General features: G+C 58.8%; 56 protein-coding genes and 1 riboswitch (2 of these 57 running past the window's edge). Of the genes, 29 read left to right on the top strand and 27 right to left on the bottom strand.

Annotation, left to right across the window (positions count from 1 at the left end; translation table 11 throughout):
- On the bottom strand, positions 1 to 851 hold the 5' portion of the coding sequence (gene trpS, locus C4S59_RS15060; protein ID WP_103911351.1) for a tryptophan--tRNA ligase. The gene continues 181 nt to the left of window position 1, outside the view; only the first 851 of its 1,032 coding nucleotides appear in the window; it begins with the start codon at positions 849 to 851; its stop codon lies beyond the left edge, outside the window.
- Between the two features lie 72 nt (positions 852 to 923).
- Between trpS and C4S59_RS15055 the strand changes: the two genes are divergently transcribed.
- Positions 924 to 1,610 carry a rhomboid family intramembrane serine protease gene (locus C4S59_RS15055; protein WP_103911350.1) on the top strand — a complete coding sequence of 229 codons (687 nt, stop codon included), beginning with the start codon at positions 924 to 926 and terminating at the stop codon, positions 1,608 to 1,610.
- Positions 1,611 to 1,613: 3 nt separating this feature from the next.
- Here the strand turns inward: C4S59_RS15055 and C4S59_RS15050 are convergent, their stop codons facing one another.
- The 6 genes from C4S59_RS15050 to nrdH all read right to left on the bottom strand — a co-directional run bounded on the left by C4S59_RS15050 (position 1,614) and on the right by nrdH (position 8,527).
- On the bottom strand, positions 1,614 to 3,104 hold the full coding sequence (locus tag C4S59_RS15050) for a phospholipase D family protein (protein ID WP_103911349.1): 1,491 nt from the start codon (positions 3,102 to 3,104) through the stop codon (positions 1,614 to 1,616).
- Between the two features lie 2 nt (positions 3,105 to 3,106).
- Positions 3,107 to 4,654 (bottom strand): murein biosynthesis integral membrane protein MurJ, encoded by a 1,548-nt coding sequence (murJ, locus tag C4S59_RS15045; protein ID WP_103911348.1) that lies wholly within the window; start codon positions 4,652 to 4,654, stop codon positions 3,107 to 3,109.
- 132 nt (positions 4,655 to 4,786) lie between these two features.
- A complete protein-coding gene (nrdF, locus tag C4S59_RS15040; RefSeq protein ID WP_103911347.1) occupies positions 4,787 to 5,758 on the bottom strand; it encodes a class 1b ribonucleoside-diphosphate reductase subunit beta in 972 nt (323 codons plus the stop codon).
- A gap of 9 nt (positions 5,759 to 5,767) precedes the next feature.
- Positions 5,768 to 7,894: a class 1b ribonucleoside-diphosphate reductase subunit alpha gene (nrdE, locus tag C4S59_RS15035; protein ID WP_103911346.1), complete on the bottom strand. Its 2,127-nt coding sequence runs from the start codon at positions 7,892 to 7,894 to the stop codon at positions 5,768 to 5,770.
- Complete coding sequence (gene nrdI, locus C4S59_RS15030) at positions 7,876 to 8,292, bottom strand: class Ib ribonucleoside-diphosphate reductase assembly flavoprotein NrdI (protein WP_103911345.1); 417 nt, start codon at positions 8,290 to 8,292, stop codon at positions 7,876 to 7,878. The genes nrdE and nrdI overlap by 19 nt, the downstream gene beginning before the upstream one ends.
- A 13-nt stretch (positions 8,293 to 8,305) precedes the next feature.
- Complete coding sequence (nrdH, locus tag C4S59_RS15025; protein ID WP_103911344.1) at positions 8,306 to 8,527, bottom strand: glutaredoxin-like protein NrdH; 222 nt, start codon at positions 8,525 to 8,527, stop codon at positions 8,306 to 8,308.
- A 110-nt stretch (positions 8,528 to 8,637) separates the two neighbouring features.
- Positions 8,638 to 8,832, bottom strand: a riboswitch (cobalamin riboswitch).
- A gap of 335 nt (positions 8,833 to 9,167) precedes the next feature.
- Here nrdH and C4S59_RS15020 point away from each other — a divergent pair.
- The 4 genes from C4S59_RS15020 to C4S59_RS15005 all read left to right on the top strand — a co-directional run bounded on the left by C4S59_RS15020 (position 9,168) and on the right by C4S59_RS15005 (position 14,535).
- Entirely contained in the window at positions 9,168 to 11,204 is a 2,037-nt protein-coding gene (locus C4S59_RS15020; protein ID WP_103911343.1) for an NADH:flavin oxidoreductase, read from the top strand.
- Positions 11,205 to 11,234: 30 nt separating this feature from the next.
- A complete protein-coding gene (locus C4S59_RS15015; protein ID WP_103911342.1) occupies positions 11,235 to 12,470 on the top strand; it encodes an aromatic ring-hydroxylating oxygenase subunit alpha in 1,236 nt (411 codons plus the stop codon).
- Positions 12,471 to 12,474: 4 nt separating this feature from the next.
- The gene (locus C4S59_RS15010; protein ID WP_103911341.1) at positions 12,475 to 13,545 is read left to right on the top strand and encodes a hybrid-cluster NAD(P)-dependent oxidoreductase; all 1,071 of its coding nucleotides are present in this window, start codon (positions 12,475 to 12,477) and stop codon (positions 13,543 to 13,545) included.
- A gap of 402 nt (positions 13,546 to 13,947) precedes the next feature.
- Positions 13,948 to 14,535 carry a Hint domain-containing protein gene (locus C4S59_RS15005; protein WP_146064550.1) on the top strand — a complete coding sequence of 196 codons (588 nt, stop codon included), beginning with the start codon at positions 13,948 to 13,950 and terminating at the stop codon, positions 14,533 to 14,535.
- A gap of 15 nt (positions 14,536 to 14,550) precedes the next feature.
- On the opposite strand, the gene C4S59_RS15000 is transcribed toward C4S59_RS15005, so the two are convergent.
- Both C4S59_RS15000 and C4S59_RS14995 read right to left on the bottom strand, forming a co-directional pair.
- The gene (locus C4S59_RS15000) at positions 14,551 to 17,358 is read right to left on the bottom strand and encodes a [protein-PII] uridylyltransferase (RefSeq protein ID WP_103911339.1); all 2,808 of its coding nucleotides are present in this window, start codon (positions 17,356 to 17,358) and stop codon (positions 14,551 to 14,553) included.
- Positions 17,318 to 18,598, bottom strand: coding sequence for a penicillin-binding protein activator (locus C4S59_RS14995; RefSeq protein WP_327346570.1), 1,281 nt, complete (start codon positions 18,596 to 18,598; stop codon positions 17,318 to 17,320). The genes C4S59_RS15000 and C4S59_RS14995 overlap by 41 nt, the downstream gene beginning before the upstream one ends.
- Before the next feature lie 2 nt (positions 18,599 to 18,600).
- Here C4S59_RS14995 and rsmI point away from each other — a divergent pair, with 2 nt between their 5' ends.
- The 3 genes from rsmI to gshB all read left to right on the top strand — a co-directional run bounded on the left by rsmI (position 18,601) and on the right by gshB (position 20,883).
- The gene (gene rsmI / locus C4S59_RS14990) at positions 18,601 to 19,467 is read left to right on the top strand and encodes a 16S rRNA (cytidine(1402)-2'-O)-methyltransferase (RefSeq protein WP_103911338.1); all 867 of its coding nucleotides are present in this window, start codon (positions 18,601 to 18,603) and stop codon (positions 19,465 to 19,467) included.
- Complete coding sequence (locus tag C4S59_RS14985; protein WP_103911337.1) at positions 19,454 to 19,855, top strand: YraN family protein; 402 nt, start codon at positions 19,454 to 19,456, stop codon at positions 19,853 to 19,855. The genes rsmI and C4S59_RS14985 overlap by 14 nt, the downstream gene beginning before the upstream one ends.
- Before the next feature lie 80 nt (positions 19,856 to 19,935).
- A complete protein-coding gene (gene gshB, locus C4S59_RS14980) occupies positions 19,936 to 20,883 on the top strand; it encodes a glutathione synthase (RefSeq protein WP_103911336.1) in 948 nt (315 codons plus the stop codon).
- Here gshB and C4S59_RS14975 read toward each other — a convergent pair.
- Positions 20,880 to 22,394: a YifB family Mg chelatase-like AAA ATPase gene (locus C4S59_RS14975; protein WP_103911335.1), complete on the bottom strand. Its 1,515-nt coding sequence runs from the start codon at positions 22,392 to 22,394 to the stop codon at positions 20,880 to 20,882. The two genes, gshB and C4S59_RS14975, sit on opposite strands and share 4 nt — an antisense overlap.
- 66 nt (positions 22,395 to 22,460) lie before the next feature.
- On the bottom strand, positions 22,461 to 23,330 hold the full coding sequence (locus C4S59_RS14970) for a glutathione S-transferase (protein WP_103911334.1): 870 nt from the start codon (positions 23,328 to 23,330) through the stop codon (positions 22,461 to 22,463).
- 214 nt (positions 23,331 to 23,544) lie between these two features.
- Here C4S59_RS14970 and C4S59_RS14965 point away from each other — a divergent pair, with 214 nt between their 5' ends.
- The 7 genes from C4S59_RS14965 to C4S59_RS14935 all read left to right on the top strand — a co-directional run bounded on the left by C4S59_RS14965 (position 23,545) and on the right by C4S59_RS14935 (position 30,864).
- Positions 23,545 to 24,423, top strand: coding sequence for an RNA polymerase factor sigma-32 (locus tag C4S59_RS14965; protein ID WP_103911333.1), 879 nt, complete (start codon positions 23,545 to 23,547; stop codon positions 24,421 to 24,423).
- Positions 24,420 to 25,202, top strand: a complete 783-nt coding sequence (locus tag C4S59_RS14960; RefSeq protein WP_103911332.1) for a ChaN family lipoprotein — start codon at positions 24,420 to 24,422, stop codon at positions 25,200 to 25,202. Before C4S59_RS14965 ends, C4S59_RS14960 begins: the two co-directional genes overlap by 4 nt.
- 72 nt (positions 25,203 to 25,274) lie before the next feature.
- The gene (coaBC, locus tag C4S59_RS14955; RefSeq protein WP_103911493.1) at positions 25,275 to 26,474 is read left to right on the top strand and encodes a bifunctional phosphopantothenoylcysteine decarboxylase/phosphopantothenate--cysteine ligase CoaBC; all 1,200 of its coding nucleotides are present in this window, start codon (positions 25,275 to 25,277) and stop codon (positions 26,472 to 26,474) included.
- Between the two features lie 21 nt (positions 26,475 to 26,495).
- Positions 26,496 to 26,951, top strand: coding sequence for a dUTP diphosphatase (dut, locus tag C4S59_RS14950; RefSeq protein WP_103911331.1), 456 nt, complete (start codon positions 26,496 to 26,498; stop codon positions 26,949 to 26,951).
- Position 26,952: 1 nt separating this feature from the next.
- Positions 26,953 to 28,005 (top strand): HesA/MoeB/ThiF family protein, encoded by a 1,053-nt coding sequence (locus tag C4S59_RS14945; RefSeq protein WP_103911330.1) that lies wholly within the window; start codon positions 26,953 to 26,955, stop codon positions 28,003 to 28,005.
- Between the two features lie 18 nt (positions 28,006 to 28,023).
- Positions 28,024 to 28,764 carry a hypothetical protein gene (locus C4S59_RS14940; protein ID WP_103911329.1) on the top strand — a complete coding sequence of 247 codons (741 nt, stop codon included), beginning with the start codon at positions 28,024 to 28,026 and terminating at the stop codon, positions 28,762 to 28,764.
- An 87-nt stretch (positions 28,765 to 28,851) separates the two neighbouring features.
- Positions 28,852 to 30,864, top strand: coding sequence for a M3 family metallopeptidase (locus C4S59_RS14935; protein WP_103911328.1), 2,013 nt, complete (start codon positions 28,852 to 28,854; stop codon positions 30,862 to 30,864).
- Here the strand turns inward: C4S59_RS14935 and C4S59_RS14930 are convergent, their stop codons facing one another.
- Positions 30,865 to 31,773: a TraB/GumN family protein gene (locus C4S59_RS14930; protein WP_160006914.1), complete on the bottom strand. Its 909-nt coding sequence runs from the start codon at positions 31,771 to 31,773 to the stop codon at positions 30,865 to 30,867.
- Between the two features lie 170 nt (positions 31,774 to 31,943).
- Here C4S59_RS14930 and C4S59_RS14925 point away from each other — a divergent pair, with 170 nt between their 5' ends.
- The 6 genes from C4S59_RS14925 (at position 31,944) to C4S59_RS14900 (ending at position 37,409) form a co-directional block, all read left to right on the top strand.
- On the top strand, positions 31,944 to 32,603 hold the full coding sequence (locus tag C4S59_RS14925) for a DUF2161 domain-containing phosphodiesterase (protein WP_103911326.1): 660 nt from the start codon (positions 31,944 to 31,946) through the stop codon (positions 32,601 to 32,603).
- Positions 32,604 to 32,779: 176 nt separating this feature from the next.
- Positions 32,780 to 33,067 (top strand): co-chaperone GroES, encoded by a 288-nt coding sequence (locus tag C4S59_RS14920; protein ID WP_103911325.1) that lies wholly within the window; start codon positions 32,780 to 32,782, stop codon positions 33,065 to 33,067.
- A 42-nt stretch (positions 33,068 to 33,109) separates the two neighbouring features.
- Positions 33,110 to 34,747, top strand: coding sequence for a chaperonin GroEL (gene groL, locus C4S59_RS14915; RefSeq protein ID WP_103911324.1), 1,638 nt, complete (start codon positions 33,110 to 33,112; stop codon positions 34,745 to 34,747).
- A 156-nt stretch (positions 34,748 to 34,903) separates the two neighbouring features.
- Complete coding sequence (locus C4S59_RS14910; protein ID WP_103911323.1) at positions 34,904 to 35,374, top strand: GNAT family N-acetyltransferase; 471 nt, start codon at positions 34,904 to 34,906, stop codon at positions 35,372 to 35,374.
- Entirely contained in the window at positions 35,374 to 36,225 is an 852-nt protein-coding gene (locus C4S59_RS14905; RefSeq protein WP_103911322.1) for a DMT family transporter, read from the top strand. The genes C4S59_RS14910 and C4S59_RS14905 overlap by 1 nt, the downstream gene beginning before the upstream one ends.
- Positions 36,226 to 36,266: 41 nt before the next feature.
- Positions 36,267 to 37,409 carry an alpha-D-ribose 1-methylphosphonate 5-triphosphate diphosphatase gene (locus C4S59_RS14900; protein ID WP_103911321.1) on the top strand — a complete coding sequence of 381 codons (1,143 nt, stop codon included), beginning with the start codon at positions 36,267 to 36,269 and terminating at the stop codon, positions 37,407 to 37,409.
- A gap of 2 nt (positions 37,410 to 37,411) precedes the next feature.
- Here C4S59_RS14900 and C4S59_RS14895 read toward each other — a convergent pair whose 3' ends face one another.
- From C4S59_RS14895 to C4S59_RS14885, 3 genes are all read right to left on the bottom strand, one after another.
- Positions 37,412 to 38,482 carry a 5-(carboxyamino)imidazole ribonucleotide synthase gene (locus tag C4S59_RS14895; RefSeq protein ID WP_103911320.1) on the bottom strand — a complete coding sequence of 357 codons (1,071 nt, stop codon included), beginning with the start codon at positions 38,480 to 38,482 and terminating at the stop codon, positions 37,412 to 37,414.
- 46 nt (positions 38,483 to 38,528) lie between these two features.
- Entirely contained in the window at positions 38,529 to 39,038 is a 510-nt protein-coding gene (purE, locus tag C4S59_RS14890; protein WP_103911319.1) for a 5-(carboxyamino)imidazole ribonucleotide mutase, read from the bottom strand.
- Positions 39,039 to 39,103: 65 nt separating this feature from the next.
- Positions 39,104 to 39,328 (bottom strand): YdcH family protein, encoded by a 225-nt coding sequence (locus C4S59_RS14885; protein ID WP_103911318.1) that lies wholly within the window; start codon positions 39,326 to 39,328, stop codon positions 39,104 to 39,106.
- Positions 39,329 to 39,503: 175 nt separating this feature from the next.
- Between C4S59_RS14885 and C4S59_RS14880 the strand changes: the two genes are divergently transcribed.
- Together C4S59_RS14880 and C4S59_RS14875 are read left to right on the top strand one after the other, a co-directional pair.
- Entirely contained in the window at positions 39,504 to 39,914 is a 411-nt protein-coding gene (locus tag C4S59_RS14880) for an Hsp20 family protein (protein WP_103911492.1), read from the top strand.
- A 3-nt stretch (positions 39,915 to 39,917) separates the two neighbouring features.
- Positions 39,918 to 40,145, top strand: coding sequence for a DUF1150 family protein (locus C4S59_RS14875; protein ID WP_103911317.1), 228 nt, complete (start codon positions 39,918 to 39,920; stop codon positions 40,143 to 40,145).
- Positions 40,146 to 40,192: 47 nt separating this feature from the next.
- On the opposite strand, the gene C4S59_RS14870 is transcribed toward C4S59_RS14875, so the two are convergent.
- The 3 genes from C4S59_RS14870 to C4S59_RS14860 form a co-directional block, all read right to left on the bottom strand.
- Positions 40,193 to 40,924 (bottom strand): lysozyme family protein, encoded by a 732-nt coding sequence (locus C4S59_RS14870; protein WP_103911316.1) that lies wholly within the window; start codon positions 40,922 to 40,924, stop codon positions 40,193 to 40,195.
- Between the two features lie 130 nt (positions 40,925 to 41,054).
- On the bottom strand, positions 41,055 to 42,287 hold the full coding sequence (locus C4S59_RS14865; protein ID WP_160006911.1) for an autotransporter outer membrane beta-barrel domain-containing protein: 1,233 nt from the start codon (positions 42,285 to 42,287) through the stop codon (positions 41,055 to 41,057).
- A 252-nt stretch (positions 42,288 to 42,539) separates the two neighbouring features.
- Positions 42,540 to 44,627: a bifunctional sulfate adenylyltransferase/adenylylsulfate kinase gene (locus tag C4S59_RS14860; protein WP_103911314.1), complete on the bottom strand. Its 2,088-nt coding sequence runs from the start codon at positions 44,625 to 44,627 to the stop codon at positions 42,540 to 42,542.
- A gap of 264 nt (positions 44,628 to 44,891) precedes the next feature.
- On the opposite strand from C4S59_RS14860, the gene C4S59_RS14855 reads away from it, so the two are divergent.
- Positions 44,892 to 45,299: a hypothetical protein gene (locus C4S59_RS14855; protein ID WP_103911313.1), complete on the top strand. Its 408-nt coding sequence runs from the start codon at positions 44,892 to 44,894 to the stop codon at positions 45,297 to 45,299.
- A 193-nt stretch (positions 45,300 to 45,492) separates the two neighbouring features.
- Positions 45,493 to 45,891, top strand: coding sequence for a hypothetical protein (locus tag C4S59_RS14850; RefSeq protein ID WP_103911312.1), 399 nt, complete (start codon positions 45,493 to 45,495; stop codon positions 45,889 to 45,891).
- Between the two features lie 190 nt (positions 45,892 to 46,081).
- Here C4S59_RS14850 and C4S59_RS19515 read toward each other — a convergent pair whose 3' ends face one another.
- Positions 46,082 to 46,393: a hypothetical protein gene (locus C4S59_RS19515; protein ID WP_146064549.1), complete on the bottom strand. Its 312-nt coding sequence runs from the start codon at positions 46,391 to 46,393 to the stop codon at positions 46,082 to 46,084.
- 179 nt (positions 46,394 to 46,572) lie between these two features.
- A complete protein-coding gene (trxB, locus tag C4S59_RS14840) occupies positions 46,573 to 47,562 on the bottom strand; it encodes a thioredoxin-disulfide reductase (protein ID WP_103911310.1) in 990 nt (329 codons plus the stop codon).
- Between the two features lie 206 nt (positions 47,563 to 47,768).
- On the opposite strand from trxB, the gene C4S59_RS14835 reads away from it, so the two are divergent.
- Positions 47,769 to 48,269, top strand: a complete 501-nt coding sequence (locus C4S59_RS14835; protein WP_103911309.1) for an Lrp/AsnC family transcriptional regulator — start codon at positions 47,769 to 47,771, stop codon at positions 48,267 to 48,269.
- A 28-nt stretch (positions 48,270 to 48,297) separates the two neighbouring features.
- On the opposite strand, the gene C4S59_RS14830 is transcribed toward C4S59_RS14835, so the two are convergent.
- The 5 genes from C4S59_RS14830 to lgt form a co-directional block, all read right to left on the bottom strand.
- Complete coding sequence (locus C4S59_RS14830) at positions 48,298 to 49,089, bottom strand: Hint domain-containing protein (RefSeq protein WP_103911308.1); 792 nt, start codon at positions 49,087 to 49,089, stop codon at positions 48,298 to 48,300.
- Positions 49,090 to 49,316: 227 nt separating this feature from the next.
- Entirely contained in the window at positions 49,317 to 49,460 is a 144-nt protein-coding gene (locus C4S59_RS19710; RefSeq protein ID WP_200813233.1) for a hypothetical protein, read from the bottom strand.
- A gap of 236 nt (positions 49,461 to 49,696) precedes the next feature.
- Positions 49,697 to 50,458 (bottom strand): peptidoglycan editing factor PgeF, encoded by a 762-nt coding sequence (gene pgeF, locus C4S59_RS14825; RefSeq protein ID WP_103911307.1) that lies wholly within the window; start codon positions 50,456 to 50,458, stop codon positions 49,697 to 49,699.
- Positions 50,455 to 51,519 carry a class I SAM-dependent methyltransferase gene (locus C4S59_RS14820; protein ID WP_103911306.1) on the bottom strand — a complete coding sequence of 355 codons (1,065 nt, stop codon included), beginning with the start codon at positions 51,517 to 51,519 and terminating at the stop codon, positions 50,455 to 50,457. Before C4S59_RS14820 ends, pgeF begins: the two co-directional genes overlap by 4 nt.
- Complete coding sequence (gene lgt, locus C4S59_RS14815) at positions 51,516 to 52,406, bottom strand: prolipoprotein diacylglyceryl transferase (RefSeq protein WP_103911305.1); 891 nt, start codon at positions 52,404 to 52,406, stop codon at positions 51,516 to 51,518. The genes C4S59_RS14820 and lgt overlap by 4 nt, the downstream gene beginning before the upstream one ends.
- A 97-nt stretch (positions 52,407 to 52,503) precedes the next feature.
- Between lgt and C4S59_RS14810 the strand changes: the two genes are divergently transcribed.
- Positions 52,504 to 52,749 carry an accessory factor UbiK family protein gene (locus C4S59_RS14810; RefSeq protein ID WP_103911304.1) on the top strand — a complete coding sequence of 82 codons (246 nt, stop codon included), beginning with the start codon at positions 52,504 to 52,506 and terminating at the stop codon, positions 52,747 to 52,749.
- A gap of 56 nt (positions 52,750 to 52,805) precedes the next feature.
- On the opposite strand, the gene C4S59_RS14805 is transcribed toward C4S59_RS14810, so the two are convergent.
- Positions 52,806 to 53,270: a DUF3237 domain-containing protein gene (locus C4S59_RS14805; protein WP_103911303.1), complete on the bottom strand. Its 465-nt coding sequence runs from the start codon at positions 53,268 to 53,270 to the stop codon at positions 52,806 to 52,808.
- A gap of 133 nt (positions 53,271 to 53,403) precedes the next feature.
- Between C4S59_RS14805 and C4S59_RS14800 the strand changes: the two genes are divergently transcribed.
- Together C4S59_RS14800 and C4S59_RS14795 are read left to right on the top strand one after the other, a co-directional pair.
- Positions 53,404 to 54,090 carry a D-lyxose/D-mannose family sugar isomerase gene (locus C4S59_RS14800; protein WP_103911491.1) on the top strand — a complete coding sequence of 229 codons (687 nt, stop codon included), beginning with the start codon at positions 53,404 to 53,406 and terminating at the stop codon, positions 54,088 to 54,090.
- Positions 54,091 to 54,183: 93 nt separating this feature from the next.
- Positions 54,184 to 54,594, top strand: a complete 411-nt coding sequence (locus tag C4S59_RS14795; protein WP_103911302.1) for a hypothetical protein — start codon at positions 54,184 to 54,186, stop codon at positions 54,592 to 54,594.
- A 61-nt stretch (positions 54,595 to 54,655) separates the two neighbouring features.
- Here C4S59_RS14795 and C4S59_RS14790 read toward each other — a convergent pair whose 3' ends face one another.
- Positions 54,656 to 55,763, bottom strand: the 3' portion of a protein-coding gene (locus tag C4S59_RS14790; protein WP_160006907.1) for an acyltransferase family protein. 893 nt of this gene lie beyond the right edge of the window; 1,108 of the gene's 2,001 nt are visible here — the last part of the coding sequence; its start codon lies beyond the right edge, outside the window — the gene reads right to left on this strand; the stop codon is at positions 54,656 to 54,658.

Below are 55,763 nucleotides of genomic sequence, written 5' to 3'. Positions count from 1 at the left end.
AATTCCGAGAACTGCTTGCCACCGACATCGGCCAGAACCTGTTCAACCGTTTGGTCGGACAGGGCGGCGTAGATGTTCACAAGGTTGCGCGCCTCGGGGCGGCCTTCGAGACCGTCCACTTCCGAAGGCAGGGCCTCGGGGTCAGTTTTGGCCTTGCGGATTTTGGTGGCGATGGCGTCGGCGTCATCGGTCAGGTTGATGCGCGACATGTCCGAGGGATCAGATTTCGACATCTTCTTGGAGCCGTCCCGCAGCGACATCACACGCGTGGCCGCGCCTTCGATCACCGGTTCGGTCACAGGGAAGAATTCAACACCGAAGTCGTTGTTGAACTTGATCGCGATGTCGCGTGTCAGTTCAAGGTGCTGTTTCTGATCCTCGCCCACGGGCACATGCGTCGCGTGATACAGCAGAATGTCTGCCGCCATCAGCGCCGGATAGGCAAACAGGCCCAAGGACGCGTTTTCCTGGTTCTTGCCGGCCTTGTCCTTCCACTGGGTCATGCGCTTCATCCAGCCCATGCGTGCGACACAGTTGAAAATCCACGCAAGCTGCGCGTGTTCGGGCACCTGGCTTTGATTGAACAGGATCGATTTTTCCGGATCGATGCCCGAGGCAATAAAGCCTGCGCACAATTCGCGTGTGGCATGGGCCAGCTTGGCCGGATCCTGCCAGACGGTGATCGCGTGCAGATCGACCATGCAATAGATCGATTCAATCCCCTTGTTCTGGGTGTCTGCAAAGCGCTTGAGCGCGCCAAGATAATTGCCGAGCGTCAGGCCACCCGAGGGTTGGATGCCTGAGAAAACACGCGGCGTGAAAGCGGGAGAGGTTTGGACCCCCTCGGTCATGGGCGTTCTCCATCTGGTGTTATTGTGTCCGAGGGCTTACCCATGGGGCGAAACCCCGTCAAGCGAGCGACCATGACACACGACCATAACGCAGCCCCCGTAAACCCGATCCCGCCGGTTGTAGTGGCGCTGTTTCTGATCATCGCGGGCGTCGAGATCGCCTTCTATCTGGGATCAAAAGGGCTGGTCGGCGGGCCTTCGGCGGTGGGCTGGCGCATTGCGGCGATCGAGAAATACGGGTTTTTCGGTGACGTGGTGAAATGGATGTGGGGCACGGGCCGCTATCCTGCGGAACATGTAATGCGGTTTTTCACCTATCCCTTTATCCACGGGGCCTTCACATCAACGCTGTTTGCCTGCGTGATGCTTCTGGCGCTGGGCAAGATGGTGGCCGAGGTCATGGGGCCGGTGCGCATGGTCGCAATCTTTTTCGCCTGCGCGGTGGCGGGTGGTTTGGCCTATACAGCGCTGCCGGTGGGGCAACCGCCCCTGATCGGCGCGTTTCCGGCGGTTTACGGTTTGATCGGGGCGTTTACCTATTTGCTATGGCTGCGGCTGGGGGCCCTGGGTGAATCGCAAATCCGGGCGTTTTCGCTGATCGGCGTGCTGCTGGCATTGCAGCTGATCTTCGGGCTTTTCGTGACCGTTGGATATTACTGGGTGGCCGAGGTCGTGGGCTTTGTCACCGGTTTTGCGCTGTCTGTGCTGCTGGTGCCCGGTGGTTTCCAGCACCTTCTGCACCGCATCCGCGAACGATAAACCCTAGAACATATCGTTGGGCAGGATCGGCATAAGCCGCGAAAACTTGCGCGCCCGGGTCAGCGGGTAGGGCAGGACAAAGCCTGCGCGCTCTTCCGGCGAAAGCGCGGCGTTCTTTTGTGCGGCCTCATTCCAGACGGTCGCGCGGGTTACGTCCGGCAAATCGCCGTCGATCCCCAGCCACTTGCGGGCCAGACGTGACTGGATGGTCTGGATCAGATCGGGATCGGTGAAGGCAACCGAGGCTTCGGTATCCCAGCGCAGGGACCGCCCGTTCAGATTGGCGGACCCGACAATGCCCAGACGTCCATCAATCAGCGTGACCTTGGAATGCACGTAAACAGGGCCTGCGGCCTCAAGTTCGCCATTCATGTCCTCAGGGGCGCGTTCGGCTTGGGCCGGTGAAATCAGCGCCAGCCGATCCCCGAAGGCATCGCGCAACCGATGCAGCAAGCGCGATTGCAGCGCGTGGGCATGGCGTGCGTCCCAGCCTGTGTGTCCGTCAAACAGAATGCGCTCGGGCTCGGGCGGCATGACGATGATCAGCTGCAACACGGGCGACGCGCGGCCTGCGGCCAGAATGGCGTCTGCCACGGGTTTGTGCCGCAGGAATTGGGTTTCGATGTAGATGTGATCCTTGGCCGACCTCAGTTCCTTGATCAGCACATCTTCGTTTTCGGTGATGTGGTGGCGCGGCCCAAAGGCAAAGGCCCCGTCGCGCGGCAGCGACATGGTGCGCAAGAGGCGCAGGTCCTCGGTCGTCTGGGGACGGTTGGTCAGTTTAATCGGAAAGGCTTTGTCGCCGACAGATCGTGCCTGCCCGTGCTCCAACGCGGCGTTCCACGTGTCGATCAGATGGCTGCGCAGGGCATCCGCAAAGCGCCCGTCGATCTGAAGCGATACATCATGCCACGTCTGTTCTGCATCGCCCTGATGGTCGTTGTCGTCATAGCGACGCGGGTTCACGTCGATCCCGCCGATGATGCAGTGTTCGCCATCCGCGACCGCGCATTTCTGGTGCAGCGTCGCAGGGCGCAGCATCGGGCCGGATTGCAGAACCTCGCGCTGAACAGGGGTCAGGCGGTTGCTGTCGGCGTCCCGCAGAATGCGCATGCGGCGGCGGATCATCGGCCAAAGAAGGGTCGTCCACGCTTTGCCGACCTTCTGGTGATGGGGCGCGCATAGGATTTGTACATCGCCTTCGATCCCGTCGGCAAAGCCTGTGGCATGCAGCCAAGCAGAGCGGTGCAGTTGCGGGGTAAAAACTGGATCAAAATCGCTGAGAATGATGCGGATCACCACGCCTTTGCGCGCGACCCAGTGGATCAGGTCGGCCCATGTGTTCAGCCCGCGTTCCAGCAGATCGGGCGACATGATGGGTGTCTTGTGATCAAAGATGCGGAACGACAGGATCAGTTCCTGTTCGGCATTTGCGGCCAGTTGTTCAAGCGCCGGGTATGCTTCTGCTGCTGTGATCAGCGGGGTGATCGCCATGCCTAGCCTTTCTTCCGTTTGAAGGCCGAGGCAAATTCAGACAACCGGAACGCCCCCACCGCTTGGCCGATCAGGCCGTAGCCGACGATACCAGCCATGATCAGAATGACCAGAGCGGGATAGCGCCAGCCAGCAGCATTAAGCAGCGGCGTCAGGGCCCAGAGCGCGCCCCAAAGCAGCCCGCCCATGGCGAGCGAGGCAATGCAGATGCGGATCACGCGCTTGCGGAAACGGTCGTCGAAACGCGCGACCTCGCCCATGCGGCGCCCGCCGATCATCAGCAGGAACACCATCGCCCAGCCTGCGGTCGTTGTGGCAATCGCCGGTGCGATCCAGCCCAGATAGGGGGCAAGGCCGATCGCTAGGGCGGCGTTCACCACCATCGCCACCAGCGCATAGCGGAAGGGCGTCTTGGTATCTTCACGGGCAAAGAACAGCGGTTGCAGCACCTTTTGCAGCACGAAGGCCGGCAGACCCAAGCCGTAGATCGCGACCGCCAGCGCAATGGCGGCCGAGTCATTGGCGCTGGTTGCGCCGCGTTCGAACAGGACCGACACGATGGGCAGCGGGATCACGATCAGCGCGACAGATGCAGGGATCGTCAGGGCTAGCGCAATTTCACCGGCGCGGGAAAACGCTGCGCGGCCGCCTTCTGTGTCGTTGGCTTTCAGGCGGCGGGACAGGTCGGGCAGGAGGACGATGCCCACGGCAATGCCCACCACGCCCAAGGGCAGTTGATACAGACGGTCGGCGGCATAGAGCCAGCCCACGGCCTTATCGAATTGCGACGCAACCTGTTGGCCGACCAGCAGGTTGATCTGCATGACGCCACCTGCCAACGCGGCAGGGATCGCCACGCGCACCAGATTTCGCATGTCATCGGTCCAGCGCGGGCGACCTGGGCGAAGTTTTACGCCTGCGCGCTCTGCCGCGACCCAGACCAATGCTAGTTGCGCGATGCCTGCCAGCGGCACGGTCCAGACCAGTAGCGTGATCGCCTCGGCCCCGAATAGCTGTGCGCTGACCAATGCGGTGATGACAAAGATGTTCAACAAGACAGGCGCTGCTGCGGCGGCTGCGAAATGCCCTGTGGCGTTCAGCGCGCCGGAAAACAACGCAGCGAGCGAGATGAACAGGATGTAGGGGAACATGATCCGGCCATAGCCGACCGTCAGATCGAACCGCGCGTCGCCTTCGAACCCGCTGGCCGTGGCATAGACCAGCGCGGGCATGAAGATCATCGCCAATGCCGACAGGATCAGCAGGACAAAGCCCAAACCGTTCATCGCATCGCGGGCGAATTTCAGGGGGTCTTCGCCGCCCTCGTATTTGCGCGAAAACATCGGCACAAAGGCCGCGTTGAACGCGCCCTCGGCAAACAGGCGGCGGAACATGTTGGGCAGGCGGAAGGCCGCGACAAAAGCATCCAGCACAGGGCCGGGGCCGATCAGCGCCAGCAGAAAGATTTCCCGCACCACGCCCAGCACACGGCTGGCCAATGTCCAAAAGCCTACGGTCATGACGCCGGAAATCAGGCGAATGGGTTTCATAAACTGCGGTCCTGCCCCAAGAATTCTGACCACAGATACCCCATTGCGCAGGCACTAAAAAGGCCCGTCGCATTGCTGCAACGGGCCCTTTGTCTTTCAGGTCGCGGTTATGCGCCGATGATCCGTGATTGATCAGAAATCCCAATCTTCGTCTTCGGTCGCGACGGCCTTGCCGATCACATAGGACGATCCCGAGCCCGAGAAGAAGTCGTGGTTTTCGCTGTCCGGCGACAGGGCGGCCAGGATGGCGGGGTTCACTTCGCACAGCGCAGGCGGGAACAGCGCCTCGTACCCGAGGTTCTGCAACGCCTTGTTTGCGTTGTAATGCAGGAAGGCTTTGACGTCTTCGGTCAGGCCGATGTCGTCGTAAAGCTCGGCGGTGTATTTGCACTCGATCTCATAAAGCTCGAACATCAGGCCAAAGGCAAAGTCCTTCAACTCGTCCTTGCGTTCGTCCGACAGTTTTTCCAACGAACGCTGGAATTTGTAGCCGATGTAGTAGCCGTGCACCGCTTCGTCGCGAATGATCAGGCGGATCAGGTCTGCGGTGTTGGTCAGCTTGGCGCGGCTGGACCAGTACATCGGCAGATAGAAGCCCGAATAGAACAGGAAGCTTTCCAGGAAGACCGAGGCGATCTTGCGCTTCATCGGGTCTGCGACCGCGTCGTATTTGTCCAAAATCAGAGCCGCTTTGGCGCTGAGGTGTTCGTTTTCTTCCGACCAGCGGAAAGCGGCGTCAACCTCGCGCGTCGAACACAGCGTCGAGAAGATCGACGAATAGGACCGTGCGTGCACCGCTTCCATGAAGGCGATGTTGGTCAGAACGGCCTCTTCATGGGGCGTCTGCGCATCGGGCATCAGGGCAGGGGCGCCCACGGTGTTCTGGATCGTGTCGAGCAGTGTCAGGCCGGTAAAGACGCGGATCGTCAGTTGTTGTTCTTTCTCGGTCAGCGTGGCCCAGCTTTGGACATCGTTGGACAGCGGCACCTTTTCCGGCAGCCAGAAGTTCACGGTCAGACGGTTCCAGACCTCAAGGTCTTTGTCGTCTTCCAACCGGTTCCAGTTGATGGCGCGGGGGATGGTCGGGGATGCAAGATCTTTCATAGCCAGTCCTCAGAGCGAGCAGGAAACACAGCCCTGCACTTCGGTCCCTTCAAGGGCCTCTTGGCGCAGGCGGATGTAGTAGATGGTTTTGATGCCCTTCTTCCACGCATAGATTTGCGCGCGGTTGATGTCGCGGGTCGTGGCCTCGGCAGGGAAGAACAGCGTCAGCGAAAGGCCCTGATCGACGTGTTCGGTCGCAGCGGCATAGGTGTCGATGATCGCCTCGGGGCCGATTTCATAGGCATCGCGGTAGTATTCGAGGTTTTCGTTGTTCATGTAGGCCGCCGGATAGTAAACGCGGCCGATTTTGCCCTCTTTGCGGATTTCGATCTTGGACACGATGGGGTGGATCGAAGAGGTCGAGTTGTTGATGTAGCTGATCGAGCCTGTGGGCGGCACCGCCTGAAGGTTGCGGTTATAAAGCCCATGTTCGGCCACGTCCTTGGCCAGCTTGGCCCAATCATCGCGCGTGGGCAGCTCCGTGCCCGCAAACATCTCGGTCACTTTGTCCGAGGTCGGCAGCCAGTCGCGGGTTGTGTATTTCTCGAAATAGGTGCCATCGGCGTATTTCGATTTCTCGAACCCTTTGAAACTTTCGCCCCGTTCACGCGCCAGAATGTTCGATGCGCGGATCGCGTGGTAGGTGATCGCAGCAAAGTAAACAGACGTGAATTCAATGCCTTCTGCACTGCCATAGTGCACATTTTCACGTGCCAGATAACCGTGCAGGTTCATCTGGCCCAGGCCGATCGCATGGCTTTCATCGTTGCCACGGCGGATAGACGGGACCGAGTCGATCGCCGACATTTCCGACACAGCCGACAGCGCACGCACAGCGGTTTCCACGGTCGCGCCAAAGTCCGGCCCGTCCATGGTTTTCGCGATGTTCAGCGACCCGAGGTTACAGGAAATGTCTGTGCCCAGATGGCTGTAGCTGAGGTCATCGTTGAACTCGGACGCCTCGTTCACCTGCAGGATTTCCGAACACAGGTTCGACATGGTGATGCGGCCCTCGACGGGGTTGGCGCGGTTCACCGTGTCTTCGAACATGATGTAGGGATAGCCGGACTCGAACTGGATTTCCGCAATCGTCTGGAAGAATTCGCGGGCGTTGATCTTTTTCTTGCGGATGCGGCCATCGTCGACCATCTCGGCGTATTTCTCGGTGACCGAGATTTCCGAGAACGGCACACCATAGACCTTTTCCACGTCATGCGGCGAAAAGAGGTACATGTCTTCGTTCTTCTTCGCCAGTTCGAACGTCACATCGGGAATGACTACGCCCAAGGACAGCGTCTTGATGCGGATCTTTTCGTCAGCGTTTTCGCGCTTTGTATCGAGGAAGCGCAGAATGTCGGGGTGGTGGGCGTTCAGGTAAACCGCACCGGCACCCTGACGCGCACCCAACTGGTTGGCATAGGAAAAGCTGTCTTCCAGAAGCTTCATGATCGGGATCACGCCGGACGACTGGTTTTCGATGCCTTTGATCGGCGCACCCGCTTCGCGCAGGTTGGTCAGCATCAGGGCCACACCGCCGCCTCGCTTGGACAGCTGAAGGGCCGAGTTGATGGAACGGCCAACGGATTCCATGTTGTCTTCCAGACGCAGCAGGAAGCACGAGATCAGCTCGCCACGGCTTTTCTTACCGGCGTTCAGGAATGTTGGCGTCGCAGGCTGGAAGCGGCCGGACAGGATTTCTTCCATCAGGCGTGTGGCCAGTTTTTCGTCGCCGCGTGCCAGCGCCAGCGCGACCATGCAAACGCGGTCTTCGTAGCGTTCCAGATAGCGGCTGCCGTCGCGCGTTTTCAGCGTGTAGGCGGTGTAATATTTAAAGGCGCCCAGAAATGTCGGGAAGCGGAACTTTTTCGCGAAAGCCGCGTTCCATAACTGGTGGACGAAGGTGCGATCATATTGATCAAGAACCTCTGCCTCGTAATAGCCTTCGTCCACCAGGTATCCCAGCTTCTCTTCCAGCGAATGGAAAAAGACGGTGTTCTGGTTGACGTGAGTCAGGAAATACTGACGCGCGGCCATACGGTCGGCATCAAAACGGATTTTGCCGTCCTCGTCGTAAAGGTTCAGCATCGCGTTCAGCGCGTGGTAATCCTGTGTGCCGTTCAGGCCGTGATCAAGCATTCCGTTCTCCAGAATTTGTCCAGCCCGTCTTTCACGCGGGCGATGTCGGTATCAGTGCCAGCCAGTTCGAACCGGTAGAGCACGGGAACATTGCATTTGCGGGAAATCACGTCCCCCGCCAGCGCGTAAGTCGCGCCGAAATTCCGGTTACCGCCTGCGATAACGCCGCGCAGACCTGCGCGACGTTCAGGGGCGTTCAGGAACCGGATCACCTGTTTCGGAACCGCCCCGCGCCCTTCGCCATCTGCGAATGTGGGGGTGACCAGAACAAAAGGTGTGGTGGGCGCTGGCATCACGCCGTCGGGATCGCGCGGGATGCGGAAGGCGGGCAGTTCCAGCCGTTCCACAAAACGTGCGGTATTTCCCGAGCGGGATGAAAAATAGACCAGCGCCGACATCGGTCCTGACAGATCAGGCCAAAGAGCCGATCAGGTCGGGACGAAAGCCCGACCAATGCGCGTCGCCGGCAATCACAACGGGGGCCTGACGGTAGCCAAGATCGGTCACACGCTCCATCGCGTCGTCGTCTTCTGTCAGATCGACCACGTCGAATTCGATGCCTTTCGCTTCAAGTGCGCGGGTGGTTGCTGTGCACTGAACGCATGCCGGTTTGGAGTAAACTGTGATTGTCATTGTGGGCCCCTCTGCCTGTCGTTTTTTTGATCGCAGGGACACGGGTGCCGGGCAGAAAAACCGCCTATAGCTCACAAGGAACCAGCGCCCCGAACCCTCCGTTCGTGGTCGTAATCTGTCGTGTTCCAGTCGGTCTCCTGACTTGTGGCTCGGTCGTTTTTTACCCGCCTTCCCAGCGCCTTAGCGCCAGTGGATTATGGGCATAAAACTCACCACTCACAGTTGCGGGGGCAGTGCCGGATTTTCACCGGTCTTCCCTTTTCACGACGGCGTGTGCTGCCGCTGCTAGAACACCGCTGATAGTATCTCTAGGGGCGGTCGCGTCAATATCTTGTATCTTCCGACAGGTGAAATTTTTTCGATTTTTTCGTCAATCAGGGTCTGGAACTCTCGTGCCCAAGTCGGATAAGGCGCGAATCTTTTGGGCTTTTATGCAGGAAACTTCGGTAACTTTTGCTGTTCGAAATCTGCGCAAAAAACCGGCATCTGAAAGGTGCGATAAATGAGCGTTGCAAATAAGCGTCGCAATTGAACCCGACCGTGTCGCGGATAAGCGCGTCGCTTGACACGGGTCTGGCAGTTTTGGGGAGGCCACCCTGTTTTAGGGGCGCCAGTCCTCCGTCCAGCAAAGCATAGCGCCATGTCGAATGATTCCCTTTTGCAGCCTTATCAGCTCAAGCATCTGACGCTGAAGAATCGAATCATGACCACCAGCCACGAACCGGCCTATCCGGTCGATGGTTTGCCAAAGGAACGCTATCGCGCCTACCATCAGGAACGCGCCAAGGCTGGTGTCGCGCTGACGATGACAGCAGGGTCCGCGATCGTGTCGCGCGACAGCCCGCCGTCTTTCAACAACATCCTTGCCTATAAGGACGAGGTCGTGCCGTGGATGGCCGAACTGGCCGATGCCTGCCACGAACACGGCTGCGCGGTGATGATCCAGCTGACGCATCTGGGCCGCCGGACCGGATGGAACAAGGGCGACTGGTTGCCGTCGGTGTCCACAGGGCACGAATGGGAACCGGCGCATCGGGCCTTTCCCAAGAAGCTGGAAGATTGGGACATCGCGCGCATCATCACCGACTACGCCGATGCGGCGGAACGGATGCAGGCGGCGGGGCTCGACGGGATCGAGATTGAATCCTACGGCCATTTGATGGATGCTTTTTGGTCGCCACGGCTGAACGAATTGGACGCGCCTTATGGTGGGTCTTTGGACAACCGGATGCGCTTTACCTACGACGTTCTGGACGCGATCCGCGAACGGGTGGGGCCGGAGTTTATTGTGGGTCTACGCTTTACAGCGGACGAGACCATCGACGGCGGCATCACACCGGATGAGGGGCTAGAGATCGCGCGGCGTTTGAAGGACACCGGTCAGGTCGATTTCCTGAACGTCATTCGCGGCCGTATCGATACCGACGCGGCGCTGACCAATGTGATCCCCGTGCAAGGCATGAAGAACGCCCCGCATCTGGATTTTGCCGGTCGCATCCGCTCCGAAATCGGATTGCCGACCTTCCATGCCTCGAAGATCCCCGATGTGGCAACAGCGCGCCATGCGGTATCGGCTGGCCTGTTGGATATGGTCGGCATGACCCGCGCGCACATGGCCGATCCGCATATCGTGCGGAAGATCGTTGAAGGCCGCGAGGATGACATCCGCCCCTGCGTCGGCGCGACCTACTGTCTGGACCGCATCTATCAGGGCGGCGAGGCGCTGTGCATCCATAACGCGGCCACGGGCCGTGAACTGACGATGCCGCATGACATTCCCCGTGCGGATGCCTCGCGCAAAGTGGTGATCGTCGGCGCTGGCCCCGGCGGGCTAGAGGCTGCGCGCGTTGCCGCCGAACGCGGGCATGATGTGACCGTGTTCGAGGCCGCAGGCGACGCAGGCGGACAAATCCGCCTGACCGCGCAAAGCCCCCGCCGGCGCGAGATGATTTCGATCATCGACTGGCGCATGGCGCAGTGCGCCGCGCGGGAGGTGGAATTCCGGTTCAACACTTGGGCCGAAGCCGAAGATGTGACCGCCCTGAACCCCGATCTTGTGATTGTGGCCACCGGCGGCATGCCCAATACCGATGTTCTGAAAGAGGGCAACGATCTGCTCGTGTCCACGTGGGACATCCTGTCGGGCGATGTGAAACCGGGGTCCAAGGTGCTGGTCTACGACGACGCAGGCGACCACGCCGGTCTGCAAGCCGCCGAGGTGATCGCGCAATCCGGCGCCGAGGTCGAGATCATGACACCGGACCGCAGCTTTGCGCCCGAGGTCATGGGCCTGAACCTGACGCCCTATATGCGCAGCCTGCAAAAGCTGAAGGCGACCTTCACTGTTACTTACCGCCTGACATCCGTGCGTCGTGACGGCAACCGGCTGATGGCGGTGATCGACAGCGACTATGGCGATCTGGGGTTGGAGCGTGATTTCGATCAGATCGTGGTGAACCATGGCACGCTGCCCTTGGACGATCTCTATTTCGATCTGAAACCGCTGTCTTCGAACCTTGGCGCGGTGGATCATGACGCGCTGATCAATGGTCGTCCGCAGGCCATTGCCACAAACCCCGATGGCCAGTTCCAATTGTTCCGGATCGGCGATGCCGTATCCGCCCGCAACACCCATGCTGCAATTTATGATGCCCTGCGTCTGGTCAAAGACCTTTGACCGGATCGCGTGAAGTTAAGGACTCCTCCCATGCTTAAAGATTCTGACATGCTGTCCCACCTGATGCGGCGCAAGCCGAACCATTCGCTGCCGCGCGATGTCTATGTGGACCCTGCGATGCACGATGTGGACATGCATCACATCTGGTACAGCGACTGGATTTTCGCGACACCCGCCTGCGCGCTGCCCAAAGCGGGCAACCATATCGCGCTGCAAATCGGCGATTACGGTGTGATCATCGTGCGTGGCAACGACGGTGTGATCCGCGCGTTCCACAATGCCTGCCGCCACCGTGGGTCGCGTCTGTGCAAACCCGGTATGGGGTCTGCGCCAAAACTGGTCTGCCCTTATCACCAATGGACCTACGATCTGGACGGCAAACTTCTTTGGGCGCGCGAGATGGGCGATGATTTCGATCCGTCGCAACACGGCCTGAAAACCGTTCACTGCCGTGATGCAGGGGGCATGATCTTTATCTGTCTGGCCGATGAAGCGCCGGCGTTTGATAAGGTCGAGGAAAACACCAAGCGTTACTTCGCGCCGCACGGGCTTGATAACTGCAAGGTGGCGCACACCAGCAGCATCGTCGAACAGGCGAACTGGAAGCTGGTGATGGAAAACAACCGCGAATGTTATCACTGCTCGGGCTCGCACCCTGCGCTGTGCGTGACGTTTGATGACAACCCGAACATCGCGGGCAACGGTGACGGCATCGCCGATCCGGTGATCGAAAAGCACCTGCAGCGCTGCGAAGATGCCGGCCTGCCGTCGCGCTTTGTTATTGCGCCCGATAGCCAGTGGCGTCTGGTGCGTGTGCCGCTGTTGGGCAAATCGGTCAGCTACACGATGGATGGTGGCCCGTCCTGCGAAAAGACGCTGGGCACAGTGCCGTTCCGCGATGCGGGCTCGCTTTTGTTCTTCCACTACCCGAACACATGGAACCACTTCCTGTCCGACGTGGTCATGATGTTCCGGATGCTGCCGATCAGCACAACCGAAACCGAGGTCACAACGTTCTGGATCGTCAGAAAAGATGCCGAAGAGGGTGTGGATTACGAAATGGAGCGCCTGACCGACGTCTGGACCCACACCAACGATGAAGACCGTGCCATCGTTGAGGAAAACCAGAAAGGCATCAATTCGCCCGCCTACGAACCCGGACCGTATTCCACTGTTCAGGAAAGCGGCGTTATCCAGTTTGTCGACTGGTACGCAGACACGATGACCCGTCGCCTGACGGGCCGGAAACTCTTTGCAGCGGAATGATTTGATGGCCGGAGCACAAAAGAAAAACGGACCTTGGACAGACGCCGAGGAACTGGAATGCGCCATGGTCATTCCGGAAACGCGGAACGTCGCAACATTCGCGTTCCGTGCGCCGTCGGGGGCGTGGTTCGATTACAAGCCTGGGCAGTTCATCACGCTTGAACTGCCGGTGCCGGGCGGCCCGCTGTCGCGGACCTATACGCTGTCGTCCAGCCCGTCGCGGCCATTGAACATCAGCGTCACGGTTAAGGCCCAGCCCGACAGCATCGGCACGCGCTGGATGTTGGACAACCTGCGTCCAGGCATGAAGATCAAGGCCTATGGCCCGTCGGGTGTCTTTACCCTGCCGGAAAACCCCAAGGGCAAATACCTGTTCATCGGGGCGGGGTCGGGCATTACACCGATGATGTCCATGGCGACTTACCTGTACGACTTGGGCGACGAACCCGATGCACGGGTCATCGCCTGTGCGCAAAAGCCGTCCGACCTGATTTTCCGTGAACGTCTGCAACATATGGCCAGCCGAGTGGATGGTCTGCGCTTGTCGTTTCTTGTCGAAGAAGAAGACCCTCGGTCGGTCTGGACGGGTTATCAGGGCCGTTTCAACCAGCTGATGATCGGTCTGATTGCGCCGGACTATCTGGAACGCGATGTCTATTGTTGCGGACCGGAGCCATTCATGCAGGTCGTGCGCGACAGCCTGAATGCGCTGGGCTTCGACATGAACCGCTACCATCAGGAAAGCTTTCAGGCCCCTGCCGCAGCATTGGCCCCCGAGGCGGATATCGACGACGTCGTCCCGCAGGAATCCGTCATGGCAGAGGTGTCCTTTGCCCGTTCGGGCGTCACCACGACTTTGCCGGAAAACGACACAATTCTGTCTGCTGCGCGGACGGAAGGGGTACGCATCCCTTATGGCTGTACATTCGGGGTCTGCGGCACGTGCAAGGTCAAGAAACTGTCCGGTGATGTGCACATGGTGCACAGCGGCGGAATTTCGGACGAGGATATCGAAAGCGGTTATATTCTCGCATGTTGTTCGAACCCGATCGGGAAAGTCGAAGTCGACGCCTGATATATTTCGCTTTCAGGAATGCGAAACCCGCGCAGGTAGTGCGGGTTTCGCCAAGTGCCAGCCAAAAGAGCGAATTGGTATCAAAAGACAAAAAATGGTCACACTTCTGATCGCAGTTCGCCCAGCTTCACCGCCATCCATAGAACTTGCTAAGGCACAGTCTGTCCTAAGCTCTGTTTGGGGAAACAATAATAAGACTGACACGTGCTTTGCTCGGTAACGGGTAACAGTTTGTAACCTGCGCCGATTGTTTTTGGTGGGTAATAGGCAGGTTTAGCAGTGGACTTCTCAAACGCACAAAAGCTGGACTTTGATGTACAGGATTTCGAATTTCCTGTGCCCAGAGATCGCAAGAAAAACGCGTATGCAGCAACTTTGTCACCGTTTTCGGAGCAATCCGGAATGGTGTGTTTCGCGGCCGGAACACAGATTCTGACGCCGCGTGGTGAAATTCCGATCGAATATTTGCGCCCCGGCGATCTGGTGCAAACCCGTGACAACGGCATCAAGCCGATTGTGTGGGCTGGTTCCAAGACACTCGACGCCAATACGCTGTCACGTGCGCCCTACCTTAAGCCCATCTCGCTAAGCCGTGGTGTGATCAACTCCAGCCAGCGTATGCTTGTCTCGCCGTTGCACGGGGTCGTCATGCGCCGCCGCAACGGGGATGAGTATCTGGTACGTGCGATGGATCTGGCCTGTATGCCTGGTGGCAAGGCCCGTGTGGCTGAGGGCATCAAAACGGTGACCTACGTGCACATCATGTTCGACCAGCACGAAATCATGTTTGCCAACGCCGCACCGGCAGAAAGCTTTTATCCGACCGAGACAACGCTTCACGCGATGGATGACAAGAAGTCGGCTGAAATCTATGATCTGTTTCCGGCGCTTCAGCGCAACTCGACCCTGTCGGGTTACGGCGAAATGGCGCGCCCGATGATTGCGTTCAACGATCTACCCGAACACGAGCGGGCACTGGGCGGCTGGTAAGCCGCCCGCCGAACCTCAGGTCAGCGCCCGTTCAGAGCCTGCTGCGATCGCTTCGCGCAGCTTGTTTTCCAACGACCGCTGTTTGCCTTCCGCATACATTTTCAGCCCGAACATGTCTTTGACATAGAAACTGTCGACCACCTGTTCGCCATATGTCGCGATCACCGCCGAGGCGATGTAGATGTTCTGGTTCGCCAAGGTACGCGTCAGATCGTACAGCAGCGCGGGCCGGTCGCGGGTATCCACCTCGATGATTGTGTAGATTTCCGACCCTTCGTTGTCGAAGGTGATGGATGTCGGCACCTTGAAGGCGCGTTCGCGTTTCTTGATTTTGTCCTTCGACTTGATCGCTTCGCGGGCCACAACCTCGCCCATCAGTGTCTTGCGGATCATGTCGCGCAGACGGGGCAGGCGGGCGGCCTCGTAGGGGTGGCCATCGGCATCCTGAATCCAGAAGGCTGCGGTGACGTAGCCGTCTTTCGTGGTGAAAGTACGGGCGTCCACAACGTTTGCCCCCACCAAAGCCAAGGCCCCTGCAAGACGCGAGAAGATGCCGGGGTGATCCGTCAGCGCAAAGCAGGCGCGTGTCGCGTCGCGGTCCTCGTCCGGGTGCAGGTCGATGCGGATTTCGTCGTCGGCCAGATCCTTAAGCAGGTTGGCAAAGACCACATGCGCGGTGACGTGCAGGCCCTGCCAATAGGGCGGATAATGGCGCTGCGTTTCGGCGCGTATGTCTTTGCCGTCCCAATCTGCCAATTCTTCCCGCAGCAGCTTTTTCGCCTCGGTCCCGCGGTTTTCGCGGTTCAGTTCCTCAAGGCCGGTTTCCAGCGCACGGCGGGTCTGACGGTAAAGCGCACGCAGCAGCGCGGCTTTCCAGTTGTTCCACGTATCAGGGCCGACGCCGCGGATGTCACAGACCGTCAGCACACAGAGCAGGTCCAGACGGTCTTTGGTTTGTACGGCCTTGGCAAAGTCGCGCACGGTGCGCGGGTCGGCGATATCGCGTTTTTGCGCCATGTCGGACATCAGCAGATGATGGCGCACCAGCCATTCCACGGTGGCGCTGTCTTTGGCCGACAGGCCCAGTCGCGGCGCGACCTTGCGGGCGATCTGGGCACCCAGAACGCTGTGGTCCTCATCGCGGCCTTTGCCGATATCGTGCAGCAACAGCGCGACATACAGAACCTTCCGGTTCACGCCTTCCTTCAGGATTTCCGACGCAACGGGCAGTTCTTCGACCAGATGTTCGTGTTCGATTTCCGACAGATTCCAGATGCACTGGATCGTGTGTTCGTCGACGGTGTAGTGGTGATACATGTTGAACTGCATCATCGCGACGATGGGTTCGAATTCGGGGATAAACGCCGACAACACGCCCAGTTCGTTCATCCTGCGCAGGGCACGGTCGGGGTTGCCGTGTTTCAGCAGCAGATCAAGGAACAGTTTCCGCGCGTCTTTGTTGTTGCGCATCTCTTCGTCGATCAGATGCAGGTTGGCCTTGATCAGGCGCATCGCATCGGGGTGAACCAGCAGACCGGTGCGCAGGCCTTCTTCGAAGATGCGCAGGATGTTCATCTTGTCGGCCAGAAACGCCTTGTCGTCTTGCGGCGCGATACGTCCGTGCACCACCTGAAAGCCCTTCCGTACACGCGGCTGGCGTTTGAAAATCCGCATGATCAGCGGGGCTTCTTTGGTGTGATCGGCCTCTAGCGATGTCAGCAAGATACGGGTTACATCACCAACCGCCGTTGCATGGCGGAAATAGCTTTGCATGAAGACCTCGACGCCGCGACGCCCGCCGCGATCCTCGAATCCCATGGCAGCAGCGACCTCGACCTGCATGTCAAAGGTCAGCTGTTCCATCGCGCGACCGGCGATCAGATGCAGGTGGCAGCGCACAGTCCACAGGAACTGGTCCGCCTGACGGAAAGTTTCATATTCTTCAGGGCGGAACACGCCCATGCCCACAAGCCGTTCAGTGTTGTCGATCTGGTAGACGTATTTCGTGATCCAGTACAAAGACTGCAGATCGCGCAGGCCGCCTTTGCCCTCTTTCACGTTGGGTTCAACCATATAACGCTGGCCGCCCTGCTTTTCGTGGCGGGCGTCACGCTCTTCCAGCTTGGCTTCGACGAACTCGCTTTCGGTGCCTTTGAACAGATCGCGCCACAGCTTGGTTTCCAGATCGCGGGCAAGCGCGCGGTGACCGATCAGATAACGGTTTTCCAGCATCGCGGTCCGGATGGTGAAATCTTCGGCTCCAAGGCGGATGCAGTCTTTGACGGTACGCGATGCGTGACCGATCTTCAGCTTCAGATCCCAGAAGATATAGAGCATGGATTCAATCACGCTCTCGGCCCATGCGGTGACCTTGTAGGGCGTCAGGAACAGCAGATCGACATCCGAGAAGGGCGCCATTTCACCACGCCCATAGCCACCCACAGCCATAACCGCCAGACGTTCGCCTTCGGTCGGGTTCGGGTTGCGGTGCAGGCGTTCAGTCGCGACCTCGTAGGTCAGCGTGACAAGACAATCGGTGATCCACGCATAGGCATGGGTCACGCGGTGCGCTTCTAACGGTTTGTTTTTGAAAGCTTCGGCGATGACGTCGCGGCCCTTGTCGCGGGCTGCGCCCAGTACGGCCACGGTGGCCTTGCGCACGGCGCGTTCGTCTTCGGCGTCTTCGATGGCCGCCCACAGGTCTTTGCGGATGGCGCTCCGGTCAAAGATATCTTCGACCGGAGCAATTAGGTCTAGGTTCGGATTGTTAAGTGTTGCGGGCTCAGAAGCCTGCGCCTCCGAAAGAGCGTGGGGCTGGGTCAAGGATCACTACCTGTTGGTTCCGCACGGTGGCCACGCCCATGGCGCGCTGGTTCGTGCCGTTGTTCAACAGGCGGAATACACCGCTCGCCCCTTGGAAGCCAGCGCCTTGCGTCAGGGCCGAACGCGTCAAAGCGTCGTTGCGACCTTTTTTCAGCAGTGCGCCTACGGCGGCGACGCCATCAAACGCCAGACCGGCCAGCGCGTGGGGCTGTGCGCCGTAGCGCGCGGCGTAACGCTGTTCAAAGGCGGCGGTCGAGGCATTGTCCGGAATTGCGAACCACGCGCCTTCGATACCCGGCAGTTTGAAACCGTCCGAACGCACATCCCAACGGGTGATGCCAGCGTATTGCGTCGATGCCGGCGAAACGCCCTGTTCCGGTGCAAGTTGCAGAACCACCGACAGGCCGCCATCCCAGCTGTCTGTCAGATAAAGCGAGTCAGCATTGCCACCGGATGTCGCCGATTTCACGCGACCGATCGCAGCAGTCAGGCTTTCGGTGTTCAGGTCATAGCCTTCTGCAGCCACAACCTGTCCACCGTTGCGCGTCGCCGCGCCCTGGATCGCGTTGCGGCCAAGCTGGCCTGCGATGTTGTTCTGATACAGAACGGCGATGTTCTTTTTGCCGTTGCGGGCGCCATAGCTGACAAGACGTTCGGCAGCGCTGTCAAAGGTCGAGCCCAGAACGAACAGGTTGCCGCCCGCAATCGTGGTGTTGTTCGAGAAGCTCAGAACATTCACACCTTCGTCGGCCACAGCTACGGCTGCTGCGTTGGCGGCTTCACCAAAGAGCGGGCCAAGGATCAGTTTCGCGCCTTCATCAACTGCGCGCTGTGCCTGCGCTGCCGCAGTGCCTGCACGACCTGCAGTGTCGTAAACTTTCAATTCAATATTCGCGCCCGGGATCTCGGCAATCGCCAGACGCGCCGCGTTCTCGAGGCTTTGCGGAATATTGCCGGTGTTGGGGTCGGATTGCGGAATCAGCAGCGCGATCTGAACGGTTTCACCCGATTTCAGATTCGGACCGCTGCCACCATCGGACCCGCCACTGGGCAGCGTGGTGACGTCACAGGCCGCCAGCGACAGGACGGCGCCAGCCGTCAAAATGCCGCGGATCGCCTTGCGGGCTTTGGAAAAACAGTTGAGCATGGTGAAAATGGATCCCCCGATATATGACGCGGGGCCGAAGGTGTCCGCGTCGTAAGACACGTTGATCTTAAAACAGCCAAAGGACAGGTCCAACAATGAATCCGGTCAACACGCGCCTCGCGCCCGGTCTTTACCTTGTAGCGACGCCAATTGGCAACGCTCGGGACATCACATTAAGAAGTCTGGATATCTTGGCAAATGCAGATGTTCTGGCGGCCGAAGATACGCGGTCTTTGAAGCGGTTGATGGAAATCCACGGCATTGCGCTAAACGGACGCCCCGTGTTGGCCTATCACGATCATAACGGGGGCAAGATGCGGCCGCGGATTATGGCGGATTTGGCCGAAGGGAAATCGGTGGCCTATGCCTCCGAGGCGGGCACGCCGATGATTTCCGATCCCGGGTTTGACCTTCTGCGCGGCGCGATAGAAGAAGGCCATCCTGCCACCGCCGCGCCGGGGGCGGCTGCTGTGATCATGGCGCTGACGGTTGCGGGCTTGCCCACCGACCGGTTCCTGTTCGCGGGGTTCCTGCCGAACGCGTCGGGCGCACGGAAGAAAACACTGACCGAACTTGCGGGCGTTCCGGCAACCTTGGCGTTTTACGAGTCGCCCAAACGGATTGCAGGGATGCTGGGCGACGCCGCCGAAGTGCTGGGCGGGGATCGCAAGGCTGTGGTCTGCCGCGAATTAACCAAGAAGTTCGAAGAAGCGCGACGCGGGACGCTATCCGAGTTAGCCTCGTATTACGGGGAAAACACCGCCAAAGGCGAAATCGTCGTGCTGATTGATCGGGGGCATTCGGAAAATATTAGCGAATCCGATGTTACGACAGCTTTGGAAGAGGCCTTGAAAACCATGTCGGTGCGGGATGCATCCGATTTTGTCGCTAAAATGCTGGGGCAGCCACGGCGCCCGATTTACCAGCAAGCCATGAAGATGAGAAACGATGACCATTCATGATCCGCTGATATCCCGACAGGCCGCTGAAAAGGCGACGCGCGGGATGTTGGCGTATCAGGCGGGGCAATCTGCCGAACAGGGCGTTGAACGTCATTACCTCGAACGCGGCGGGGTGATTTTGGCACGACGCTGGCGTGGCAAGGCCGGCGAAATTGATCTGATAATGGATGATGGCTATGGCCTTGTGTTCGTCGAGGTCAAGAAAAGTCGCTCGCATGCCCGTGCGGCACAGGCCGTGTCGCGGCGGCAGATGGAACGGCTTTGCCTTGCGTCGCAGGAATTCATGGATGCGCAAGGGTATAGCGCCCTGACCAACATGCGTTTTGACGTGGCTTTGATGGACGGGCAGGGTCACATCGACGTGATTGAGAACGCTTTCGGCGCCTGATCCTATTTCCGACGCATGGGGGCATTGCCTGTCCCGCCCGTCTGCGCCATGTATCTGGGGCGTAAAAAGCGGGGACCCCCATGAAGATCGCCTTTCAGATGGACCCAATCGGTCCGATCAACATCGACGCAGACAGCACATTCCGCATCGCCGAAGAGGCGCAGGCGCGGGGGCATGAACTGTTTTACTACACGCCCGATCATCTGGCCTTTGAAGAGGGCAAGATCACTGCGCGCGGCCATTCGCTGAAGGTGCAGCGGGTCAAAGGGGATCATGCGATCCTCGGGCCGTTGGAAAAGGTCGATCTGGCAGATTACGACGTGGTCTGGCTACGTCAGGACCCGCCGTTCGACATGCATTACATCACAACCACGCATCTGTTGGACCGTCTGGCAGGCAAAACGCTGGTGGTGAATGACCCGTTCTGGGTGCGGAACTACCCCGAAAAACTGCTGGTTCTCAGCTTCCCTGATCTGACGCCGCCCACGGCCATCGCGCGTGATCTGGAAACGCTGCGTGAATTCCGCGCCAAACATGGCGACGTGATCCTGAAGCCGCTTTATGGCAACGGTGGCGCGGGCGTGTTCAAGCTGGATGAAAACGACCGCAATCTGTCTTCGCTGCACGAGCTGTTCACCGGCTTCTCGCGCGAGCCTCTGATCGTGCAGAAATACCTGCCTGCGGTCAGCAAGGGCGACAAGCGTGTGATCCTTGTAGATGGCGAACCTGTCGGCGCGATCAACCGCGTTCCGGCTGAAGGTGAGGTCCGGTCGAACATGCACGTTGGTGGTCGTCCTGAAAAGATCGCACTCACTGACCGTGACCGCGAAATCTGTGCTGCGATTGGCCCGCTTCTGAAAGAAAAGGGGCAGGTCTTTGTTGGCATCGACGTGATCGGCGACTGGCTGACCGAGATTAACGTGACCTCGCCTACCGGCATTCAAGAGCTTGAGCGGTTCGACGGTGTGAACATCGCCGAGAAAATCTGGGTCGCGATCGAGGCACGTTGCGCGGCGATGTCCGCCTAACTTTCCTTTGCCGACATCAGGCGGAAACTGAGTGCCTCGGCCAGATGTGGCCGGTGCACGCCCTCGGACTGGTCCAGATCGGCAATCGTCCGCGCCACCCGCATCACCCGATGATAGCCCCGCGCGGACAGGCCGAACCGGTCAGCCGCCTGCACCAGCAGGCTGCGCGCCTCGGCGTCCATTTGCGTAATCTCCTCCAATTCCTGTCCTTCGGCGTCTGCATTGGTGTGGACACGTGCGTTCTCCGTAAATCGCGCCGTTTGCAGATCACGCGCTGCAGCGACGCGGGCGGCAACGGTGGCCGAGGTTTCGCCGGAGGCAGGCAAATCCAGATCGGCGTGGGTGACGGGCGGCACCTCGACCCGTAAATCAAAGCGGTCCATCAGTGGGCCGGAGATGCGGCCCAGATAATCCTCACCACATAGCGGCGCACGGGAACAAGCGCGGGTGGCATCACCCATAAACCCGCATTTACAGGGGTTCGCTGCGGCCATCAGCATGAACCGGCAGGGATAGCGCACATGGGCATTGGCGCGGGCGACCATGACCTCGCCCGTTTCAATAGGTTGGCGCAGGGTTTCCAGTACGGTGCGGGAAAATTCGGGGAATTCGTCAAGGAACAGAACGCCATTGTGGGCCAGCGAAATCTCGCCCGGTTTGGCGTTGCGCCCACCGCCCACGATAGCGGCCATCGAGGCCGTGTGATGCGGTTCGCGGAAGGGGCGCGCGCGGCTGATGCCGCCGTCGTCCAGCAATCCGGCCAGCGAATGGATCATGGATGTTTCCAGCGCTTCGACCGGTGATAGGGGCGGCAGGATGCCGGGCAGGCGGGCGGCCAGCATGGATTTCCCCGATCCCGGTGCGCCCACAAACAGCACGTGGTGGCGACCGGCGGCGGCGATTTCCAACGCGCGTTTGGCCTTTTCCTGCCCTTTCACATCCCGCAGGTCGCGGCCTTGGAAGGGTTGGCTGACTTCGCCTGCAGTGGCGGGCGACAGGACCGCGGCACCTGTGAAATGCCGGATCGCGTCGTGCAGGGAATTCGCGCCGATCACGCGGCAGGCCTCGACCCACGCGGCCTCTGGCCCGCAGGCCTTGGGGCAGACCAGATCGCGGCTGTGTTCGGCGGCGGCCATGGCGGCGGGCAGAGCGCCCAGCACCGGAACCAAGGTGCCGTCAAGCGACAACTCGCCCAAAGATACCGTGCCCGCGACCACATCCTTGGGGATGATTTCCAACGCGGCCAAAAGGCTAAGCGCGATGGGCAGGTCAAAGTGCGACCCTTCCTTGGGCAAGTCCGCAGGCGACAGGTTGATCGTGATGCGTTTCGACGGTAGCGCGATGGACAGGGACGACAGAGCGGATCGCACACGGTCGCGCGCCTCGGACACCGCTTTGTCGGGCAGGCCCACGATGGAAAAGGCGGGCAGGCCGGGGCTGACGGCGCATTGCACCTCGACCGAGCGGGCCTCGACCCCTTCGAATGCCACCGAATAGGCATGTGCGACCATGATGTTTCCCTGCGCGACCCTTATCGGCAAAGATCGCGCAAGGAAGGTTTCTGATTGGTTAACGGCTTAGAGCAGCGCCATGAACTGTGGCCATGCTTCGGGGTCGGTCACGGTTTTGTCGCGGCAGAAATCGTTGCAGAAGCCGAAGATGCGGCCATCCAGTTCCAACAGATGCGTGACGGGCAGGCCCGAGTACGGGCAGGCATCGTTTTCAGGCGAGCCGTTGTCGACGGCCTTGGCGGCCAAGGGCGTCGGGCCGGGCCACGGTTTCTGCGGATAGTCGCGGGCGTACCACGGCAGATCAGCCCCTTTGATCATGCCCATCGCACGCCAGCGGCGGAAAGCACCGTCGTTCAGGTGCGCGTTCACGTATTCCTGCGTCACTTGGTTGACCGGCAGGGAATAACCCGCAATCCGCGCGGCGACGGGGGCATAGAAGGCATCGGCGATCGAATATTCACCACAAAGCCATGGGCCGTTGCGGCCAAATTTTTCGCGCGCCATGCCAAAGATGAAATCAAGCCGCGCCAGATCGGCCTTCAGGTCGTCGGACACAGGGCTTTCGGAATAGGCGACGCGCATGTTCATCGGGCAGTCATTGCGCAGGGTGCCAAAGCCGGAATGCATTTCGGCGGTCAGGGCACGGGCCACTGCGCGTGCGGCGGGGTCTGCGGGCCAAAGGTTTGCGGCGGGGTAGCGGGTTGCCAGTTCTTCGGCGATGGCAATGCTTTCGCCCAGCACGTCGCCGTCTTCTGTCACCCAGATCGGCACGGTTTTGGCGGGCGCATAGGCCTTTACCTGCTCGGCCACGCTTTCGTCGGCAAAGAAATCCAGCAGCGTTACTTCGGCAGGAATGCCAAAGCGGCGGAACAGCAGCCAGCCGCGCAAAGACCAGCTTGAATAGGCGTAGTCACCGATAATAAGTTTATTCGTCATAAAAACCCCTTTCGTGATGCGGCGAGCTTAATCGCCTGAATATGTGAAGAAAAATGCATGTTTGTGGGAAAAGCCATCAATTTCTGTGAAGGATCATTATCACGAAACCGTTAGTGCTAAATGTTTTTGCGAAACCAAAACTGATCCGACTGCGTTCCTCTTGCGTAAAGGTAACGAAAACAAAAATCGCTTACACACCCAGGGGAGAACGCCAATGGCACTGGATGCGTTTAACGATCAAACGCTGTCACGCCGCGCAATGAAGGCTGAATTGCTGGATGCCGAGACAGAATTAAAGCTCGCTTACGCATGGCGCGATCAGCGCGACGAAGCTGCTCTGCACCGCTTGATCACCGCCTATATGCGACTGGCCATTTCCATGGCTTCCAAGTTCAAGCGCTACGGCGCGCCGATGAACGACCTGATCCAAGAGGCGGGTCTTGGCCTGATGAAGGCCGCTGACAAATTCGACCCCGATCGCGGTGTCCGTTTCTCGACCTATGCTGTCTGGTGGATCAAGGCATCCATTCAGGACTACGTGATGCGCAACTGGTCCATGGTGCGCACAGGCTCTACCTCCTCCCAAAAATCGCTGTTCTTCAACATGCGCCGTGTGCAGGCCCGTCTTGAGCGTGAGGCCGCCGCCGCGGGCGAGACGCTGGATAAACACCAGCTGCGCCAGATGATCGCGACCGAGGTCGGCGTGCCGCTCCATGATGTCGAGATGATGGAAGGCCGTCTTTCCGGTTCTGACTATTCCCTGAACGCCACCCAATCGACCGAGGATGAAGGCCGCGAATGGATCGACGCGCTGGAAGATGACTCGGCCCAGGCCGCTGAAACCGTGGAAGAACGCCACGACAACGACCAACTGCGCGAATGGCTTTTGTTCGCCATGCAGCAGTTGAACGACCGCGAACGGTTCATCGTCCGCGAACGTAAATTGCGTGATGATGGCCGCACCTTGGAAAGCCTTGGCAATGAACTTGGCCTGTCCAAAGAACGTGTCCGCCAGCTTGAGGCCGCCGCCTTTGCCAAGATGCGCAAAAGTCTTGAAGCACAGTCGCAAGAGGTGCATGCATTCCTGCTATGAGGCATTGGATCATAGCAGCATGTGTACTGGCACATCCCGCGTTCGCGTTGGATGTGCCCCGCGCTGACATCGTTTTTCTGGGCGAACAACACGACAATCCCGAACATCACCGTTTGCAGGCGCAGGCGGTGGATTTTTTATCGGCCAAGGCGTTGGTCTTTGAAATGCTGACCGCCGGACAGGCCGCGCGGATCACGCCGGAATTGCTGGCGGATGAGGCTGCGTTAGAACAGGCGCTGGGCTGGAACGACAGCGGCTGGCCCGATTTTTCGATGTATTACCCGATATTTGCCGCAGCCAAGGGTGCTGCGTTCTACGGCGCGGCGGTGCCACGGGAAGAAACGCGCGGCGTGTCAGATCAGGGGTTAAGCGTCGTCTTTGGCGACGGGGCGGATCGCTTCGGTCTCGTCCAACCACTGCCCGCCGATCAGCAGGACACACGCGAAGCCATGCAGATGGCAGCCCATTGCGACAAGCTGCCTGAACAGATCCTGCCCCTCATGGTCGATATCCAACGCCTGCGTGACGCGCGTCTGGCTGAACAGGCCTTGCAAGCGCTGCAAGATACCGGCGGGCCGGTCGCGGTGATCACTGGCAACGGCCACGCCCGCAAAGACTGGGGCGCGCCGTATTACGTCACCTTTGCTGCGCCTGATGTCAGTGTCGCCAGCATCGGTCTGGGGGAAGAGGGCGCATCGCCCGACGGGGGCTTTGACACGGTCGAAAGCACCAAGGGCGTGGACCGTGGCGATCCCTGCGCGGCTTTCGACAAATCGTAACCGCCTTTCTGGCAATTGAGTTTCGCGTTCCAGCCCCGTAACAAGATGGGGAAACAACTGGCGGGCATCGCGATGCTGCAAGGCAAACGTATTCTATTGATCATCGGCGGCGGGATCGCGGCCTTCAAATCGCTGGACCTGATCCGGCGTTTGCGTGAACGCGGCGCATCGGTCACGCCTGTCCTGACCAAGGCGGGAACGGAGTTCGTAACGCCCCTGTCGGTGTCGGCGCTGGCGGGTGAAAAGGTTTACACCGATCTGTTCGATCTGACGGATGAGGCCGAGATGGGCCATATCCAGCTAAGCCGCGTCGCCGATCTGGTGGTTGTGGCCCCTGCCACTGCCGACCTGATGGCCAAAATGGTGGGCGGTCATGCCAATGATCTGGCCTCGACCCTGCTGATGGCCACCGACACCCCTGTGCTGATCGCGCCGGCAATGAACGTGCGCATGTGGGATCACCCCGCGACCCAGCGCAATCTGGCCCAGCTTTTGGCCGACGGCATCATGGTCACGGGCCCCAACGAAGGCGACATGGCCTGCGGCGAATTCGGCCCCGGCCGCATGTCGGAACCGATGGAAATCGTCGAGGCGGTGCAAAACGCGCTGTCGGACGGGCCGTTAAAGGGCAAGCGCATCGTCGTCACCTCTGGCCCGACACACGAACCCATTGATCCGGTGCGCTACATCGCGAACCGGTCGTCCGGCGCACAAGGGACAGCGATTGCCAGCGCGCTGCGGGCGCTGGGTGCGGATGTGGTGTTCGTCACTGGCCCCGCCGATGTGCCGCCGCCGCAGGGTGTTGAGGTGATCAAGGTCGAAACCGCACGCGAGATGCGTCAGGCGGTGCTGGACGCGCTGCCTGCGGATGCGGGTGTGTTCGCCGCCGCCGTGGCCGACTGGCGCGTCGCGACCGAGGCGACATCCAAGATCAAGAAAACCAAAGACGGCCTACCGACGCTGGAGTTCGCCGAAAACCCCGACATTCTGGCCGAGGTTTCCCAGATGACCAAAGACCGCCCGCCATTGGTGGTGGGCTTTGCCGCTGAAACCGACGACGTGATCGCCAATGCCACCGCCAAACGTGCGCGCAAGGGGTGCGACTGGATCGTAGCCAACGATGTGTCCCCAGCGACGGGCATCATGGGCGGATCGGAAAACGCGGTGACGCTGATATCAGCCGACGGGTCCGAGGCATGGCCGCGCATGGGCAAAGACGCCGTGGCGCGTCAGCTGGCCGACCATATCGCCGCCCATCTGGGCGCAGACTGAACCAACAGAAAGACAACTGCCGTGGTGACAATTCAATTCCTTTGGGATGAAGGGGCGGATCAGTCCCTTGGCCTGCCGTTCTATGCAAGTGGCGGGGCGGCTGGCGCCGACCTTCGCGCGAACCTGCCGGACCGCGGCGAGATCACGCTGGAACCCGGTGGCCGCACGCTGGTGCCCACGGGTCTGCGCATGGCGATCCCTGACGGGTATGAAGTCCAGATCAGGCCGCGCTCGGGCCTTGCGCTAAAGCACGGCATCACGCTGCCCAATTCGCCGGGCACCATCGACAGCGACTATCGCGGGCCGTTGGGTGTGATCGTTCTGAACGCAGGAACCGAGCCCTTTACCATCGCCCATGGCGACCGGATCGCACAGATGCTTGTCGCGCCGGTTTTGCGCGCCACTTTTGTAGAAGTGGCCGCGCTGGATGACACCACGCGCGGCAGCGGTGGCTTCGGGTCGACTGGAAAGGGTTGATATGGGTCTGGTCCTGTTCTTGGCGGTGCTTTTGTGGGGTTTGGGCGTTCTGATGGGCACCCCCCGTTCGGTGCGGCTGAACATGATCGGATTGCTGCTTTTGGGCGTTGTAATCCTGCAAGTGATCCTGCCTATGGGCCATCCGGTGCGCATGGCGACAGGTGGATCTGCGGCTCCTTGGCTGATCTTGTTCGGGCTGGTGGCCATCGGGTTTGCCTATGCGCTGGTGGTCAAACGCCTGCGCAAAAAGGCGGGGACGGATGACGATAAGATCGTTGATGAGCCCGCGCCGAAAGCGGGCAGCTTTTCGGCATCAGAACTGGATCGCTACGCCCGCCACATCGTGTTGCGGGAAATCGGCGGGCAGGGGCAGAAAAAGCTGAAAAACGCCAAGGTGCTCGTGATCGGCGCAGGGGGGCTTGGTGCGCCCGCGCTGCAATATCTGGCGGCGGCGGGTGTGGGCACCATCGGTGTGGTTGATGACGACATCGTGGAAAACGCCAACCTGCAACGGCAGGTCATCCACCGTGACGAAGATATCGGTATACCCAAAGTATTCTCGGCCCAGAACGCAATGCTGGCGCAGAACCCCCATGTGACCGTGAAACCCTATCACCGTCGTCTTGAGGCCGACATCGCGGAAGAGCTGTTTGCTGAATACGATCTGGTTCTGGATGGAACCGACAACTTCGACACGCGCTATCTGTCAAACCGCGCGGCGGTGGCGGCGGGTATACCGCTGGTATCCGGTGCGCTAAGCCAATGGGAAGGGCAGCTTTCTGTCTTTGACCCGAAACACGGCACGCCCTGCTATCAATGCATCTTCCCCGAGGCCCCCGCTGACGGTCTGGCCCCCAGCTGTGCCGCCGCTGGCGTCATCGGGCCATTGCCCGGCGTGATCGGCGCGATGATGGCGGTTGAGGCGGTCAAGCTGATCACAGGCGCGGGCCAGCCCCTACGCGGCGAGATGTTGATCTACGACGCGCTTTGGGGCGAAACCCGCAAGATCCGGCTGAAGCCCCGCGATGATTGCCCTGTGTGCCACGGGTCTTAAGAGGATAGGAGCAGGTCTTTGCGCTGGATTTTGCATTCCGCCATTTTCCTGTTTCTGACAGCTTTGACTTTGGTCGGCGGATTGGCGTGGCTGGCTGCTGTCTGGACGGGCCGCAAGGCACTTGGCTTTCCGCTGATCTACGGTTGCCTTTGGTTGCTCACTGTGTGGACCGCGCCGCTTGCGGGGCGCGAACCGCTTCCGTGTTTTGGTGACACGCTGCGGATGCAATCACCGTTTTACTGCGTCACGCTTCGCCATTTCGTCGATCAGGAAATGGCGCAGGTGGCGACCAGGGCCGCGGGGGCGATTAAAGCACAATATCCGGATACTGTGACGCTCGCGCTGGATGGGGGTTTTGCCTTCACGGGCTTACCGCTGTTGCCGCACTTGTCCCATGACGACGGCGAGAAACTGGATTTAGCGTTCTACTACACGGATCAGCAGGGCGTTTACCTAAGCGGTAAAACCCGTTCGCCTTTGGGGTATTTTGCGTTTGAAAGCTTGGATACCGAAAACTGTCCCGCAGCGTGGCCGACATTGCGTTGGGATTTCAGGTGGGCGCAGGGGCTTTTCCCCAAAAGACCGCTTGAACCGAACCGAACACGCGCTTTGATCGTGGCATTAGAGGGGGACGCAAGGGTCGGAAAGTTATTCGTTGAACCGCCGCTGGCCCAACGGCTTGGCGTCTCGGGTGATAAAATCCGCTTTCAGGGATGCCGTGCCGCACGCCACGATGACCATATCCATGTCCAGCTATAAGCTTTTGTAAGTCGTCAGCATGGAGAATGATTGAAGCTTCCCGTGGCAAGGCCTAGCTATATTCCAAAGCTTACGGAGTTCTTCGCAATGACCAATATTCTTTTGCAACAGTGGGACACGCCCTTTGGCCTGCCGCCCTTCGATCAGATCAAGGACGAGGATTTCGCGCCCGCCTTTGATGCAGCGATGGAGCAGGATCTGGCGGAAACCGAGGCTGTTGCGAACAACCCCGATGCGCCGACGTTCGAGAACACGATCGAAGGCCTGATGCGCACCGGTGGTGCCTTGGATAAGGTCGCGGGCGTTTTCTACAATATCGCAGGCTCGGACAGCAACGAGACGCGCGAAGCGATCATGCGGGACTATGCCCCCAAGTTCGCTGCGCATGCGTCGAAAATCTATTCGAACAAGGTGCTGTTCCAGCGCATCGCCGCCGTCTATGACGCCCGCGACAGCCTTGATCTGAACGACGAACAGCAGCGGGTTCTGATGCTGATGCACCGGAACTTCATCCGTGCGGGTGCTGCGCTGGAAGGTGATGAAGATGAGCGTCTGAAGGTCATCAAATCGCGTCTGGCAGAGCTTGGCACGCAGTTCACCCAGAACCTTCTCGCGGATGAACGCGGTTGGTCCATGGAACTGGCCGAGGACGATCTGGAAGGCCTGCCGGACTTCGTGATCAGCGCCATGCGGTCTGCCGGCGAAGAGCGGGGCAAGGGCCCCTGTGTGACCCTGTCGCGATCTGTGATTGTGCCGTTCCTGCAATTCTCGCCCCGCCGCGATCTGCGGGAAAAGGCCTATCGCGCGTGGGGCCTGCGGGGTGCGAACGGCGGCGATACGGACAACCGTGGCATTGCCGCTGAAACACTGAAGCTGCGTGAAGAACGCGCCAAGCTGTTGGGCTATGATGATTTCACGTCCTACAAACTGGCGACCGAAATGGCCGGTAATGCGGACAACGTGCGCGGCCTGTTGATGGATGTTTGGGGCCCTGCAAAGGCCGCTGCTGATGCGGATGCCAAGGTGTTGGAGGGCATGCTGCACGCCGACGGCATCCATGGCCCGCTTGAAGCATGGGACTGGCACTACTACGCGCAGAAGCGCCGCATGGCCGAACACGATCTGGATGAGGCTCAGGTCAAGCCGTACTTCCAGTTGGAGAACATGATTCAGGCGGCGTTTGACTGTTCGACCAAGCTGTTCGGTCTGGAATTCACGCCGCTGGATGTGCCGCTGTATCACGATGATGCCCGCGCGTGGGAAGTGACCCGCGATGGCGAAACGGTGGCTGTGTTTATCGGCGACTACTTTGCCCGTGGATCGAAACGATCGGGCGCGTGGTGTTCGGCAATCCGGGCACAGCGCAAGTTCCCCGATGTGCAGGTGCCGCTGGTGGTGAACGTCTGCAACTTTGCCAAAGGTTCGCCTGCGCTGCTGTCTTATGACGACGCGCGCACGCTGTTCCACGAATTCGGCCATGCGCTGCACCAGATGCTGTCGGATGTGACCTATGAAATGATCTCGGGCACGTCGGTGGCGCGGGACTTTGTGGAACTGCCCAGCCAGCTGTATGAGCACTGGCTTGAGGTGCCCGAGGTTCTGGCGGAATACGCGGTGCATGCGGAAACGGGCGAGCCGATGCCCAAGGACCTGCTGGACAAGGTGCTGGGCGCTGCGACCTATGACATGGGGTTCCAGACCGTGGAATACGTGGCCTCGGCGCTGGTTGATCTGGCGTTCCACGCAGGGCCCGCACCGGCGGACCCGATGCAGAAACAGGCGGAAGTTCTGGAAGAAATCGGCATGCCCCGCGCGATTTCCATGCGCCACGCGACCCCGCATTTCGCGCATGTCTTCTCGGGCGACGGATATTCCAGCGGCTACTACAGCTACATGTGGTCCGAGGTGATGGACGCCGACGCCTTTGCCGCCTTTGAAGAGGCGGGCGATGCGTTTGACCCTGAAATGGCCAAGCGGTTGGAAGGCTTCATCCTGTCCAAAGGCGGATCGGTCGATGCCGAAGACCTATACACCCAATTCCGTGGTCGGATGCCGGGTGTTGATGCGCTGTTGAAAGGCCGTGGTCTGATCGCGGCCTGATCAGAAGGGGCGGCGTTCCAGCTGGAACCCGCGTTCGGCAAGCAGGGCCAACAGGCCCTGTTCGCCAGACAGATGCGCGGCGCCTGCGATGACTGCGACAGGGGCGTCGGGGGTTGATCCCTGTGCCGCGTCGGCGATTGTCTGCACCCAGCGTTGATTGCGGCTGTCCAGAAGGAAGTCTTCCATATTCCGGAAGGCCGCATCGATCCGCTCAGGGTCCTGCGCGGCCGAGCGTTTCGTCAACAGGCGGGACAGTTCCCATGCCTCGGCGTGCTTTTCTTCGAAATACTGTTTGAACATGGTGGCGTACATGTCTTCGGTCAGGATCGGATCAAAGATCGCAGCCAGCAACATGTCCATCTGTTGGTCAAACGGCGCGTTGTTAAAGAAATCCATGACCGTGTGGTAATCTTCCAGGGCGCGCACTGTGCGGCCCGCAGAATAGGCCACGTCTTGTAATCTGTTGTCTAATCCACCGGCCAGAGCACGTTCGAGGGACATGCAGGGCGGCATGGCCAGCATCATCGTCAGATACCACGGGCGGAATTTGGCGGTCATGAACGGCGGGTAGCCGCGTTTCTGCGCAGCATTTGCCAGCATCGTCCATGTCGGTTCGTCCATCACCTCGGGCAGAGTGACGTCAGACATGATCAACAGATCGGGATTATCGCGGAACTCTTTTTCCATCTCGCGGCGATCGTTGAGGGTCATCTCAAAGAACGCGACTGACGCCGTTTCGATAACCGGAGCAAGTCTGTCGACGTGGTTCAAAAGCGACGGGTGGTCGATGTGGATGCTGCCGATCAGGTGGATCGTTTCCGCATCACGGGTCGCAACCCAATGGTTTCCCTCGGCGTAGGGCGTTTCATCGACGGCATTTTGCAGGTGTTGTCGTTCTTGATCTTCCAAAGTCGGGCGGAGGTCTTGGCCACTGCAATTCGCAGAAGCGGTTCCCCCGATCATCAACAATGATAAGATAAACAGAAAGACGCGCATAAATATGCCAATAGATATCCAAAATGACAGTCAAAGGGTAGTTTACTATATACCTTTGATCAAGAGGGCGAGTGGGCATTTAGATGGAGAAGGAAACGGAGCTTTACCAACCGGTAAAGGCATTTCTGGAAGCTCAGGGCTATACCGTCAAAGGTGAGGTCGGGCGCGCCGATCTGGTTGCTCGGCGCGGAAACGAGCCGTTCCTAATAGTCGAATTGAAGCTGCGGATTAATCTGACGTTGATTCATCAGGCGATTGATCGGCTGTCCCTGTCCGATCATGTCTATATCTCGATCCCCCGTCCCAAAGGCCGGACAGCCCGCCGGACAATGTTGGAAAACACGCGTCTTTGCCGGCGGCTTGGGTTGGGCTTTATGACGGTGCGCGAAGATGGGCTGGTCGAGGTCGCCTGCGATCCCGGTCCTTATGCGCCGCGAAAGAACAAAAAGGCGCAGGCGCGTCTGTTGCGGGAATTCGAACGCCTAAGGGGCGATCCCAACGCGGGCGGCGCCACGCGGCATGGGATTGTCACGGGATACAGACAGGACGCGCTGGCCTGTGCGAGATATCTGGCGGAAAGCGGCCCGACCAAGGGCGCATTGGTTGCAAAAGCCGTCAACGTCCGTCAGGCAACCACCATCATGCGGACCAATCACTATGGCTGGTTCGAAAAGGTCGAGACCGGTATCTACGCGCTTTCTGATGCTGGGCGGCAGGGGCTTATTGATTGGGCCGATAGCTGATTTTCGCGGAAACGGGATGTTTCCGGGGCAAAGCGCGGAAAATTTCACTGATTTGGTTGACTCACAGATTTGCTGTGCCTAACTGTGCGCCGTTAGCACTCGGATGTGCTGAGTGCTAACGGCTCTGCCAATTGATGGGGGGCCAAGTTAACCTTTGTACCTAGGGAGCTACAAAGATGGCATTCAAACCGCTTCATGACCGCGTGCTTGTGCGTCGCGTTGAAAGTGAAGAAAAGACCGCTGGCGGTCTGATCATTCCTGACAGCGCAAAAGAAAAGCCTGCCGAAGGCGTGGTTGTTGCGTGTGGCGACGGCGCGCGCAAAGATTCGGGTGAGTTGATCGAAATGGCCGTATCGGCTGGCGACAAAATCCTGTTCGGCAAATGGTCCGGCACTGAAATCACCGTAGACGGTGAAGAGCTGCTGATCATGAAAGAAAGCGACATTCTCGGCGTTCTGTCCTGAGACTGACCTTTCTGAACGCATTCTAGACATAGGAGATACTCAATGTCTGCCAAGGACGTAAAGTTTGATACAGATGCCCGTAACCGTCTGCTGAAGGGTGTGAACATCCTCGCTGACGCGGTGAAGGTCACTCTGGGCCCCAAAGGCCGTAACGTTGTGCTGGAAAAATCCTTCGGCGCGCCGCGCATCACCAAAGACGGTGTATCGGTAGCCAAGGAAATCGAACTGGAAGACAAGTTCGAAAACATGGGCGCACAGATGGTGAAGGAAGTTGCTTCCCGCACCAACGACGAAGCCGGTGACGGCACAACAACAGCAACCGTACTTGCACAAGCCATCGTTAAAGAAGGCATGAAGTCCGTTGCTGCTGGCATGAACCCGATGGACCTGAAGCGCGGCATCGACATGGCAACTGCAAAAGTTGTTGAAGCGATCAAAGCTGCTGCTCGTCCGGTAAACGATTCCGACGAAGTTGCTCAGGTTGGTACAATCTCGGCAAACGGCGAAGCGGAAATCGGCCGCCAGATCGCAGACGCGATGCAGAAGGTTGGCAACGAAGGCGTTATCACTGTCGAGGAAAACAAAGGCCTCGAGACAGAGACAGACGTTGTTGAAGGTATGCAGTTCGACCGCGGCTACCTGTCGCCGTACTTCGTCACCAACTCGGACAAGATGATTGCCGATCTGGAAGACGCACTGATCCTGCTGCACGAAAAGAAACTGTCCTCGCTGCAGCCGATGGTTCCGCTGCTCGAGCAAGTGATTCAGTCGCAGAAGCCGCTGCTGATCATCGCAGAAGACGTAGAAGGCGAAGCGCTGGCAACTCTGGTTGTCAACAAGCTGCGCGGTGGTCTGAAAATCGCTGCTGTTAAAGCACCGGGCTTCGGCGACCGTCGTAAGGCCATGCTGCAGGATATCGCGATCCTGACAGGCGGTCAGGTCATCTCGGAAGATCTGGGCATGAAGCTTGAGAATGTCACAATGGACATGCTGGGCTCTGCCAAGAAAATCTCGATCACCAAAGACGAAACAACCATCGTTGACGGTGCAGGCGACAAAGCCGAGATCGAAGCACGTGTTGGCCAGATCCACACACAGATCGCTGAAACAACTTCCGACTACGACCGTGAAAAACTGCAAGAGCGCGTTGCCAAACTGGCAGGCGGTGTTGCCGTTATCCGCGTTGGCGGCATGACAGAAGTCGAAGTGAAAGAGCGTAAAGACCGTGTTGACGATGCTCTGAACGCGACACGCGCTGCTGTTCAGGAAGGCGTCATCGTTGGTGGTGGTGTTGCTCTGGTACAGGCCGGCAAATCGCTGGAAGGTCTGACAGGCGCAAACGCTGACCAGAACGCAGGTATCGCAATCGTTCGCAAAGCTCTGGAAGCACCGCTGCGCCAGATCGCTGAGAACGCAGGCGTTGACGGTTCGGTTGTTGCTGGCAAGGTTCGTGAAAGCACAGACCTGAAGTTCGGCTACAACGCACAGACAGACGAATATGGCGACATGTTCGGCTTCGGTGTTATCGATCCGGCGAAGGTTACACGTACTGCTCTGGAAGATGCGGCATCGGTTGCTGGTCTGCTGATCACAACAGAAGCCATGGTTGCAGACAAGCCGTCCAAAGACGGTGGCGCACCTGCAATGCCTGACATGGGCGGCATGGGCGGCATGATGTAATCTGCCAACCGCAGAAATTACCGGAAGGGGTCGCGTTTCGCGGCCCCTTTTTCTTTGCCGCGTTTCATCTGTTCGTGACTGATCCCTTTGTGACTGGCACCTTGGCGCGATCTTGGGCAGTGTCGGGACAACACCGACGGCCCAGAAGGGGGATTTATGTTTCTATCCGGCTCATTGCGCGAATTGCGCCGCGGCGAAGAACCCGCTGCCGAAGCCCTGTTGAACCGCGCGTTTCCGTCTGACGAAGAGGCACGACTGGTCGCCAAGCTGCGCAAATCCGGCGCGATGGCGGGTGAACAGGTTCTGGCCGACGGGGATACCCTGTTGGGCTATTACGCGCTGTCCCAGATGCAGGGGCCGAAGGGCTGGCTGTGCCTTGCCCCCGTGGCGGTTGATCCGGATCACCACGGCAAGGGTCTTGGCCGCCGCATGATGCGCTGGCTGGTCGGCTGGGCCGAACAGACGGGGCAGACCGTGGTCGTTCTTGGTGATCCTACTTTCTACCAACGCTGCGGGTTCCGCATGGCCGAGGGGCTGACATCGCCCTATCCGGTGGACCACACGTTGGTCGCGGGGCCTGCCGGTTCCGGCGCCTTGGTCTATCCCAAGGCGTTTGAGGGGTTGTGATGCGACTACTTGCGCTGACAGTTGTCGTTATGGTGGCTTTCGCCGCGAACTCGGTCTTTGGCCGCATGGCGCTGGTGAACGGCGACATGGACGCGATGGGTTACAGCACGATCCGTATGGCCGCAGGAGGGGCGATGCTGGCGCTGCTGTGCATGCTGTCGCGCGGATCGGTCGCTTTGGGCGGCGAAGGCCGCGTGACGGGCGTTCTTTCCTTGCTGCTCTATATGGCGGCGTTTTCCCTGTCCTATGTGGGCATCGACACAGGCATCGGGGCGTTGATCCTGTTCGGTTGTGTGCAGATCACAATGTTCGCAGGCGCGCTTATCAGCGGTGAACGTCCGCCGTTTACCAGATGGGCGGGAGCGGCGATGGCCTTTGGTGGCTTAGCCTGGCTTTTGTGGCCTGGAAGCGCGGTACAAGTCAGCGTTTTCCACGGTCTGCTGATGGCTGCATCGGGTATTGGCTGGGGGATTTATTCGCTGATCGGTCGCAAAGCCAAGGATGCGCTGCAAAACACCGGAGCGAACTTTATTCTCGCCACTCCGGCAATTTTGATTGTCTGGTTGTTAGTTGGCGTTGGCGAAATGACAAAACAGGGTGTCATATTGGCGGTTCTGTCAGGGGCGATCACGTCGGGCATGGGCTATGCTTTGTGGTATGCGGTGCTGCCAAAGCTGTCTGCGACCACCGCGTCGGTCGCGCAATTGACGGTGCCTGTGATCGCCACGCTGGGCGGTTGGCTGTTCCTGTCTGAAGCGGTGTCTTGGTCCTTTGCTATGGCCTCGGCCATCGTTCTGGGCGGCGTTGCGCTGTCGGTTGTGCCGCGCCAAAGGGGGCTTTCGCGCAGCTGACTTCCGGCTTATCAGGGCGCGGAACGTAAGGTGGTTGTGCGATGTCCCTGACGCTGAGATTTGAAAACGCCGAAGTGCTGAAACCCGAGGGCTGGACCACGGATAGCGTGGGTGTTGCTGATGGCGTGATGAACGCCGACGCGGATGGACGCGCGGTTGACCTAAGCGGTTATCGCCTGCTTCCCGGGATGATCGATCTGCACGGCGATGGGTTCGAACGCCATGTCGCGCCCCGTCGTGGTGCGATGCTGGACCCGCGGGGCGGGATCGCCTCGGTCGAGGCTGAACTGGCCTCAAGCGGGATCACCACCGCATATCTGGCTCAATTCTGGAGCTGGGAAGGCGGCATGCGCGGGCCTGAATTCGCGCGTAAGGTCTTTGCCGCGATTTCCGATCTGAAGGCCGATTTCGCCACCGATCTGCGCATTCAGCTGCGGTTGGAAACACATCTTCTGTCCGAATTTGCCGCCGCCGAGGCCGAACTGGACGCCCATGACATCGATTATCTGGTGTTCAACGACCATCTTCAGCACGACCGTCTGGCCGATGGACGCAGGCCCAAGCAGTTGAACGGTCAGGCGCTGAAAAGTGGCCGCTCGCCCGAGCGTCATCTGGAATATATGCAATCCCTTCATGCACTTGGCCCAGACGTGCCTGCCGCGCTGGATGCGCTGGCGGAACGGCTTCGCGCCCGCGGTGTCCGGTTGGGGAGCCATGACGACAGCACGCGCGCAGACCGTGATCAGGCCAAAGCCCGCGGCGTGATCATCGCGGAGTTCCCTGAAACGTATGAGGCCGCCGAGGCCGCGAAAGCGATGGGCGACGGCGTGGTGATGGGCGCGCCGAATGTGATGCGCGGGGCCAGCCACAAGGGTAACGTGTCGGCGATTGATCTGGTAGGGGCGGGGCTTTGCGATGCGCTGGCGTCGGATTATCACTACCAATCGCTGGGCAACGCCGCGCTGAAACTGATTAACGACGGCGTTTGCGATTGGGCCACTGGCTGGGCGTTGGTGTCGTCCGGGCCTGCCCGCATCATGGGGCTGGATGATCGTGGCGCGATCGCCAATGGCAAGCGCGCCGATCTGGTGGTGCTGGACCAGAACAACCGCATCGCTGCAGCTCTGGCCGGTGGTCAGGTCAGCTATATGCGCGGGGCTGTGGCCGAAAGGTTATTTGGTTAGAACTACTTACGGACGATGCGGTTGACGTGGCCCATCTTGCGGCCCGCTTTCACGTCGGCCTTGCCGTACAGGTGAATTGCCGTGTCCGGCTGGGTCGCCAATTCGGGAACGCGGTCCAGATCGTGGCCGATCAGGTTTTCCATCACCACATCAGAGTGACGCTGGCCATCGCCCAGCGGCCAACCCGCGACAGCGCGGATGTGCTGTTCAAACTGGTCCACGGCACAGCCGTTTTGCGTCCAGTGACCCGAGTTATGAACGCGCGGTGCGATTTCGTTCACGATCAGCCCCTTGGGTGTCACAAACAGCTCGACCCCCATCACGCCAACATAATCGAGTGCATTCAGGATCTTAGCGGCAAGCAGAACCGCATCCTGACGGTGGCCCGGCGTCAGGCGGGCGGGCACGGTTGTGGTGTCCAGGATGCCGTCTTTGTGGACGTTTTCACCGGGATCGTAGCACGACACCGACCCATCAGCCGCGCGGGCTGCGATAACCGACACTTCGTGGCTGAAATCAACGAAGCCTTCTAGAATCGCGGGGGCACCAGCCATGTCTGCCAGTGCCTTTTCCGCGTCGTCCGGCGACATGATCCGCGCCTGACCTTTACCATCGTACCCGAAACGGCGGGTTTTCAGGATGGCAGGCGTGCCGATGTCCGCCAAAGCGGCGCTCAGGCTGTCTGCATCGGTGATGTCGGCGAAGGGGGCCGTTTGCAGGCCCAGATCGTTCAGGAATGTCTTTTCGGTCAGACGATCCTGCGACACGCGGAGCGCTTCACGGCCCGGATGGATCGGACGGATCGCGCCCAGGATATCCAGCGCTTCGGTCGGGATGTTTTCGAACTCATACGTGATAACGTCGACCGCTTCGGCAAAGCGTTTCAGCGCGTCTGCGTCGTCATAGGCGGCGGTTGTCACCTGATCTGCAACCTGCCCCGCAGGCGGGTTCGCACCGGGTTCGAAGATATGGCTTTTCAGGCCCAGACGGCTGGCCGCAACAGAAAGCATACGGCCCAACTGACCGCCGCCGATGATGCCGATTGTGCTGCCTTGGGGAAGGGGATTTGCCATGGTGTTTTGCCTTGACCGAAGGTTGGATATTTCAGGTATATCGTGTTTATTCAGTGGGTAAGCCGCGCTCGGGCTCGTCCGCGATAGACGCTGACAGGTCTGCGCGCCACTTGTCCAGACGGGCAGCAAGGGCCGCGTCATTCACAGCAAGAATGCCCGCTGCCATCAGGCCCGCGTTGGCGGCACCGGCTGCGCCGATGGCCATGGTCGCCACGGGGAAACCGCGCGGCATTTGCAGGATAGAATAGAGGCTATCGACACCAGACAGTGCGCGGGTCTGAACCGGAACGCCGATCACTGGCACGCGCGTTTTTGACGCCATCATGCCGGGCAGGTGTGCGGCACCACCGGCGCCCGCGATGATCACGTGAAGGCCGCGGTCAACGGCGGTTTTGCCGTAGTCCCACAGGCGGTCGGGCGTGCGGTGAGCCGACACGATTTTCACTTCGTGCGGGATTTCCAGCGCGTCCAGCATGTCGGCGGCTTCTTTCATTGTGGGCCAGTCCGATTGGCTGCCCATGATGATGCCGACTTTGACGGTGGCTGCGTCTGCCATAGCTTGCCCTTTCCGTGATGCAGGTCTTGGGGTGGCTTATAAACAGAATGCGGTCTTGCGCAACGTCAGGCGATGATATCGGGGGTCAGACGGTCTTCAATCAGGGCAATCTGGTCTTTCAGGGCCAGTTTTTTCTTCTTGAGGCGCTGCAGGGTCAGGGCATCGGCACGGCCGGTTTCCTGAAGGGCGCGGATAGCTTCGTCTAGATCCCTGTGTTCGCGGCGAAAAACGGCAAGTTCTACACGCAGAACATCATCGGTTTTCATGGAGAGATCGTTCGGGGCGTTCATAAGGCAGGTCCGTTTCACGTCTGAGATGTCAGGATAACGCTTCTTTAACGCGCGGCAAAGAGGCTTCCGCGCCGCATGGGCTTGCGAAAGTGCAAAGAGACACCCATATTTCTTCTACAGGGTCGCCAGCTTGGGGCCCGAAAACCAGACGGTCGCTTGCAACGAGGATGCGTCGATGACGAAAATGACATTTGGTTCATACCCGCACATGCTGGGTTTCGAACAACTTGAGCAGCTGCTGGAGCGCACTGCCAAGTCCAGTGAGGGCTATCCCCCTTTCAACATTGAACAAACCGGCGAGGATTCGTACCGCATCACTTTGGCGGTTGCGGGCTTTTCCGAAGATGATCTGTCGATCACGGTCGAGGACCGGCAGTTGGTGATCCGTGGACGCCAGCAAGAGGACGTGCGCGAGCGTATCTTCCTGCACCGTGGAATCGCCTCGCGCCAGTTCCAGCGCAGCTTTGTGCTGGCCGACGGGGTCGAGGTTGGTGACGCGCAGATGGAGAACGGTCTGTTGCATGTCGATTTGAAAAGACAGCGTCCCGACACAGTTATTCAAACCATCAAGATCAGAAAGGACTAAGCCATGCAGACAAAGTTCGATTTCAAATCCCTTGATGACGGTCGCACGGTCTATGTCCGTCGTGTGGCAACCGCCGACCTGCCGCTGGACGTACAGGAACAGGCCGAAGGCGCAGAGCAGCTTTATGCGGTTCATAACGCTGATGGCGAACGGATCGCGCTGGTCGCGGATCGCAAGATGGCCTTCATCCTTGCGCGGCAGAACGATCTGGCCCCTGTAGCGGTGCACTAAGCGCCACATAGATATGACGTTGCAAAGCCCGCCTCGTGCGGGCTTTTTCATGCCTGCCCCGGAAACAGCGCGGTGATTTCGCGATAGAAGTGATCCCAGCTGATCGTGGCTTTGTTATTCGCCACGCCTTTGTAATAGGAACGCCCCGTCGCGGTGGGCAGACCGGCCCATATCTTCGCAAGGTTCAGCATGAAATCCCCACGGGTCATGGTGCCGTTGGTAAAGGCGTTCAGGCCTGCCTCGACCAGCAGTTGGTGCGCCAGTTGATCCTGCACTTGCGGTGAAAAGCGCGTGTCGGGTGTCAGCCTCTGATCCTTGACCAAGCGGCGCAGGGTGGCGGGGATGAATTGATACCGGCCGATTGCGTGTTGCTGGCGCGGGGTGCTGCGCGTCCATGTTTCGATCTCGGCCAGCGTTAGTTGCGTGGGGGGGCTGCGCGGCTGGATTTTCGCGCCGTATTGCACCGCGTCATAGCCCTTTGGTCCGGCCTCGGCGCGGGCGATCAGGTCAAGGATGCGCTGCACCTGATCGTGGACGCTGCCAAAGGGTTGCGGGGCAGGGCGAGGGGCAATGGGCGTAAACAGACCACCGGCGGATTTATCGCGAAACAGACTGGCCGATCTGCGCGTCGCGATGGACGCGTCAGAGTGAGAGACCGGCAGAAGCGAACCGCGTGTCGAAATGACGGGCAGGATACCTGCGCTTTGCACGGTTTCGGCATGGGTTGCCACCATCGAGAGACACAGGGCAACAACAGAGCACAGGGTACGGAACAGCATTGGCAACCTTCTGTCAGCAACGATGCCGCCAATTTTCCCAAAATTACTTTACAGAGGCTTTCCGCCACTGGGCTGCAATAGAAAAAGGCCGCCGGAAAATCGGCGGCCTTTGTGTAAAATTTTACAGGCTTCAGAAGTCCATCTGGTAGCTCAGGCGCATGCTTGCATCGCGGGTGTCTTCCAGAATTTGACCGCCCGACAGATCAAGCGACAGCGTGCCGGCGGCCCCTTCATAGCTGAAACCAGCGTTCACGCGCGGCGATGCGAATTCCTGTACATCGTTGATGCCATCGTCGAACTTCCGCATGTCCACGCCCACACCCAGATAGGGGCGCAGCGGTTTGCCTGCGTTGAAGATCGCTTTGGTGCCGATCGCGCCCAAAAGCGATGACACGGTGTGGCCGTCTACATCGGTGCCGTCGATTGTGACTTCGGGGTGTTTTTCCGAGAATCCGGTCAGGCTGGCGTAGGAATTCACTTCGGTCTGGCCCAGCGTGTAATCGGCATCGAACTTGATCCCGCCGCTCAGACGCTTGGCATCATATTCGGTGCCGTCGATGTCGTACTCGGGCTTGGACATGACCACAAAGGCGGACAGTTCGTAGATGTCAGACAGTTTGTGTGACACGTAGGGGCCGAAGGACAAAGAGTCGATGTCGACGCTGCTGCCGTTCACATCCAGATCAGAGCGGCCTTTCGACAGGATCAGACCGACGCGGGTCGACGGCGCGACAAGCGTGTCCATGCCCAGCGTGAACTCAAGGCTTTTGCCATCCACATCGCCCGAGAACTGACGGGCGTGCAGCGAACCCCATGCGCGGGCGGTGCTGCCTTTGCCTTGGGTCGACAGGAACACGCCATTGCGGGTCAGGCGCGCGCCGCCTGCTGCGCCGCCAAGGGCGTTGTCGATGGCTTCTTCAATCGCACTGGTGGAGCCGCCAGCGCCGGTCGCAGAGGCTTTGCCTTGCGTAAGGCCGGGGTTGGACGCTGAAGGGGGGGTACACTGAACAGTACCGGGGAGAACTACTTGCGTAGATGAGGCTGCATTTACTTTGGCTTCGGGCACTCCGGGGCCTTCCGGCAATTGAAATTGTGTGGCGACATAGTAGATGCCGCTTGTCGGCGCTGTATAGCTTGAGCCCGCGCAAGTGAGAACGGGCGCAAAAATACCTGTGTACACAACGTAGCAAGCGTTTTCGGAGAGATTGTTGAAAGTCAGCGTGTCCCCTTCCTCTAGGGCAACGGTCGCGTTGTACAACGCTGTCGGCGTTTTGAGGTCGTCGCAGGTGTATGTGGCAGATTGGGCGACGGCCGTGCTTGCCGATAAAGTCAGGCCAATGGCTGCATAGATAGATTTCTTCATGTGTCCCCTCGTTAAAAAGTCTTTTTGCGCTGTCCAGCCAATGCTTGGGGCGCAATTTCTTATGGGGTCGGGTGTATACATTTCCGTTCCACGATGTGTGTCATTCGGCACATTGGGGTATCGGGATACGGGTTTGTTGCAAAAATCATACGGCTGAATTGCGTGTTTTTGGCGGGTGCGCCCAAAGCTTTGGCGAATGCAAAAAAGCCGGCGCTGATGCACCGGCTTTTCCGAAAAGTATAAGGCTGCAGATTACAGGCGCGAGCTTGCGATCAGGCCCATGGATTCCAGCTTGAGCAGAACCTGATGTGCGCAGTTGTCGACATCTGTGCCTTCTGTTTCGACGCGCAACTCGGGGTTTTCCGGAACATCATAGGGATCGGAGATACCTGTGAATTCCTTGATCTTGCCTTCGCGTGCCAGCTTGTACAGGCCCTTACGGTCGCGGCGTTCGCATTCCTCGATCGAGGTTGCGACGTGCACTTCGACGAACGCACCGTACTGTTCGATGCCGTCACGTACCTGACGACGGGTCGAGGCATAGGGAGCAATCGGCGCACAGATCGCGATACCACCGTTCTTGGTGATCTCGGAGGCAACGTAGCCGATACGCTGGATGTTCAGGTCGCGATGTTCTTTCGAGAAGCCGAGTTCCGAGCTGAGGTTCTTACGAACGATGTCACCATCCAGCAGCGTCACAGGGCGGCCACCCATTTCCATCAGCTTGACCATAAGGGCGTTTGCGATGGTGGATTTGCCCGAACCCGAGAAGCCTGTGAAGAACACGGTGAAACCCTGCTGCGAACGTGGCGGCTTGGTTTTGCGCAGTTCGGTCACAACTTCGGGGAACGAGAACCACTCGGGGATCTCAAGACCTTCTTGCAGACGGCGACGCAGTTCTGTGCCCGAGATGTTCAGGATGGTCACGTCGTCCTTGTCCGCGATTTCGTCGGCGGGTTCGTACTGGGCGCGTTCCTGCACATAGACCATGTGTTTGAAATCGACCATTTTCACGCCGATTTCATCTTCGTGCTCGCGGAACAGATCCTGCGCGTCATAGGGGCCGTAGAAATCTTCGCCTGCGCTGTTCTTGCCGGGGCCGGCGTGGTCGCGGCCAACGATGAAGTGCGTGCAGCCGTGGTTGGCGCGGATCAGGCCGTGCCAGACCGCTTCGCGCGGGCCAGCCATACGCATGGCAAGGTTCAGCAGCGACATGGATGTTGTGGCTGCCGGATACTTGTCCAGTACCGCCTCGTAGCAGCGAACGCGTGTGAAGTGGTCAACATCGCCCGGCTTGGTCATGCCCACAACGGGGTGGATCAGCAGGTTGGCCTGTGCTTCGCGTGCGGCGCGGAAGGTCAGTTCCTGGTGCGCGCGGTGCAGCGGGTTACGTGTCTGGAACGCAACGACCTTGCGCCAGCCCAGTTTGCGGAACAGGGCGCGCAGTTCGTTCGGCGTGTCGCGACGACCACGGAAATCGTAGTGAACGGGCTGTTGGATGCCTGTCACGGGGCCGCCAAGGTAAACGCCGCCTGCGATGTTGTGCAGGTAGTGCACGGCAGGGTGCGCCTGATCGTCTGCGCCAAACACCTTTTCAGCTTCGCGTGCTTTGTTCGGCACCCATTTATCGGTGACAGTCATGGTCGCCAGAATGACGCCTTCCTGATCGCGCAGGGCGATGTCCTGACCGATTTCGATGGTGTCCGCATACTCGGGCTTGACGTCCAGAGTGATCGGCATCGGCCACAGCGAACCATCTGCCAGACGCATGTTTTCAACAACGCCGTTGTAGTCTTCTTCTGTCAGGAAGCCCTTCAGCGGGTTGAAGCCGCCGTTCATCAGCAGCTCAAGGTCGCAAATCTGGCGCGGTGTCAGATCGTGCGACACCAGTTCGCCTGCTTCGACTTTCAGCTTTTGGGCGCTGTCGTAGGACACGTACAGCTCGGGGATCGGCGCGAGGTTGGATTGCATCAGGGTGCTCCTGTACTTCAGTGGGATGAGGTCCTTAACAGAACCTGTCAGCTCTGTATGAAGGGCCGCGTATTCGGCGAATTTCCGTGTCAGGAAGGACTTAACAAGCCGTTCCTTCATATCGTGACCCGCAGGGGTCAGAGCGTAGGCGAACCGCTGGCGGCGATCGTTGCCCTTGCGTTGGGTGACAGTGATGAGCCCTGCTTCGGTCGCAGACCGCAGTTGCGCGTTCAAACCACCCAGCGACACGCCAAGGGCTTCTGCTGTGGCGCGCTGACTTGCCTCTGGCGCACGGTCAAGCTGACGCAACAGCTGAAACAGCTGGTCGTCTTCTGGCCGCGACGGCGTAGGGGCAGAGGGTGCGTTCATTCGCTGGACTCAATGTGTGTTCACGCGTGAACACATGTCACCCTTTGCAGTCGCAGAAAACCCTTTTCTGAAAAATTGCGCGATTTTTTGCAGATCGGGTCGGGGTGTGACCCAAAGGCAATGATTGAGGTTTCTTGGAATCCTGCAACCCTGAATTGTCAATCATTGACCCTGCGCCGGTCCCAATTTGGCCACGAAAGATGGGCTATCTGGCGGCATTGAATAGTGAATTCGGCAGAGAGCTTGATATTGAGGATTGAAAGAATGATTAGTGTTTTACGGGTGTCAGGAACCTTCGTAGGCGTTTACCTTTTCGGTAACCTTTTTCAAATCGTCGCTAATTATTTCAACGTGAGCCCGGCTTTGGTTGTGCTTGCTGCAGCGGGCCTCGCCGGTTTTGCTGCTGGATATCAATATTCCCTTTGCAGCCGCGGTGCCCTTTCGCAGTTCGTTTTGCACCTCTACACAATTCCCATGAGCTTGTTTTTTATCGTGACTGCTTTGGGGCAATACATGCTGCACTTCTACGCCGAGCAGGGGACTCTTCTCGGCGGACGAATTGAGCATATTCCGGTGTTGATTGTTGTCATGTTCTTCATGTGCAAAGCTATGCGGATATTGTTTATGCATGGTCTTGAGACAGCTCAAAAACGGCAAGCTGTTTATGGCTAATGCGCAAACGTCGCGCACGTTCCTTGTTGCGACCAATCAACCCAAAATGAGATGACCGCAATCTGGCCACGTTCGACAATCAAGAGATGTCCAAATACAACCCGAGGTCAGCCCTACTTTGGACAAAAAAGTAAAGTCATATCGAATTCTGCATTGATACGTGGCTGTTGGGTCATGGGGCCGGGATTTTGAAATGGGTAGAATTCTTCGCGTTCTAGCGGTGTTTGTCGCCGCGAACTTTTTCTTTGGCCTGATCCTGATCGCGCTCAGCGTTCTGGGGCTCAGCTTTCCGATGCTTGATTTTGTGCCGCCCTGCCTAGCGGCGATGGTGGCCGGATACCACTATGGTTCGCACTACGGCGAAGCCCCGAGCAATCCTGTGATCCATTCCTTCAACATCATCACAAGCGTCGCGGTGATTGTCTTGGCGACGGTCGGCTATTTTCTGATCCGGCACGAGATCGCTACTTCTGAAATGGCTCGGTTCCAAACGAACCTGATCATCGAAACCGCTGTCACGTGTTTCTTGCTGCGCGTTTGTTTTGTCTATGGCGGCGATAAAGCCGAACAATGGATGGCCGAGGTGGCATAGCTGGCTCAAAAAATACGCCTAGGTTACGCTGGGCTTTTCATCGTCTCAACGATCAGTTTTTCAGGCGCTGTCCGGTTTGGTCACGACATAGCCGGCCATGTGCGTTTCCAGCACGTCTTTGACCTGTTCGTTCGAAGGCGCGTCGCAGCACCGAAGCGAAAACCTCGATTATGATCCGTAGCGCAGAACTTTATTCTGTTGCGGGGGCGGAGTCATGAATGACAGTGAATTTGCGCATCGCAAAAGTACTAACACCGTCTGCAAATAGAAAGGACTTCGCGCGGATCAACGAAGGCGTCAGAACCATGGAATCGTAGTCTTCCGAAGGCGCAGAATGTTCAGCGCCGCCTGCGTCGTCGCATACCATCTCCATATGCGATTGCCCGACAAGCGCGGCCTCTACATACCGGCGCAACTGCACAAACGGACAGTCAGCAATGTCGGAGAGTGGATCAGAGATAGTCTGAGGAGGATCTTGTTCCCAGTCGATGTACTCGGCCAAAAGGCAAGTGCACTCCAGCGGGCCGCTGCCCCGGCGTGCGCCTAAATAGTACACATGGGTGTACTCCTTAAGCGGGGCTGGCGTCCAGCTGGCGGCTTCCAGGCCGAGACCACCCGAGCATAGGTCGGATGGCTCGGTCAGTGGATTGTTGCTCCCGATATAAACCGAGAGACACATGATTAGGCGCTTGCCGGTTCGTTGGCCGCTTCCGGTGCAGGCTCGCCTGCCTCTTCGTGATCCGCCAGCCAACGTTCGGCCTCAAGCGCGGCCATGCAGCCCATGCCTGCCGATGTGACCGCCTGACGGTATTTGTGATCCGTCAGGTCGCCCGCGGCAAAGATGCCGGGGATCGAGGTTTCGGTGCTGTCCGGTTTGGTCACGACATAGCCGCCCATGTGTGTTTCCAGCACGTCCTTGACCAACTCGTTCGCAGGCGCGTGGCCGATCGCGACGAAAACGCCCTTACAGGGGATTTCGGTGATCTCGCCTGTGTTCACATTCTTGGCGCGCACGCCTTCAACACCCTTGGGGTTCTCCGAGCCGAAGACTTCGTGCAGTTCGTGGTGCCACAGCGTTTCGACCTTGGGATGCTTGAACAGGCGGTCCTGCAGGATCTTTTCCGCTCGCAGCGTGTCGCGGCGGTGGATCAACGTGACCTTGGAGGCAAAGTTCGTCAGGAACAGCGCCTCTTCTACAGCGGTGTTGCCGCCGCCGATGACCACGATTTCCTGACCACGATAGAAGAAGCCGTCACATGTGGCACAGGCAGAGACGCCAAAGCCCTTGAACTCTTCTTCTGTTTCCAGACCCAGCCATTTCGCGCGGGCGCCGGTTGCCAGAATGACGGCATCCGCCGTGTAGGTCGTGCCGCTGTCGCCGTGGGCCACGAAGGGGCGTTTGTCTGTTTCCAGCTTGGTGATGATGTCGCCGATGATTTCAGTGCCCATGGCGCGCGCGTGCGCTTCCATGTTGATCATCAGTTCGGGGCCCTGGATTTCGGTGTGGCCGGGCCAGTTTTCAACTTCGGTCGTGGTGGTCAGCTGACCGCCGGGTTCGATGCCCTGCACCAGAACGGGATTCAGCATGGCGCGGCTGGCGTACACACCTGCGGTATACCCTGCCGGGCCAGAGCCGATGATAAGAACCTTCGTGTGTTTCGTGTCTGCCATGCCGGCCTCCGATCGCGTCTTGTATATTCCGAGTCAGATTGGGATATACGCCCGCAACATCCGCCGCGCAAACGCTGCACACGGAAAAGAGACCTGTTGGCGCATTGAATATTTTTTGCGCAAGATAATTTCTCTTTAGTGAAATAATATTGCGCGTGATGGGTGGCGTGATATAACTTCGCAAAATTTCTGGGAGATACTGGCACATGCCCAGCCACAGGCTTGATCCGATTGACCGCAAGATCCTTTCCGAGCTGCAAGCAGATGGTCGCATGACCAACGTCGAACTTGCAAAGCGCGTTGGTATTTCGGCTCCGCCCTGTTTGCGCCGCGTTCGCGCGCTGGAAGAACAGGGGTTCATTCGCGGCTACCATGCCGAGGTCAATCCGCGTGAGTTGGGCTTTGAGGTTCAGGTTTTTGCGATGGTCGGTCTGCAAAGCCAGGCTGAATCCGACCTGTCGGCGTTTGAAGAACGTTGCAATGAATGGTCGCTGGTTCGCGAATGTCACATGCTGAACGGCGAAGTGGATTTCATCCTGAAATGCGTGGCGCCGGATCTGTCGACGTTCCAGACATTCCTGACATCCGAATTGCTGACCACGCCCAACGTGGCCAGCGTCAAAACCTCGTTGGTTATTCGCGGTGCCAAGGACGAACCGGGTGTGCCGTTTGATGTATTGGAAGAGCGCCTGGCCCAAATGGCCTGACGCATTTGGTCCGGTGTGCGACCTCGGGTCAGCCCGAGGTCAGTTGCCGGATCACCTCAAGACGGGTGCGGGGCAGGGCCATTTCGCCGAAGTCTTCGAAATCATGAACATTCGGGAACAGGCTTAGGAACTGGTCGTACTGATCAGGGCCCAAGGTGCGTTTGATGTTCGGGCCGGGGTGATATGTTTCGACGCTGACGCCGCCCACATTGATCATCGCATGGTGACGCAGCGCGATATGGAACATCTGGACCGAGCTGGCAGGCGTGATTTCGATCAGGCGGTCGCCGTCGACCATATCCGCCATGGGCAGCAGAACGCTGTCATTGCCGATCAACGGGCGCAGATGGGCGCGCTGGTACCGGACGCGTGCGGCAGGGCCGAACATAGTGTCGGTGATCGGGCCGTGATCGCCATAGGCACCGGCGTTGCTGCGGTACAGGCCTGTCAGGCTGCTGTCTGTGCCTTCGATATTGGGAACGTAAGACGTCGATCCGATCCAGACGACGGGTTCGGGGCCGTGTTCTGTTTCGACGAAATCGCCGGGGATCAGGTCTTCTACAGCGACGGGGCCGCTGACTGTCGGGATAATGGTGCCGCGGGCAAAGGCCGATGCGGTGTCTTCGAAAACAGATGTGGCCGGAGCGACAACCTGTTTGGTTTCGATGGAGAGATCAGACATCAGGGCGGCGACCTCGTATTTGCGCTGGTGAGAGAGTTTGCGCTGAGGTCGGCCGCCATCCGATGGAGTAAACTGGCCCTGTTGGACCGGTACGGAAACATTGTCGCGGATACGCCCGCTGAACTGGAGACTCGACATGTGAACACCCGAAGGTTGGCCACATCCATGTTGGTCCCCACCAACTATCACAGACGGACGTTTACGACTTGTTGACCATGTTTTGGCCTTATTTCCGCAATTGTGTCAAAAAAAAACCGAACTGGTCCACGTTAACGGACCAATCCGGTTCTTGGGGGAGGAATTGTCTTCGTACGTCTAGCTAATGCGCCACATTTCGCGGTGCGTCAGCCGAATCGCTGTCCAAATTACGCCCGTTTTTGTGCTGCCGGTTGCGCGTCGCGTTTGGCGATCATCGCCTGACGTGTGGCGCCGCGTTCCCAAGGAAGCTTGGTTTCGGTTGTTGCCGCTGTTTTCAGAACGGATTTGATAAAGCGTGTACGAGTTTTCATTTTGCTGCTCCTGAACCTGCCAATAGGCTTTTATCTTGTTGTTAAAGACAATTTGACCGGCCATCGGGGCAGGGTTTTGACAAGAACGAGACAATTTGACGGTTTTCGTCACATTGTCCGGTTTCGCGGGAAAATCGCGGTTTTTAGCTAAAAGCAGCAACAAACAGGCGCAATTGGCCTGATTGTTTCCACGCGATTTGGGGAAATGTGTCGCGAATAAGGCCCGATTTCGGGTGTTACAGCCGGATGACCGAGATCAGCCTGCCATAATCTGCCTCTTTTGCGTGGGTCGCGCGGCGATACGAAAAGAAGCGGTCAGCATCGGAATAGGTGCAATGGCGCGTCCATTCCGCGTTCACTCCGGCAGAGCGCAGTTTGTGCAGGCCGAAGGCGGGCAGGTCGAAATGCATCCGGTCACCTTGCCCCCCGGCAAAGAAGCGGGCGTTGGCTTGGTCTTCCATCAGGAAGGCGTCCAGAAACTCGGGCCCGACCTCATAGGCGCGTTGGCTGATCGACGGGCCGACGACCGCGGTGATGTTATCGCGGTCCGCGCCAAGGGCGATCATAGCATCAACGGTGTTTTCCAGAATGCCGTCCAGCGCACCGCGCCATCCGGCGTGGGCAGCGCCGACAACACCAGCTTTGGGATCGGCAAACAGCACCGGCTGGCAGTCAGCCGTCAGAATCGCCAGCGCCAGACCCGGCTGGTTTGTCACCATAGCGTCCGCGCGGGGGCGGGGGGCCTTGGGCTCCATCGGGTCTGTGACGGTCACGACCTCGGCCGAATGGATCTGATGGACAAACACCAGATTGCGGTCAGCCACGTCCATGGATTTCGCCACGCGGTCACGGTTGATCTGCACGATATCGGACTGGTCCGAAGACCCCGCACCACAGTTCAGACCGTGGAACACGCCAGAAGACGCGCCGCCCTTGCGGGTAAAAAACCCGTGGTGGACGGGTGAAAGACTATCAGATGTGATGATCTCAAGCGTCATGGTTCCAGTCCGGGCGGAGTCGTCGATGCATCAGGTGTGATACCGATTACCTTGAACAGCAACCCCATTTCATCGGGGTGGGTCAACCGGCGGTGTGCCGCAATATGGGTTTCCAACGCATCGCCGCTTAGTTTCGCAGCAAGCGCCTGTGCACGAGGCGTAATGCCCAACCGTTCCAGAAACACCCCTTGGGGCGTCAGGCGGCTGTGCACGGCGGGGGCGCAGGATTTCGCCAAGGCCTCGAAATCCACATGGGCGGTCAGATCGGCGTTGCCGGGGTTGTCCAGCGGGCCGACCTTTTTCTGTGCCTGAAGCGCTTGGAACGTGTCGCCCAAAGACCGCCAGTCGCCATAGTCGATGATCAGGGCCGTACCCCCGTGTGCACCGATCATCGCGCCGATATGGGCCATGATCGTTTGCGCAGGCGTGCAGGTTTCCACCAGATCACCGTCTTTCGTATCCTCCAGCCGGTGATCCAGTTCCGACAGCGGCAGGGCATCGGTGCGGCCAAAGGCCAGTTGACCGTCGCTTAGCCCGATCACACGTTCCGCCCAACCGTCGCCATCGCGGATGAACTGGCGGATGGGCAGGGCATCAAAGAATTCGTTCGCAACTAGGAACAGTGGCGCGTCGGGCAGGGCGGTGACGGTGTCGTGCCATTCCGGCGCGTGGTCCTTGAGCGTTTCGGCCTGCACCTGTCGCAGGGTCGGCGATGCCTCGACCAGATGAATGTGTGCCGCGTCGTGAAACCCCGGCACACGCGCGGTGGCCCGCAGGATATCGGCCATCAGCGTGCCGCGTCCGGGGCCGAGTTCGGCGAGTGTAAAGGGCTTGGGCGCCCCCTGATCCAGCCAGCTTTGTGCAAGGCAAAGGCCCAGAAGCTCACCAAACATCTGGCTGATTTCCGGCGCGGTGATGAAATCGCCCTGCGCGCCGAACGGATCGCGGGTGCTGTAATACCCGTGCTCGGGGTGCATCAGACAGGTCGCCATATAGTCGGCGATGCTCATCGGGCCGGTCTGCGCAATGCGCGAGGTCAGGATATCGCGCAGCCCGCTCATGCCGCGCGCCGCGCCCGCAGGATCAGGTAGAGCCCGAACAAGATCATCGGTAGCGACAGGGTTTGCCCCATAGTCAGGCCAATCTCGCCAATCCGGTAGGCCAGACCCAACGGGTTGTCCGGTGTCTGGAACTGCACATCAGGCTGGCGGAAAAATTCGACAATAAAGCGCGCCATGCCATAGCCCATGACAAAGACGCCCGTGGTCAAAAGCGGTGTTTTCAGTGCGCCTTTGCGGAACACCAGCCAGAGCAGGACAATGCCCAGCAGCAACCCCTCAAGCCCCGCTTCATAAAGCTGGGATGGATGACGTGCGCAAAGTTCGCCAAACGGCTGGCCACAGGCCTGTGCCAATTCGCCGGGAAATACCACGCCCCACGGCAGATCGGTCTGACGGCCCCAAAGTTCGGCATTGATAAAATTCGCAATCCGCCCCAGCAACAGCCCCGGCGGTGTGGCCAGCGCCAGCATATCGGCGGTTTTGGCCATGTTGATCTTGTTTTTCAGGCAGAAACCGACGGCCGCGATGATCACGCCCAGAAAACCGCCGTGAAACGCCATGCCGCCCTGCCAGATCGCAAAGATCTGCAAGGGATTCGCAAGGTAATAGGCCGGCTGGTAAAACAGCACGAAGCCAAGCCGCCCGCCAAGAATGACGCCAAGAATGATCCAGGTCAGCAGTTCCTCGATCTTTTCAGGGGGCATGGGCGGTGTGTCATCGCGCCACAGGGCGGCGCGTTTGACCGCCATCACAGCAAGCCGCCATCCGATCAGGATGCCCGCGATATAGGCCAGTGCATACCAGCGCAAAGCAAAGGTCATTCCGAACAATGAGACGGAAAACACATCGGGTGAAATGGCGGGGAAGTTGAGTGCTGCGGGAACCATGGATGCCTCTGTGCAAAGGGATGCGGCCTAAGTCAACCTTGTGAGTCGGGCCATTGCACCCCATATAGGGATCAAGTGTTACAGCAGAGAGAGCCCCATGCAGACTCGTAACAAAGTGTTCGACGATATTTCGCAACTTATGACCAACGCGATGGGCGTGGCCCAAGGCGCACGGCAAGAAGCCGAGACCGCCATGAAGTCCATGCTGGACCGTTGGCTGGCGGATCGTGACTTTGTGACCCGCGAAGAATTCGACGCGGTCCGCGCGATGGCCCAGAAAGCCCGCGAAGAAAACGAAGCGCTGAAAGCCCGCCTTGATGCGCTGGAGAAAGACAAGGGCTGAGCGCTCTGACTTTCTGATGATAAAGCCCCGACGCAGACGCGTGCGGGGCTTTTCTTTTAGGCGATTGCGTAAAGCGACACCTTCACAGACTGTTTCTGCCTACCGCCTGTGCCTACGAACAACGTGCGGTTGACCCACTCGTAGCGGGGATCGCCCGTTTCCAAACGCGCGTGGGTGCGCATGTAATAGTCGCTGACGGGGACGTCTTCACCACGGGCCACAGCGGCCAACACCTCGGCCGGACCATGGCGATAGCCGTAGTTGATGATCTCGATGATCGCGCCGTCGTCGGTTTCCATGGCATAGCGCGTGTCCAGTTCGGCCATTCCGCCGTCGAACACCGTCTGCCAATCCGCGCCAAGGTTCAGGATACGTCCGTTTAGCTTTGGCCCCTCGACACGACCGCCGATGATCGGAATGATCCGGCGATGTCCTGCGCGGCCCTGACCCATTTCGGTGATCGGATCCAGTTCGACATAGAGGTCGCACACGTGGTCCAGAGTCGGGGCAGGGATGGTCATATACTCGCCTTTCAAATCGTTTGAGGGGAATGGATCAGGAATGGCCTGCGGGTTCAAGCATGAACCGAGCCGGTGGTCAGACGGTGCGCATCAGGTTTATGATAGCGCAAACGTCACAGGGGAGCCGTCCGGCATGAAGCGATCAACCATCAACGATATCATGGCCGCCGCAGATGATCTGATCCGGCAGCACGGCTTTGCCCTGCCGCCTTTTGCCTATTGGACGCCGGACGAATTCCGCGCACGCCAGTCAGACGCCCGACATGTGATCGACGCGCGCTGCGGCTGGGACATCACCGATTACGGGGCAGGTCGGTTCGACGAAATGGGGCTGTTCCTGTTCACCCTACGCAACGGCCGGCTGGCCGATCTGCAACGGGGCGGCGGCATGTGTTATGCCGAAAAGCTTCTGATTTCCCGTCAGGATCAGCTTTCACCAATGCACACCCATGTGATCAAGGCCGAAGACATCATCAACCGCGGCGGCGCGGATTTGGTGATCGAGCTGTTCGGTTCCGATGACCAAGGCAACTTTGCCGAAGATCAGGGCGGCACAGTGTGGTGCGACGGCATCCGCCGCGATTTTGCTGCCGGTGAAAAGCTGGTCCTGCGTCCGGGGGAAAGCGTGACCCTGATGCCGGGGGATTGGCACGCCTTTTGGGGCGAAGGCGGTGACGTTCTGATTGGTGAAGTGTCGACGGTGAACGATGATGAAACCGACAACATCTTCCGCGAACCCATAGGCCGGTTCGCCGAAATTGACGAAGACGTTGACCCGACGCATCTTTTGGTCAGTGATTACGGGACTTGGTTCCGCTGAGGCGGGTTTGGGGCGCTATGTGAAGGTCATGCGCCGCAATTTTCAGCGTGACCTAGAATTTTGTAAGTGATTTTAAGGAATTGAGTAAGTTGTATGAGTGGAATTTTCGACATCATTGCATCTACAGAATTTCGCAACACGATGTACGGCCTGTCCATCGTCTGCCTGATTTTGGCGGTTGGCGTGGCCATTGTCGCAATGGTTTTCTATGGCAGAGCGCGCGAAACAGAGGGCGTCCCTAAAGAGCAGGAAAAATGGGTGCTTCTTTTCGCAACATGGCGGGACAGCCTGATCATTACGTTGCTCTATACGTCAGAAAGCATCGTCTACAGGTTCAGTGAATTCAGCGGCCTGTCCGAGGTCATATCCGGGCGCATCTACCTATTCTCGCCCGTCGTGCAGCCGGTGTTCAGCCTGATCACATCCGTTCTGATTTTCATGATCGTCGTCACACGCGTGATCGCGATTTCCAGATGGCTGGGGTCACAGAAAGACACCCGGTAGGCGAGTCATTGATCGCGATGCTGTAATCAACGCGTCCGCGCGTTTTGAATGCAACGAGCCGTCAGGGTAGGCGAAGTCCCTGTTCTTCAAAGCCCTTGAGGATGAAATTCGCGCCTTCGTAAGTTAAGTGGCCGTAGTCCCAAGCAAGTGGGATTCCCGTCTCATCTACTGAAATGCATTCATCACTGGTTTTGGCGCAGAGAAGGTCGAGCAACGAATAATAGGTGCCACCTTGGGTTACGACCAGTTCTTTCATGGATGCGTCGATCTCTTTCAGTAAATCTTGTTTGGTGTAGCTGTTTCTCAATTCTTGGGTAGAGCGACGCGGCAATGCGTCTGCGAGTAAGAGCGAGGGCAGCGGCATGACGTATTCAAGTGTCGGTCCGAATACGATCACTTCGTCGGCAAACTGCTTCAGATATTTGACGGTACTCTCAATTTTTGACCAGTCATTGTTCTTCCATCGTGCGCTCAGGATGATCGTTTTATAACGGCCTTCTGTCAGAAGCCCGTCAAACAAATGTCTGTAAATTTCCGCGCACTGACGAGAATTTTTGCTTTTCTCTTTGTTAGGAGTGCCCCCTAGAAGCGGAAGGCACAGCGAGTAGCTTGCTATGTGAAAATATGCCTCGGGATAACGATTGCGAAGCGCAGCCTGAAAATGATGTGCATGGCTGTCGCCCATCAAGAGGACGGGAACGCCAAAACGATCCTCATCAAGGCATTTGATTTCAAGTTCGTTTCTGTCGAAGTCAGGAAAGCTGCAGGCGTAATTCTTTGATTTTACTTTTTTTCGCTCAAGATACTCCGCAATCAGTTGGTTTTCGGCAGAAAGCCGTCCGGGCACGCCTTCATTTTTGAATAGGAAAAAGCCAAGAAGTCCAATAGCTGTCGCTATCGAAAATGCGACGGCCAGAACCCAGAACGAGCTGTCCTTGCGTTGCCGGAATGGCGTTTCGATAAAGCGGTAGGACAGGTAGGACAGGGCCAATGTGACCAGCGCGAGCACGGCAATGTCGTGGCCATCCGGCATCGCGCCGGAATTCCAGACAATAAAAAACACAAAGAGCGGCCAGTGCCAGAGGTAGGCGGAATACGAGATTTTGCCGACCCCGACCAAGGGAGTGATCGATAACAAGCGGTCGGCCCAGCCGTTCTGTCCTTTGGGC

Origin of the sequence: Thalassococcus halodurans (assembly GCF_900108225.1) — a bacterium.
GTDB lineage: Bacteria > Pseudomonadota > Alphaproteobacteria > Rhodobacterales > Rhodobacteraceae > Thalassococcus > Thalassococcus halodurans.
Note: the sequence above shows the minus strand (reverse complement) of the source record. Positions and strands in the feature narration are given on the sequence as shown.

Coding starts and splice junctions, on each gene's coding strand:
- C4S59_RS15055 (WP_103911350.1), top strand. CDS start 924: ATGACACACGACCATAACGCAGCCCCCGTAAACCCGATCCCGCCGGTT.
- C4S59_RS15050 (WP_103911349.1), bottom strand. CDS start 3,104: ATGGCGATCACCCCGCTGATCACAGCAGCAGAAGCATACCCGGCGCTT.
- murJ (WP_103911348.1), bottom strand. CDS start 4,654: ATGAAACCCATTCGCCTGATTTCCGGCGTCATGACCGTAGGCTTTTGG.
- nrdF (WP_103911347.1), bottom strand. CDS start 5,758: ATGAAAGATCTTGCATCCCCGACCATCCCCCGCGCCATCAACTGGAAC.
- nrdE (WP_103911346.1), bottom strand. CDS start 7,894: ATGCTTGATCACGGCCTGAACGGCACACAGGATTACCACGCGCTGAAC.
- nrdI (WP_103911345.1), bottom strand. CDS start 8,292: ATGTCGGCGCTGGTCTATTTTTCATCCCGCTCGGGAAATACCGCACGT.
- nrdH (WP_103911344.1), bottom strand. CDS start 8,527: ATGACAATCACAGTTTACTCCAAACCGGCATGCGTTCAGTGCACAGCA.
- C4S59_RS15020 (WP_103911343.1), top strand. CDS start 9,168: ATGTCGAATGATTCCCTTTTGCAGCCTTATCAGCTCAAGCATCTGACG.
- C4S59_RS15015 (WP_103911342.1), top strand. CDS start 11,235: ATGCTTAAAGATTCTGACATGCTGTCCCACCTGATGCGGCGCAAGCCG.
- C4S59_RS15010 (WP_103911341.1), top strand. CDS start 12,475: ATGGCCGGAGCACAAAAGAAAAACGGACCTTGGACAGACGCCGAGGAA.
- C4S59_RS15005 (WP_146064550.1), top strand. CDS start 13,948: ATGGTGTGTTTCGCGGCCGGAACACAGATTCTGACGCCGCGTGGTGAA.
- rsmI (WP_103911338.1), top strand. CDS start 18,601: ATGAATCCGGTCAACACGCGCCTCGCGCCCGGTCTTTACCTTGTAGCG.
- C4S59_RS14985 (WP_103911337.1), top strand. CDS start 19,454: ATGACCATTCATGATCCGCTGATATCCCGACAGGCCGCTGAAAAGGCG.
- gshB (WP_103911336.1), top strand. CDS start 19,936: ATGAAGATCGCCTTTCAGATGGACCCAATCGGTCCGATCAACATCGAC.
- C4S59_RS14975 (WP_103911335.1), bottom strand. CDS start 22,394: ATGGTCGCACATGCCTATTCGGTGGCATTCGAAGGGGTCGAGGCCCGC.
- C4S59_RS14970 (WP_103911334.1), bottom strand. CDS start 23,330: ATGACGAATAAACTTATTATCGGTGACTACGCCTATTCAAGCTGGTCT.
- C4S59_RS14965 (WP_103911333.1), top strand. CDS start 23,545: ATGGCACTGGATGCGTTTAACGATCAAACGCTGTCACGCCGCGCAATG.
- C4S59_RS14960 (WP_103911332.1), top strand. CDS start 24,420: ATGAGGCATTGGATCATAGCAGCATGTGTACTGGCACATCCCGCGTTC.
- coaBC (WP_103911493.1), top strand. CDS start 25,275: ATGCTGCAAGGCAAACGTATTCTATTGATCATCGGCGGCGGGATCGCG.
- C4S59_RS14945 (WP_103911330.1), top strand. CDS start 26,953: ATGGGTCTGGTCCTGTTCTTGGCGGTGCTTTTGTGGGGTTTGGGCGTT.
- C4S59_RS14935 (WP_103911328.1), top strand. CDS start 28,852: ATGACCAATATTCTTTTGCAACAGTGGGACACGCCCTTTGGCCTGCCG.
- C4S59_RS14925 (WP_103911326.1), top strand. CDS start 31,944: ATGGAGAAGGAAACGGAGCTTTACCAACCGGTAAAGGCATTTCTGGAA.
- C4S59_RS14920 (WP_103911325.1), top strand. CDS start 32,780: ATGGCATTCAAACCGCTTCATGACCGCGTGCTTGTGCGTCGCGTTGAA.
- groL (WP_103911324.1), top strand. CDS start 33,110: ATGTCTGCCAAGGACGTAAAGTTTGATACAGATGCCCGTAACCGTCTG.
- C4S59_RS14910 (WP_103911323.1), top strand. CDS start 34,904: ATGTTTCTATCCGGCTCATTGCGCGAATTGCGCCGCGGCGAAGAACCC.
- C4S59_RS14905 (WP_103911322.1), top strand. CDS start 35,374: ATGCGACTACTTGCGCTGACAGTTGTCGTTATGGTGGCTTTCGCCGCG.
- C4S59_RS14900 (WP_103911321.1), top strand. CDS start 36,267: ATGTCCCTGACGCTGAGATTTGAAAACGCCGAAGTGCTGAAACCCGAG.
- C4S59_RS14895 (WP_103911320.1), bottom strand. CDS start 38,482: ATGGCAAATCCCCTTCCCCAAGGCAGCACAATCGGCATCATCGGCGGC.
- purE (WP_103911319.1), bottom strand. CDS start 39,038: ATGGCAGACGCAGCCACCGTCAAAGTCGGCATCATCATGGGCAGCCAA.
- C4S59_RS14885 (WP_103911318.1), bottom strand. CDS start 39,328: ATGAACGCCCCGAACGATCTCTCCATGAAAACCGATGATGTTCTGCGT.
- C4S59_RS14880 (WP_103911492.1), top strand. CDS start 39,504: ATGACGAAAATGACATTTGGTTCATACCCGCACATGCTGGGTTTCGAA.
- C4S59_RS14875 (WP_103911317.1), top strand. CDS start 39,918: ATGCAGACAAAGTTCGATTTCAAATCCCTTGATGACGGTCGCACGGTC.
- C4S59_RS14870 (WP_103911316.1), bottom strand. CDS start 40,924: ATGCTGTTCCGTACCCTGTGCTCTGTTGTTGCCCTGTGTCTCTCGATG.
- C4S59_RS14865 (WP_160006911.1), bottom strand. CDS start 42,287: ATGAAGAAATCTATCTATGCAGCCATTGGCCTGACTTTATCGGCAAGC.
- C4S59_RS14860 (WP_103911314.1), bottom strand. CDS start 44,627: ATGAACGCACCCTCTGCCCCTACGCCGTCGCGGCCAGAAGACGACCAG.
- C4S59_RS14855 (WP_103911313.1), top strand. CDS start 44,892: ATGATTAGTGTTTTACGGGTGTCAGGAACCTTCGTAGGCGTTTACCTT.
- C4S59_RS14850 (WP_103911312.1), top strand. CDS start 45,493: ATGGGTAGAATTCTTCGCGTTCTAGCGGTGTTTGTCGCCGCGAACTTT.
- trxB (WP_103911310.1), bottom strand. CDS start 47,562: ATGGCAGACACGAAACACACGAAGGTTCTTATCATCGGCTCTGGCCCG.
- C4S59_RS14835 (WP_103911309.1), top strand. CDS start 47,769: ATGCCCAGCCACAGGCTTGATCCGATTGACCGCAAGATCCTTTCCGAG.
- C4S59_RS14830 (WP_103911308.1), bottom strand. CDS start 49,089: ATGTCGAGTCTCCAGTTCAGCGGGCGTATCCGCGACAATGTTTCCGTA.
- C4S59_RS19710 (WP_200813233.1), bottom strand. CDS start 49,460: ATGAAAACTCGTACACGCTTTATCAAATCCGTTCTGAAAACAGCGGCA.
- pgeF (WP_103911307.1), bottom strand. CDS start 50,458: ATGACGCTTGAGATCATCACATCTGATAGTCTTTCACCCGTCCACCAC.
- C4S59_RS14820 (WP_103911306.1), bottom strand. CDS start 51,519: ATGAGCGGGCTGCGCGATATCCTGACCTCGCGCATTGCGCAGACCGGC.
- lgt (WP_103911305.1), bottom strand. CDS start 52,406: ATGGTTCCCGCAGCACTCAACTTCCCCGCCATTTCACCCGATGTGTTT.
- C4S59_RS14810 (WP_103911304.1), top strand. CDS start 52,504: ATGCAGACTCGTAACAAAGTGTTCGACGATATTTCGCAACTTATGACC.
- C4S59_RS14805 (WP_103911303.1), bottom strand. CDS start 53,270: ATGACCATCCCTGCCCCGACTCTGGACCACGTGTGCGACCTCTATGTC.
- C4S59_RS14800 (WP_103911491.1), top strand. CDS start 53,404: ATGAAGCGATCAACCATCAACGATATCATGGCCGCCGCAGATGATCTG.
- C4S59_RS14795 (WP_103911302.1), top strand. CDS start 54,184: ATGAGTGGAATTTTCGACATCATTGCATCTACAGAATTTCGCAACACG.